Source organism: Ascidiimonas aurantiaca (assembly GCF_037646345.1).
Classification (GTDB): Bacteria; Bacteroidota; Bacteroidia; order Flavobacteriales; family Flavobacteriaceae; genus Ascidiimonas; species Ascidiimonas aurantiaca.
Map to the genome: position 1 here is coordinate 1 of NZ_JBBEWR010000014.1, position 57,671 is coordinate 57,671.

The window sequence follows — 57,671 nt, forward strand, 5'->3', positions numbered from 1 at the left end:
AAAGCGGCTGCAAATATAAAAAACTTTTTTACCGTATCACAAATCTTTTTTGAAAAAAATTTAAAATAAATAATATCTGTCTGATTTCCAATATACTTATCAAACCGTAATGTGAAAAGGGCCTCTAAAATAAGTCTTTTTTAAGAACCGTGCAACTAATTTTTGTGAACTTCTTTATTTGCCCATTTATTGATAAGGTCGGGATAATTAAAAGATAAAGCCGAGTTTTGCTTTTCCAGCCTCCCGGAAGCAAACGCACGCTGTAATATATCTTCTATAAGATAGTCTTCCTGTTTACTTTCAGGGTGGTATTCTTCTTTTAGTGATATTTTAAATGCTTTGGCTGTAGTATTGTACCAAAAAGCCCGCCACCCGTTACGCAATTCTTTAACAAGCTCAAAAGTAGTTTTACCGGTTTGCCTATGTATTAATTTAACCAGTATCTGCCCTTCCGTTCTGGTTAGCTTCTTCAACTCATCTGAAAACTCCCCCTCCATATATCGGTGCATACGCTTGGTGTATTTTCGTTTCTGGGATTTTGAAGTCATACTTTCCAGTCGCTCGTTCAGTTTTACCAGCCGCTCCGATGCCAACTTGGCATACGGGTACACTTTAAGGGTTTTTCTGCGAAGTATGTAATATTGTAAACGCTCTTCCCTATTGGCAAATTTGAGTCTTCCAAAAATATATACTTCTTCAAGATCAATAGCCGTTTTAGGAATGGAGTCTCCTTTTAAAAAAATATATTCAACGGGAGGTACAGAGTCTTTTTGTGCCGGGGAACTTTGTGCTCCTAGGCAAAAAGGGGTCGACCATATCAGCAAAAAAAGCATTCTCATTTTTCAGGGCATATCACATCAAATCATATATACATTCCAAAAATAATGATTCCGTTATATCTAACTATTAAATGTTTGTGAATATTGTTATTTTCGCAGACTAAACTAGTTTTTATGGCAAAAAAGAAAATACTTGACAAAAACGCAATAGCATTCTTAGAGAAATATCTTAACAATGCTTCTCCTACCGGATACGAATGGCAAGGGCAAAAAATATGGATGGATTACTTAAAACCCTATGTAGATACTTTTATTACAGACACTTACGGAACTGCCGTGGGGGTTATAAACCCCGATGCTGATTTTAAAGTGGTAATAGAAGGGCACTCTGATGAGATCTCGTGGTATGTAAATTACATTACCGACAACGGTTTGCTATACGTAATACGAAACGGAGGGAGCGATCATCAAATTGCACCTTCCAAATGGGTAAATATCCACACCAAGAAAGGTACTGTAAAAGGGGTCTTTGGCTGGCCGGCGATTCATACACGTGATTCATCTAAAGAAGAGAGCCCTAAACTCGATAATATTTTTATCGATATTGGTGCTAAGGATAAGGAAGAAGTTGAAAAAATGGGAGTACATGTAGGGTGTGTCATTACCTACCCTGATACTTTTGAGATCCTTAATGGTGACAAGTTTGTTTGTCGTGCCCTGGATAACCGTGCCGGAGGGTTCATGATTGCCCAAGTGGCCAGATTAATCCATGAAAACAACATAAAACTTCCTTTTGGGCTCTATATAACCAATTCGGTTCAGGAAGAAATAGGCCTTAAAGGGGCCGAAATGATTACTCATACCATTAAACCGAACGTAGCTATTGTTACCGATGTAACACATGATACGACCACCCCTATGATCGATAAGAAAAAGCAGGGGCATACCGAAATAGGAAAAGGCCCGGTAATATCCTACGCGCCGGCAGTACAAAACAAATTACGCGAACGCATTATTGAAACCGCAGAAGAAAAGAAGATCCCCTTTCAGCGAATGGCTTCCTCGCGTTTTACCGGTACCGATACCGATGCCTTTGCCTACAGCAATGGCGGAGTTGCCTCGGCATTGATCTCATTGCCTTTACGCTATATGCATACCACTGTAGAGATGGTACACAAAAACGATGTGGAAAATGTGATCCGGCTTATTTATGAAACCCTCCTCAACATAAAAACAGGCGAAACTTTTAGTTATTTTGAGTAATACCATGTAAAAACCCTGCTTTTGCAGGGTTTTTGGGTTTTTACGGAAACCTGGGTATCCCATTCAGTCATCTCTTACCCGGTTTTTCTTTTTTACTGTACCTTAGTAATATGAAAAACACGATAGCCGAACGAATTTCCGATTTCCTCAAGAAGTTTCCTCCTTTTGATCTTCTTACCTATGACGAATTATTAAAAATAGCTTCGGGTATCACCGTGCAGTACCTCACTAAAGAAAGTATTCTTTTTGAAGAGAATGATACAGCACATTCCTGTTTTTATGTGGTACACAAAGGCGCTATTCTTCTTCAAAAAAAGGAAAACGAAACCTATGTAAATGTAGATAAATGCGATGAAGGTGACATTCTGGGGTTACGACCTTTAATAGCCCGGGAACCTACCTACAGGTTATCGGCCCGTGCTGCAGAAGAATCTATTTTATATGCCATTTCCATAGATACTTTTAAGCCTGTAATTGAAAACAACCGGGCTATAGCCGGTTTTCTTATAGAGAGCTTTGCTTCCAAAACGGCTACTCCTTTTTCCAAACAACATTTGGGAACTTTTTATACAGAAAAAGAAAAACCACTTTCTTCATCGCTATTTGAACTACAACCGGTAAAGTTTATTAAGGAACTCATTACCTGCCCGCCGGAAACACCGGTAAAAGAGCTGTCACAGATTATGAGTAAGAACGGAATAGGTTCTATTATTATTTGTGAGAATGAACACCCTAAAGGCATTATAACCGATAAGGATATACGTAACAAAATAGCAACAGGACTCTTTGAAATAACGGTCCCTGCCAAAACTATTATGACCGCCCCGGTAATTTGCTACCCTTCCAATATTTCCATCGCTCAGGCACAAATAGCCATGATGAAACACAAAATTGGGCATTTATGTATTACTGAAGACGGCACTCCTAACTCCAGGCTTAAGGGTCTCGTATCTGAACACGATATTGTGGTAATGCAGGGTACCAATCCTGCAGTACTTATGAAAGCTATCAAAAGAGCCAAAGTAGTTAAGGAGCTCAAAGAGATACGGCAAAAAGTAATGGTATTGCTACAGGGGTACCTTAATCAGAATATCCCGCTTACGCATACCTCTAAGATCATTACCGAACTCAATGATGCCACCATAAAAAAAGTGATTGAGCTCCGGCTTTCAGGGATGGAAGTTCCCCCGGTTCCTTTTGCCTGGATGTCTTTAGGAAGCCAGGGAAGAAAAGAGCAGCTTTTACATACCGATCAGGACAATGCTCTGGTATTTAAAGATGTTCCAAAAGCATCTTATGACAGGGTTAAACAGTATTTCTTAATCCTGGCTAAAGGAGTTACCAAAGACCTTAACGAAGTGGGCTATGAATATTGTCCGGCTGAAATGATGGCCAGTAATCCCAAATGGTGCCTCTCTTTAAGTGAATGGAAAAAACAGTTTGCCCATTGGATCATGGAGGCCGGAGAAGAAGAGATCATGCTTTGTTCTATTTTCTTTGATTTTGATATTTCGTTTGGAGACGTAACACTTACAACTGAATTAAGTGATCATATTTTTGCCTATACGGAAGGGAATCAGATCTTTTTGGCAAAACTGGGTAGAAGTGCTTTAATGAACCCATCGCCTCTGGGCTTTTTCCGGCAGTTCCTGGTCGAGCAGAATGGAGAACACAAAGATTTTTTCGATCTTAAAAAGCGAGCGCTTATGCCACTTACCGATGCCGGTCGAATACTTATTATTTCTCATAAGGTAAAACACATTAACAACACGGCAGAGCGATTTGAAAAACTGGCAGAACTGGAACCTGAAAATGCAGAACTGTACCTTTCCTGTTCTTATGCTGCTAAAGCATTATTGAAATTCAGGACCAAACAGGGACTCTTACACAACGATTCCGGAAGGTTTATAGAACTCTCTCGTTTAACTAAGGAAGAAAAGCTCAAACTGAAACGGTGTTTTAAAACAACCAGTGATATTCAGGAACTGCTCAAACTACGTTTTAAACTGGCCTACTTTTTATGAATTTACGATTTATCAGAAAAAAGAAAGCCTATCCTGAATACTGGAAACAATATGTTTCCCATTTTCGGGGTACCAAACAGCAAACCTATTCAAAAACTACTTTTACGGTATTTGATACAGAAACTACCGGTTTTGATTTTAAAATAGACCGTATGCTGAGTATTGGAGCGGTGAAGGTATGCGATAACAAAATAAAAATAGCGGATGTTTTTGAGCGCTACATCCAGCAGGAACACTTTAATCCTGATACTGTTAAAATACATGGTATTCTGAAGTATGAAGATGCCAATGCAGCCGAAGAAGATATTTTAAAAGAATTTCTGGCCTACATCGAAAATTCGGTATTGGTAGCGCACCATGCCTATTTTGATGTTACTATGATCAATGAAGCACTGAAGCGCCAGGGGCTTCCCAAACTTAAAAACAAGATACTGGATACGGGTAGGCTTTATGCTAAAACACGTATCAATAGTAATTTTATAAACAGAGAAAAGAATTACTCTCTGGATGAACTGACCGATGTTTTACAAATACCTAAAAAGGACAGACATACTGCCGTAGGTGATGCTTATATCACTGCACTTGTTTTTCTGAAAACTGTGAGCAAACTGTATAAAGGAAGGCCCTTCAAAATAAAATATCTATTTCGTTAAGGCCTTCCGTTTCAACTCATCTCTTACTAAAGACTTTCATCAATAATATCCTGAACTACTTCTGGGTTTAACAACGTAGAGGTGTCTCCTAAATTAGACGTCTCTTTTGATGCGATCTTACGCAGGATACGCCGCATGATCTTTCCGCTTCTTGTTTTAGGCAATCCTTCCACAAACTGGATTTTGTCTAGCTTTGCAATGGGCCCTATATGGTCTGATATTTGCTGGTTGATCTCTTTTCTAAGGTTGTTACGGTCTCTTCCTTCTCCGGTTTCTTTAAGGATGACGTAGCCATAAAGGGCATTTCCTTTTACGTCATGCGGGAACCCTACAATGGCAGATTCTACAACGGCCGGGTGCTCATTAATCGCATCTTCAATAGGTGCTGTGCCCAGGTTATGGCCCGATACAATAATTACATCATCTACTCTTCCGGTAATACGATAATATCCTACTTCATCGCGCAGCGCTCCGTCACCGGTAAAATAATGTCCGGGAAATGCCGAGAAATACGTGTCCCTGTATCTTTGGTGATCGCCCCATATAGTTCGTGCCATTGAAGGCCATGGAAACTTGATACACAAACGGCCATCTACCTGATTTCCTTTTATTTCCTGTCCGTTCTCATCCATCAAAGCCGGCTGAATACCCGGAATGGGTAAAGTAGCATAGGTAGGTTTGGTAGGAGTTACATACGGTAAGGGAGAGATCATAATCCCTCCGGTTTCTGTTTGCCACCAGGTATCTACAATGGGGCTTTTTTTCTTGCCTACGTTGTCATTATACCAATGCCAGGCCTCTTCATTAATAGGTTCTCCCACGGAGCCGAGTACTTTTAAGGACGATAGGCTGTATTTATCAAGGTAATCCAGACTCTCTTTGGCCAATGCCCGTATGGCTGTAGGAGCTGTGTAAAACTGATTTATTTTATGTTTATCTACGATTTCCCAAAACCGCCCGAAATCAGGATAAGAAGGTACTCCTTCAAACATAACACTGGTAGCACCATTGGCCAGAGGGCCGTAAACAATATAGGAGTGACCGGTGATCCAGCCAATATCGGCCGTACACCAGAAAATATCATCTTCTTTGTATTGAAATACATTTTTAAATGTATAGGCTGTATATACCATATAACCCGCGGTGGTGTGCAACATACCTTTAGGTTTTCCGGTAGATCCCGACGTATAGAGAATAAACAGCGGATCTTCAGCATTCATGATCACGGGAGGGAAATCAGCATACGCTTCTTTCATAAGAGGTGCCAGCCACTTATCGCGCCCCTCTTTCATTGTAATGGTATCGTTGGTGCGCTTTACTACCAGGCAGGTCTCGATAGACGGGCAATTGTCAAGTGCTTCATCTACAATATTCTTAAGGTTTAATGATTTATTACCTCTGTAGGAACCATCGGAAGTGATAACCATTTTACAGGTAGAGTCGTTAATACGCGTTGCCAGTGCGGTGGAGGAAAATCCGGCAAAAACCACAGAGTGAATGGCTCCTATACGGGCACAAGCTAATAATGAAATGGCCAGTTCCGGGATCATGGGCAGATAAATACACACCCGGTCTCCTTTCTGAATACCATGATCTTTGAGCACATTGGCCATTTTACACACTTTTTTATGTAGTTCCCGGTAGCTTAACTTTACGGTTTCTTCCGTGGGGTCATTAGGTTCCCATAAAATTGCGGTTTTATCACCACGTACACGCAGGTGACGGTCCAGGCAATTTTCAGTGATATTTAAACGGGCTCCCTGAAACCATTTTATTTCGGGTTTGGTGAAATCCCATTCCAAGACTTTATCCCATCGCTTTCTCCAGAGAAAATGCTCCTCAGCAATCTCTTCCCAGAAGTTTTCGGGTTCTCTTACCGACTTCCTGTACATTTGGAAATATTCTTCAAGGTTCTTAATGTGGTAGTTACTCATGATCTGTAATTTTTGTTGCTGTTATTTTTTGTATTTATAGGTTGAAATCATAATAATTCTGTAATTTCTGCGACCAGTTTTTTAATGGAGAAAGGTTTGGTAAGGTACTTATCGGCTCCGGAATGCAAACCTTTCTCAATATCTGCAGCGCGATTCTTGGCTGAAAGAAATACAATTCGGGTAGAAGCGAGTTTATCATTACTACGCATTCTTTTAAGTGTTTCATACCCATCTACTTCGGGCATCATAATATCCAACAGCACCACATGCGGTGATGTTTCGTTAGCTATTTGCAAGGCCTCTTCTCCGTTTCGGGCTATATACACTTCATAATTGAGTTTTTTGAAGGCATACTCCAAAGACATTACAATATTGGGTTCATCATCTACAATTAATATTCGCTTCATACTTGCTTAGGTATTGTGAATACAAAACGCGCTCCTTTTGTACAGTTTTTATCAGCCCATATTTTTCCTTTGTGGCTTTCAATAATTTTTTTACTAATAGCCAGTCCCAGTCCGCTACCTTTGGGTTTCTTAGTGTTTTGATTTTTAGATTGGTAAAACTTGTCAAAAATATAGTTAAAATCTTCCTCGGGTATTCCTTTTCCGTTATCCTCTACCTGCACCTGCAGCTCTGTATCTGTCTCTTCTGCGCTTACGGTAACGACACCTGTTCCGCGGGCGGAGAATTTAACGGCATTGGATAACAAATTGGTAAGTACCTGAAGCAGGCGGTCCTCATCGTAATAGGCATGGGTCAATATTTCATTGTCAAATTGTATGGAAACCCCTTTATTGTGAGCAATTTGTGTGATCCCTCCTATGGCTTTTTCAATGGTTTCACCAATCTTATTAGATCGAAATTCCAGCTCTTCCAGCCCGTTAGAGAGTTTTTCAAGATCCAGTAAGTTGTGAATAAGCCAGGCCAGACGATCAGCGTCTGATGTTATGTTTTCAATAAATCGTGCCCTCAACTCCTCCGGCATATCGTCACTGTCCATAAGTACTTCTGATGCTGCTTTAATAGAAGTGATGGGTGTTTTGAGTTCATGGGCTACGGTGTCCAGAAACTCATCCTTGAGCCGGTCTTGCTCCAGCAGTTCTTTATTCGCTTCGCGCAGTTGCCCGGCAAGTACACTTAATTCTTTTGATTTTTCCCTTAACTCTTTATTGAGAGCCATTGTTTTTTTAGACTCTTCCAGTATTTTCAATACTTCCGGCAGACTCACCGGTTGTTCCTTAGCCACACTGGCAATGAGTATTTTGGCAGAAGCACTCCCAATACTTCCTGTGAGTAGTTTTTCTGAAAAATTTACCAGTCGGGCATCTGCTTTTTCTTCGTCTTTAGAAATATCGTGTTTAAGATAGAAGCGGTTAAGGGCCCTTTCGGTACGTTTTTTTCCGAGAAAACGATCCAGCAGATCACGAATATCGGTTACATAAGCCTCTCCTTTCCAAACAAAAGCCCCTTCCTGCAGCGTTTCGTAGTCTGATGTGTTTACGAACATCTCAGCATAATTACGTTCCCGGTAATTTCCTTTGGAAGATAAGGATACGGTGAGAAAGGTAAATACATTAACCAGCATACTCCAGAAAAAAGCATGCGCCTCGGGCCCCATTAGGTCAATACCAAAAAGGGCGTGTGGTTTTAAAAAAAGTATTTGTGCCGGGCCGGTTTCTACAAAACCCGGTGTATCTCCCAGAACATTCATTATAAAGGGAACAATAAGTGTATAGCTTACTACGATCATTCCGGCAATCATTCCACTTATCACAGCTTTAGCCGATCCTCTTTTCCAGAAAAGACCTATAAAAAAGGACGGTGCCAATTGTGAGATCACGACAAAGGAGATAACTCCTATTCGAAAAAGAGAAGATTCATAAGAGAACTTGACATAAAACAGATATGCTGTAATGATGAGAGTAAAAATTGAAATACGACGAATATTTTTAATATATCCGGCATTTTTTTCAGGATTTCCTTTAATGAATTTTTCCAGGTATCCATACGGAATAATGAGATTGTTGCTTACCATAGTAGAGAGTGCCAGGGTAGAAACCACTACCATAGAGATTACTGCCGAAAACCCTCCGATAAATACAAGAATAGCCAGGGTAAGATTACCGTTTTGTAATGGTAATAACAACGTATAGTAGTCATTATTTACTTCTGCCGGAAGAAGCAGGTTCCCTCCCCAGGCAATGAAGATGACAAAAATATTGAAAAGCAGCATATACAACGGAAAAAGCCAGATAGCCTTTTTAAGGTGGTGCTCGCTATCATTTTCTACGACGGCTACATGAAACTGCCTGGGCAACAGGAAAATGGCAAAAAATGAAAGTGAGATGGTAAAAAGCCAGTCAAATCCGGCTTCCATACCTTTAAAAGAGATGAGCTTTTCAAAATTGGACAACCGCGATGCCTGTTCATACATATCGGCAGTTCCGTCAAAAAGAAAATATACTACATAGATACCGGCCAACAGAAAAAAGGTGAGCTTTAAAACCGATTCCAAAGCTACGGTGGTCATAATGCCTTTGCGGCGTTGGGAAGCATCAGTAGCCTGAGTTCCAAAAAAAGCCACAAAAACAGCCAGCAGTACGGCTATATAAAAGGTAGAATCATCCCAGACCGAGGTAGATATGTAACTGGTCTCATCGGTTATGATCTCAAAAGTTTCAGATATAGCTTTTAACTGTAGAGAAATATAAGGTACAATAGCAAATACACAAATAACGGTTACCAGTGCCCCTAAAAAACGATGGTTACCATATCGCATAGAGAGAAAATCGGCAATACCTGAGATTTTTTGCTGTTTGGAAATGCGTATGATCTTTCGCATTACTATTAACCAGAGCGGTAAGGCAATTACCGGCCCTAGATAAATAGCCAGGAAATTCATCCCGGATTCTGAAGCGATACCCACGCTACCATAATAGGTCCATGCAGAGCAATATACTGCCAGGGAAAGTACATAAATATACGGGTTGTTTACCCATCTGCTTTTTGAATTTCTTTCGGCTTTGAAAGCAACAAAGAAAAGTAACCCCAGATAAGCTACAATAATGCTTGTAAGTACTACATTATTCATAGTGCCTGTATAAAATGTAAAACGACACCACAATGGCTAAAAGCCAGGTGAGAAAAATAAAGAAATAGAGTGCCGGAAACCCGAAAATCTCAAACGGATGATTAAACATGAGCAAGAGCGGTACATTCCATAAAAGAAAAAGTATCATGGATAGTACAACCAGTTTTTGCTTATGTCTCTTTTTCATGTAACTGTTTTACTCCTTAAATTTAAAAAAAAGTACCGTCTTCCAAAAGAAAGAACGGTACTCGTTTTTTCAGGACATCAGTGCGCAGAAGCTTCGCCCGCGCCACTGGGTATCCTAATGTTCTCAACTATTTCCTGTACATCTTCGGGAGGGGGTGCCGTAAAACGGGATACCACTATGGAAACCAGGAAATTAACAATCATACCTACGGTACCAAAACCTTCGGGTGAAATACCAAACCACCAGTCATCCTGAGTACTTGTCTCGGGAGTACCGATCCACCCTAGTTTAAAACGGGCTATATAGTAAATAGTAATGGCCAGGCCGGCAATCATACCTGTAATAGCGCCTTCTTTATTCATTCGCTTTGAAAAAATACCCATTACAATGGCCGGGAAAAAGGAAGAAGCAGCCAGACCAAAGGCCAGTGCCACTACCGAAGCTACAAAGCCGGGAGGGTGAATACCGAAATACCCCGCTACGGTAACCGCCAGTAAAGAAGAAATACGGGCTATCCAAAGCTCTCTTTTATCAGAAATGTTCGGGAACAATTGCTTTTTGATAAGATCGTGTGAAATAGATGTAGAGATCACCAGTAACAATCCCGCTGCGGTAGATAGTGCGGCAGCCAGGCCACCGGCCGCTACCAGAGCTATGACCCAGTTGGGAAGGTTGGCTATTTCAGGGTTGGCCAGTACCATAATATCACGGTCAACATACAATTCATTAGGACCTGTGCTGGGATTGGAGACCAAACGTTCTCCGTAAGTTCCGCGCTCTCCGGTAAAGGTCGGTTTTTTATCATCTATCGCAGTACCCGGTAAGTATTGTATTTTCCCATCGGCGTTTTTATCTACCCAGCTTATCAGGCCGGTATCTTCCCATTTGGTAAACCAGGCAGGAATGTCGGCATAAGGAGTATCTTCTACGGTTTCCATAAGATTGGTACGGGCAAATACAGCAATAGCGGGAGCAGTTGTATATAAAATGGCAATAAAGAACAAGGCATATCCGGCCGACTTTCGGGCATCGCGTACTTTAGGTACGGTGAAAAACCGGATAATTACATGGGGCAACCCTGCGGTTCCCAGCATGAGTGCCGCCGTAATAAAGAATACATCGGTCATAGATTTCGTACCATCAGTATAGGCCGTAAATCCCAATTCGGTCATCAGCCCGTCCAGTTTATCCAATAAATAAACTCCATCTTCTCCGGCAGATCCAAAGCCAATTTGGGGTATAGGGTTGCCGGTAGCCATCAAACTTATAAAAATAGCCGGTACCATGAACGCAAAGATCAATACGCAATACTGTGCCACCTGTGTATAGGTGATTCCTTTCATTCCTCCCAAAAAGGCATACAACAATACAATGGCCATACCAATATATACCCCAGTGTTAATATCTACATCGAGAAAACGTGAAAATACCACGCCTACTCCTCTCATTTGTCCGGCCACATAAGTAAAGGACACAAATAAGGCAGCAATTACCGCTACAGTACGTGCCACATTGGAATAGTAGCGATCTCCAATAAAATCAGGTACGGTAAACTTCCCGAATTTTCGAAGGTAAGGTGCCAGTAAAAGGGCCAGCAGTACATAACCGCCGGTCCATCCCATTAAATAAACAGAGCCGTCATAACCGGAAAATGCTATGATCCCTGCCATCCCGAGAAAGGAAGCAGCCGACATCCAGTCTGCAGCAGTAGCGAGTCCGTTAGCCAACGGAGAAACGCCTCCCCCGGCTACGTAAAATTCTTTGGTGGAAGCAGCTCTCGACCAGATCGCTATTCCAATGTACAGGGCAAATGTGATCCCGACTATAATAAATGTCCAGGTTTGAATATCCATAATGTTTTTCTTTTATTCGTGTACGTTATATTTTTTATCGAGTTTGTTCATTAGCCTCACATACACAAATATGAGAATCACAAACACATAGATCGAGCCTTGTTGTGCAAACCAGAAACCCAGTTTAAAGCCACCAATTTTAATGGTATTAAGGGGTTCTACCAGTAGAATACCAAATCCGTAAGAAACTACGAACCAAATAATCAATAGCACCGTTAGATAGCGAAGGTTTTCCTTCCAGTATTTTTTTCGTTTTTCTTTGTCCATTGTGTTGAAATTTTAGTTAGTTATAGGAATATCATGGCCTGCAACGTAATAATACTTACGCTGTCATTATCGCCAAATTTTTCATTGCTGTATTCTAAACTCAGTTTTGAGTGGTGCCCTGTAAAAAGGGCATTGGCTCCAATCCCAAAACGAGTAGCGTTGTCATCTATCGCATCAATACTTCGCGAATTAAACGAAACATAGGGCTGGAAACGGGTTTTTTCCTTGTCTCCGGGTATCAGGTAGCCCACATGGGTATATATCATATTACCGGTGGCATAGGTGGTACCCAGGGTAAAATCTTCTCCGTAATCATTAGTCTGAAAAGTGGCATAGGCGGTAATGGCTGAACCGTTGGCTCCCAGCGGACTATCATAAAAAGCGTCTATTGCAAAAATAGATACGTCTTCCCCGCTCAAATCGCCATTGGTATCGGCAATTACAGAACCATTGGGGTGTAAAAGGAAACCGGCCCCTACATTAAATACGGTTTTGCTACCCAGATAGGTACCTACTTTGTAAGGCAGGTAATTAGACTCCTGGTCCAGGATATTAAAATCAAAATACCCCGCATAGACTTTCCCGGCATCGGCAGAACCTAGAAGGCGCCTACCAGCATATACAGCCGGCCCTCCGGGGGTAGGATCTACTGTATTTTGCAGACTTCCGTTAAGCGATTCGTTTACCGATACGCGGTACTGCAACTTCCCGAAGGCTCCTTTCATATAAATACCAATATGCCTCGCAAACTGATCGGAAAGGCCGAGTGTTGCCCAGGATTGCCGGTTATTATCCAGCGTAAGCATGTTAAGGGTACTTTGACTGTTTAATCGGGAAATCCCGTTCCAGTAGTGCAAACCGGCACCAATGCGGTGATCTTTCCCCAGGGAATATTCTCCCCAAAAATCATGAAAGAACAATTGTGCAGAATCACCCGTGCCCAGGGCACTCAGGTTGTCACCATTTAAGTTATTCAATCCGAAATGGGTAAGGATCATAAACTTATTATTGAGTTGTACATAGGTAAGTACACGTGCTCTTCGCACACTGATGTTTACATTGCTTACATCGTCTGGAGTGTTGTCTCTGTACTGGGCCCAAAACTGCCCCCAGGAAATAATTCGGAAGTATTTGGATCCTTCTTCATTAAGTTTAACTTTAAATCCACCCGTGTATTCGGTAGAACCCTGGGTGTATCCGCTTTGGTAAATACCCAGGAGCAGAAGGGCGATAAAGGTTACATGAATTTTTTTCATAAGGTTTAAAGTATTGGTTTTTAACAGTTGTAATCTGGTGTTTTACGAATACTAACTTCATATTTTTAAACCCTTAAAAAAAAATATATATACAAAATTGGTAATTAGAAATACTTTATTCTCTAAAACGTTCCCATTTTATTAACATAAATTTATCACCGAGTTCGGTAATAAGAACACCGGCACCATGTAAATTGGAAGTATCTTTAAAATATGTAGAGAGCTCCCCGGAACTGAGTATTTTGTAGGTAGGGTGATATTCTGAGTTGTGCGGGCGTGTTATGCGGTAACGTTTTACCCAGTTCATTACAGATACGTGAGATACGCCGAGGATACGTTCAATCTCACGATAGGTAAGGCCTTCCAGGTACAACTGTAGTGCCTTGTTCACATAATAACTGTCTATCTGTTTTCCCAGCTTGTTTACCGTGAAGTAATAGTTACAGGATTTACAACGATAACGCTGTCTGTTCTTAATGATACCTGCTTTTACAAAACGCTCGGAAGTACAATTGGGACACGCCTGAACTTTCATGTATATTTATTTTGCATAAATATATTAATTTAGCATAATAAATATTTAAAATATGCAGTAAAAATTAAAGAATCTAATTAACAAAATAAGGTTTCAGTGGCTTTTTAGCAGCTTTTAACAATCATTATTGAGAATTTGACAACCAGGCCATAACATGGTGTTCAATACGTTGTTTTATATTACTTACATCACCTTTTTGAAAAGTCGTACCGGTAATATTTTCGTAAAGCTCAATATACCTTTCTGAAATACTTTGTACCCGTGAATCGGGCATTTCAGGGATACTTTGTCCTTCTTTTCCCTGAAAACCCTCCTTTATAAGCCATTGCCGTACAAATTCTTTGGAAAGTTGTTTTTGAGGCTCTCCCCTTTGCTGGCGCTCTTCATATCCATCAGCATAAAAGTATCGGGAAGAATCGGGTGTATGTATCTCATCAATTACAACAATCTTTCCATCTGCCGTCTTTCCAAATTCATATTTGGTATCTACCAGGATCAATCCTTGTTTTGCGGCAATCTCGGTACCTCTCTGAAAAAGCCGGCGGGTATAGGTTTCCAGTAATGTATAGTCCTCTTCAGATACCAATCCTTTTTCCAGTATTTCCTCCCGGGAAATATCTTCGTCATGTGCTCCTTTTTCTGCTTTGGTAGCGGGCGTAATAATTGGTTGGGGAAAAGCATCGTTCTCTTTCATACCTTCAGGCATAGTGACTCCGCAAAGTGTACGTTTCCCTGCGTGGTACTCTCTGGCAGCATGACCTGAAAGATAGCCCCGTATTACCATTTCTACTTTAAACGGGGTACAGTGATGGCCAATACTCACATTGGGATCGGGAGTAGCAAGTAACCAGTTGGGCACAATATCTTCAGTAGCTTTTAGCATACGGGTAGCGATCTGATTTAAAATCTGTCCTTTAAAAGGAATTCCTCTGGGTAATACTACATCAAAAGCCGACAAACGATCGGTAGCGATCATTACGAGTAATCCGTTATCCAGCTCATATACTTCCCGTACTTTACCGCGATATACGCTTTTCTGCCCCGGAAAATGAAAATCCGTGGCCATTAGAGTATTATTCATGAATTTGTATTGTCTTATTTAGTTATTGGAATGTTCAATGCTCTTATAGGCATCTATAATATGTTTTACCAACCGGTGCCGTATAACATCTTTGTCATCCAGATATACCATACCTATGCCTTCGGTATCTTTAAGTACCAGCAAGGCCTCTTTAAGTCCGGAAATCACTCTGCGGGGCAGATCGATCTGACCCGGATCTCCGGTAATCATGAACTTGGCATGTTTTCCCATACGTGTGAGAAACATTTTCATTTGTGCGTGGGTGGTGTTCTGGGCCTCATCGAGTATGACAAATGCATTGTCCAGTGTACGCCCCCGCATAAATGCCATAGGCGCTATTTGTATGGTACCGTTCTCTATATAGTGTTGTAATTTTTCGGCAGGTATCATATCTCTAAGGGCATCATACAAAGGTTGCATATAGGGATCCAGCTTTTCTTTCAGATCACCCGGCAGGAAGCCCAGGTTTTCCCCAGCTTCTACGGCGGGGCGGGTAAGGATAATACGTTTTACCTGTTTTTCTTTGAGTGCTTTTACGGCCAGGGCGACCCCGGTATAGGTTTTTCCGGTACCGGCAGGGCCTATGGCAAATACCATATCATTTTTTTGCATGAGGGTTACCAGTTTTTGCTGGTTGGCGGTTTGCGCTTTGATAATACGCCCGCTTACCCCGTGTAATAACACACCTCCTGATTTTCCCGAAAGGTCCTCTTCTTCCTGGTCACTGGTGAGTATGCGCTCTATGACATTCTCATCCAGTTTATTGTACTTTCCTAAATAATATGTGAGCCTGTCCAGTTTTTTTTCAAAAACCTCCAGTATTTCTTCTTCTCCGTAAGCAGTTATTTTATTGCCCCTGGCTACAATTTTTAATTTTGGGAAGTATTTTTTTAACAGGGCTATATTTGTATTTTGATGACCAAAAAACTCTCTTGGACTGATCTCGGTAAGTTCAATTATAAGTTCATTCAAAAGCTGTGTAATTAAGTTAGTGTATCCCTTTTTGTTTTATTAGATTTGCATAGCAAACATACGCAAAAAACACTCTTTAAAATTAAAAAAATATTAACAGTTATCCAATGGCGATCATTACGTTAACTACTGATTTCGGCGAAAAAGATTATTTTGTCGGAGCCATTAAAGGAGCTGTGTATTCAGAACTCGAATCGGCAAGGATTGTTGACATCTCCCATTTAATCAGCCCGTTCAATATTACCGAGGCGGCATATATTATTAAAAATGCCTATAAAAGTTTTCCAAAAGGCACCATTCACCTCATTGGTATTGATGCCGAACTCACTCCGGAAAACCGCCACATTGCCCTGCTGCTGGATGGTCACTATTTTATTTGTGCAGATAATGGGATCATGTGTCTGCTCACCTCAGAAATCATTCCTGAAAAAATAGTGGAGATCAATATTCACGACAACATACAAAGCAATTTTCCGGTACTGGACGTTTTTGTAAAAGCAGCGGCCCATATTGCCCGCGGCGGTACCCTGGAAGTTATAGGCAAACCCATACAGCAGATACGGCAAATAAAAGATGTGAGCCCGGTGATCAACAATGAACGTAACCAGATCATTGGCAGTGTATTGTATATTGACAATTACGGGAATGTAGTTACCAATATTTCCCGTAAACTGTTTGAAGAGGTGGGAAAAGGCCGCCCTTTTCAATTATTGGCCCGAAACTATAAGTTTACTAAAATAAACGAACGCTATAGCGATGCCATTAATTTTTCACTGGAAAAGGCAAAACGGGAAGAAGACGGAAAAAAACTGGCAGTTTTTAATACTGCCGGTTATATAGAGCTGGCCATTTATAAGAGTAACCCTCTTACTGTAGGTGGTGCCAATACATTGTTTGGCCTAAATTTTAGAGATACAGTAACCCTGTTTTTTGCTTAAGAACAGCATATAAGCACTATATAAAATGTTTATAAGAATTGTAAAAATGACCTTTGAGCCGGAAAAAATTGCCGATTTCCTGGCTAATTTTGAAATGCATAAAAACGCAATACGCCATTTTGAAGGCTGCCATTTTTTAGAATTGTACAGGGGCCGGGATATTGAAAATATATTCTTTACCTACAGTTTCTGGGAAGATGAAGAAGCACTGGAAGCGTACAGAGCATCAGCTCTTTTTCGTGAAGTATGGTCTGCAACAAAGCAATGGTTTTCAGAAAAACCAGAAGCGTGGAGCGTTGACAAAATAGAAAGTTTACCTTAAAACATACCTATGTTTGCCATTCTTAAAAAAGAGATCAATACTTTTTTTGCCTCGGCTACCGGATATTTGGTCATTGCTGTTTTTTTATTGCTCAACGGACTGTTCTTATGGGTATTTAAAGGCAATTTTAATGTATTTGACTACGGTTTTGCCGACCTGTCTGCCTTTTTCTTTCTGGCACCCTGGATACTCACCTTCTTGATCCCGGCGATTACCATGAAGAGTTTCTCCGATGAGGCCCGAATGGGCACTCTGGAGGTATTATTAACCCGTCCCATACACCCCATTCACATTGTATTAGGCAAGTACCTGGGGGCATTTACACTGGTAGTATTGGCACTGTTACCCACCCTTTTGTATATTCTAACACTTTGGAAGCTGGGCAAACCGGAAGGAAACCTGGATCTGGGAAGTGTTCTTGGGTCCTATGTCGGACTCCTTTTTATGGCTTCCGCATATACCGCAGCCGGTATTTTTGCTTCCACCCTTTCCCGTAATCAGATTGTTTCATTTATTATAGCCGCGGCTATTTGTTTCTTTTTGTTTTTTGGTTTTGAGGGCATTGCATCCCTCGGTAGTGAAATGAACTGGATCTCTCAACTGGGAATGAAGGCCCATTTTGAGAGTATGGCCAGGGGTGTGATAGACACCCGCGATCTTATTTATTTCCTATCACTGGCGGCCTTTTTTGTATTGCTAACTTCAGAACAACTCAAAAAAACCGGAAACGCATGAAAAGGAACCTAAAAACGGGCTACCGATGGTTACAGGCTCTGGCCGCCCTGATTCTGATCAATCTGCTTTCCGGATGGATATATGAGCGGTTTGACCTTACGGCCGATAAGCGGTACACACTTTCCGAAACTACCGTTTCCATACTGGAGTCGGTAAGAACTCCCGTATTCATAGATATATTACTGGAAGGTAACTTTCCCCCCGAATTCAGAAAACTACAGATCGAAACCCGGCAGCTTTTGGAAGAACTCGTATCAGTGAATCCGCTGATCAGATACAATTTCATAAACCCGGGAGAAGACGGTAGCTCTGAAGAAGTATTACAACGCTTGCGGGGTATGGGGCTCACCCCGGCAAGTGTAACCGTAGAAGAGAACGGAAAAGTAACGCAGGAATTTGTTTTTCCGTGGGGGGTGGCCTACACCAGTGAAGAGCGGCAGGTACGGGTACCATTGTTAAAAAATACAATGGGTTCCAATACCGAAGAACGGGTAAACAATTCCATCAGAAACCTGGAATACGCTTTTGCTGATGCCTTAAAAAAGCTTACCGTAACAGAGAAAAAAAGTATCGCCGTACTAAAAGGTAACGGACAACCTGCGGATATAGAAATAGCCGATTTTCTGAAAACACTGGGCGAGTATTACCGTCTGGCACCTTTTACTCTCGATTCGGTAGAAGCCAATACACAAAAAACCCTGAATGATCTTACCGCTTTTGATATGATTATCATGGCCAAACCCACAGAGCGCTTTAGTGAAAAAGAAAAACTGGTACTGGACCAGTTTACCATGCAGGGAGGAAAATCTTTATGGCTTATAGATCAGGTAGCTATTGAGACCGATAGCCTTTACAATGAAAAAGGGAGCACCGTAGCTTTTGCCCGCGACCTCAATATAAACGATCTCTTTTTCCGGTATGGGGTTCGTATTAATCCCGTATTAGTACGCGACCTGTATTTTACCCAAATCGTTCTTGCTTCCGGTGAAGGTACCACATCCCAGTATGATCCCGTACCCTGGGTGTATCATCCTATGGTATTTTCAAAAAATGATCATCCCATAAACCAGAATATAGAGGCCCTGCGCTTTCAATATGCCAACAGTATAGATACCCTGTCTAATGCGGTTAAAAAAACCGTTTTACTCAGTTCGTCTCCCCTATCGGCCCTTACCGGCACCCCGGCCGAAGTAAGCCTCTCCATTATTACCGATGCGCCACCAAAAGAATCATATACAGAGTCCTTTATTCCACTGGCCGTATTGCTGGAAGGCTCTTTTACCTCCGCATTTAAAAACCGGATCCTGCCCTTGAAATTACCTGATACCCGGGAAGAAAGTACAGAAACGGCTATGATAGTGATTGCCGATGGAGACCTTATCAAAAATCAAGTAAGTCGGGGCCGTCCCCTTGAGCTGGGATATGACAAATGGACGAACAGTTTTTACGGGAACAAGGAATTTCTGCTAAACTGTGTAAATTATCTGCTGGATGACACCGGACTTATAAACATTCGCTCTAAAGAAATTGCCGTGCCATTTTTGGATTCGGAGAAAGTAGCCACCGAAAAAACACGCTGGCAGCTTGTAAATGTGGTATTTCCCCTCCTCTTCCTTCTGGTTTTTGGGGTAGTTTACCAACAGTTGCGAAAACGCAAATACAGTAAGTAAATGTTAATAAGTTATTTTCGGTAGAAAGTACAATTAAAATATATTTGTAGTTAGAAGAAAATTAAGCGTTCAATGAAGTTTATTGTATCAAGTTCCTACTTGCTAAAGCAACTACAGATCCTCGGGGGAGTTATTAATAATAACAATACCCTGCCCATTTTAGATAATTTCCTGTTTGAACTTTCAGAAAATCGACTGGTCGTCTCAGCTTCAGATCTGGAGACCACTATGAGTACCGTATTGGAGGTAGATTCTTCCTCAGAAGGTAACATTGCCATTCCGGCCAAGCTTCTGCTAGATATTCTTAAAACCTTTCCGGAGCAGCCGCTCACATTTGTGGCAGACAGCAACAACACCATAGAAATTAGTTCTAATCACGGTAAATATGCACTGGCCTATGCAGACGGTGCCGAATTTCCCAAGACCATAGAGCTTTCAGAACCCAGTTCTACCGTTGTTATAGGCGATATTCTGGCAACTGCCATCAGCAAAACTATTTTTGCCACAGGAAATGATGACCTGCGGCCCGTAATGAGCGGTGTATTCTTTCAATTTACACCACAAGGACTCACCTTCGTCTCTACCGATGCACATAAATTGGTAAAATACCAGCGCTCTGACGTAACAGCTACCGAAGTAGCTGAGTTTATCATGCCTAAAAAGCCCTTAAACCTGCTCAAAAGTATTCTTGCCGGTAGTGAAGCCGAAGTAACGATCGAATACAACGACAGCAATGCAAAATTTACTTTTGAGAATACCGAACTGGTATGTAGGCTTATAGACGGGAAATACCCCAACTACGAAGCCGTGATCCCCAAAGAGAACCCAAATAAACTGGCGATAGATCGAAATCAGTTTTTAAGTTCCGTAAAACGGGTAAGTATATTTTCCAATAAAACCACCCATCAGATCCGGTTAAAAATTGCCGGAGCCGAACTGAATATCTCAGCCGAAGATATTGACTATAGCAATAAAGCTGAAGAACGCCTTACCTGTAGTTATAGTGGTGACGATATGCAAATAGGCTTTAATTCACGCTTTCTTACCGAGATGCTCAGTAACCTGAACTCCGGTGAAGTATCGCTGGAAATGAGCCTGCCTAACCGTGCCGGTATCCTCACCCCCGCAGATGGGCTCGATGAGGGCGAACAGATCACCATGCTCGTTATGCCAGTGATGTTAAATAACTAAGTATATTATTTTTAAGTGTTATTATAAATTTTATTTATTTCAATTTAAAAAAAACCGGCAGATCAAATCTGCCGGTTTTTTCATTAACCCTATATAAAACTAAAACAAGAAAATTTACATGTATTACGCTTTTGAAAAAATGCTGAGCACCCAACATCCAAATGAACCTGTATCAAAAAAGTTTTTGAAAGTCATCAAAATTTCTTTATGATGGTGCTCTTTTTTTAATTAATGATGCGCATGGTCATTGGATAGTACGGTAATTCGCCATTACTCGCTTTTACTGCATTGATAATAGGGAAAATAAAACAGATGATCGCAATAACGATCAGCCCCACAATTCCCAGGCCAAATAAAAGGATCAGCGGTAAACAGATAATAGCATAAATAAACATACTTATCTGAAAATTCATGATCGCTTTGCCGTGTTCGTCCATATCATTAATACGGTCCCTTTGTGTAAGCCAAAGTACCAGCGGTACTATAAATCCGCCAAACAGAGTAATAAGGTCCAGTAACTGGCTCAGGTGGGTAATTACCAGAAGTTGATTATCTTTTCTCATAACTGTCGTGATTTGATGAATACCTATAAGACTCCCCAAAAGATAAATTGTTACACAAAATAACGGAAAAACCGTATTTTTTTACCAATTCACCTAAAAAGGGCATTTCCCCCTCCCTCATTTAACCATAACAGATACGTTATCGCTTACAATGCAACCATTGGTGAATGAGCATTTTCAAAACATTATCATCTTCTTTATCATAAGAAAAAACTTATAAAAGTATTTCCCCATTGGTTGCCCATAAGCTGCCACTTACCGAAGGAAAACAACTTACCAACGAAAATTCGTTCAAAAAATGCTTAGTCATAATACCTTTAGAACAGAATATTTCATCATTGTCCTGAATCATGAAAAAAACTTTACTTCCAAACACTGAAAAGACTTTAGCCTCACTGGCACTTTTTTTATTTGTTTTCTCCAAAATGTCGTTTGCGCAATCCATTATTATAGAACCCAGAGATTGTGGTTATGCATGCAGTGCCAAGGACGTCATTCTCTACGATCCTTTTCTGGCTTCTGATACCAACGGCACACGCATAGAGACCTGTGAAGAGTTGGGCACTACATTCACCGCCTATATATGCTTTTATATGGAAAACACTACCGGGACCGACCGATACACGCCTATGATCTATGCAGACCTCAATGTTAACGGACAGATAACTACACTCAATAAGTGTAATCCTAACCTGCCTGCCGGCGCTACCGCAATATATTGTACATCTATAACTTATGAAATTGGTTGTGGCGATACAGTATCGCTGGACCGTATCTGGATAGGATGGAACGTTTCCCAAAAAACATGTAGTGATATAGAAGCTGCCAGCAGTTGTAATAAACTTATTCCCTCAGGCAAGTGCGGAGATTATAATTCCATTCCCCTGTACCTAAGTATGCCCGTAGAGACCCCTAAGGTTATAGATGAAGAGAACACGCTCTTTTTGTGTACAGATGGTTTTGACAACGATGGGAATGGAGTTTTGGATTGTGATGAGTTTGCCTGTAGCGGGTTTACAGAATGTACCTATACAGAAACCGGAAGTGCTAATGATGGTGGACTGGAAAGCAATGACCGGCTTATCGGAAAAATCGCAAAACGATACTATCGTCGCAGCAGGGATAACCGATGGAACCCGCGTTTTAATCGTTCCGGGAACGAATTTATTACAAAAAAGAAAGAATTTGCAAAGAATACCTCTCCCCTTCCCGCTTTGTTCGAGTTAATACCAGATAACATTGAAGGAACCGTTCCTTATCTGAGCACTCCGGAGGACCTTTTAGAGCTTACTAATGCAACCGAAGTATTATCAGTTGATTATTTTGGGGAAGGATCCCGACAGGCAGCTATCCTCTCATCACGAACCATCGGCGGAGTTTACGAACATACCAAAGCTATTTGTGACCGGTTAACCGGAACCACTTTATTAGAGGTATGGAAATTACCCTTTGAGAAAGAACGTGAATTCCTGATGTTCAAACAGCGTACACGTGACGGATTTATTGAGTACAGTGCCAATTTTTCCTTTTACGAAGGAGAGGAAAGTACCTGGGTAGTAGAAAGCCACTGGAATACCTCGGGTTATACCCCCGGGAAAGCATATTATAATTTTCAGGTATGGGCAAATAGTCCCGGACATTTACAAAAAACCGTTACCGGAATATTACAACGTCTCCGAACACATGATGAAACACGCAGTATCCAGATACTTACCGGAGAGCCTCCCGCAATTTTTGTGAATCGGGCCATGTACAGAAATGGGAAACTAACATTGAACATCAGTAATCCAAAAGGGCAGACTTCCCTTCCTGTAAAAGGTATTTACAGAGAGACTGAGACCTCAGAAGCCATAAACTTCACTCGTACTTTTGAATTGTCCGGAACCCCGGAAGAAACCCTGGTCATGCATACCGAAGGTGTTTACACTATGGGAGTGACCCTTAATGAAGGTAATGGTACTCCTGATACCATTTTCTTTGCCGATGGTATTTGGGGAGTGGATATTGCACCCGAAGAAGGGGCACACCAGGCAGATATTTTCCAGAATTACTTCTCCAAAGAGGCCAGTCACCTGCAACTGGAACGCGGTATCCGTATAAGTGGTAAGCTATTCCAAAAATTTGCCTGGTACAGGGCCCTGAAAAATACTTTTGAAGGTACAGACCTTTCAGAATTTCAGAATTTCAACCTGCGAGCCTATGCTTCACAGGCTCTGGAAATAGAGGTAGTGTTGGTAGATCATACCCGTTCATGGGATGAGCAACTACGCACCACTATCAAAACAGGACCGGAACAAAGAGAATACCAGATAGATCTGGCTACCCTTACCAACAATAAAGAACGCTTAAAGAATATTGCTATGGTCGTTTTTATCGCAGAAAATCATTCAGGGCAACCTATTCCGGTTGTATTGGAAACAGACCGCCTGTACTTTTCTCCGGAGAGCATACTGCCAGAACCTCAGGCCCCTGAATACCTGGAGCCTGCAAAGATATTTCCCAATCCGGTAACCTCCATATCTGCCCTTTCATTTTCCGTTGAAGCACCATTGGATTATACTTTAATGTTTTATGACCTCCAGGGCCATGTTATGCAACAACTCAATGGCAGGGCAACCGCTGGCGCTAACCAGGTAGATATTTCAGCAAGTTGGTTACCCCCCGGACTTTATCTGTATGAATTACGCTCAGAACATACTACCATTGGCCAAGGAAAAGTCTTTTTTCGCTAAACGAAGTAGCAGGAATCAAACCCGTAAAAGCTTTTGATTATTTGTACTTTTGCAGAAATGTGCAAAAGATGATCCCTAAAGATACTATTGTGGCCCTGGCAACCCCTTCCGGCGCCGGCGCTATTGCTGTAATACGGGTTTCCGGAGATGACGCCATTACCAGAGTAGCCGGTATATTTCGACCCATTCGCGATAAAGACCTGATTACCCAAAAGAGCCATACCCTGCATTTAGGACATATTGTAGATGGCCACAGGGTACTCGACCAGGTGCTGGTATCTTTATTTAAAGCACCCCACTCCTATACCGGAGAAAATACCGTAGAGATCTCCTGTCACGGGTCTCCCTACATTCAGCAGGAAATTATACAACTGCTGTTACGTAAAGGTAGTCGTGCCGCCCAGGCCGGCGAGTTTACCCTGCGTGCTTTCCTGAATGGCAAACTCGACCTGAGTCAGGCAGAAGCCGTAGCCGATCTTATCGCATCAGACAATGCCGCTTCCCACCAACTGGCCATGCAGCAAATGCGGGGTGGTTTTAGCAATGAGATCAAAAAATTACGGGACGAACTCCTTAATTTTGCCTCCCTTATTGAGCTGGAACTCGACTTTGCCGAAGAAGATGTAGAGTTTGCCAACAGAGAGCAGTTTCGCGAACTGTTGCAACGTATTCACACCGTGCTCAAAGGGCTTATCGATTCCTTTGCCGTAGGGAACGTACTAAAAAACGGGATCCCCGTGGCCATTGTAGGCGAACCCAACGTAGGGAAATCTACCCTGCTCAACGCACTTTTAAATGAGGAGCGGGCCATTGTAAGCGATATTGCCGGCACCACCCGCGACACCATTGAAGATGAGATCAGTATTGGCGGCATAGGCTTCCGGTTTATTGATACTGCCGGTATTCGCGATACGCAAGATACTGTTGAAAGCATCGGGATCCAAAAGACCTTTGAAAAAATCAAACATGCAGCCCTGGTACTCTACCTGTTTGATGCATCTGCCATCCTGCAAAACCATCACAGACTTAACACGCTGAAGATCGAGATCGAAAAGCTTAAGAACCAATATCCGCAAAAACAACTGCTGGTCGTAGCCAATAAAATCGACACCCTTTCTCCTGAGGCCGTAGAACAAATAACTGGTACCATAGAAAACCTTCTTCCCCTTTCTGCCAAAACCGGCCAGGGGGTTGATGTGCTTAAAGAGCAATTGCTAAGCCTGGTAAATACAGGTGCCCTGCGCAACAACGAGACCATCATCACCAATTCCCGTCACTACGATGCCTTACTAAAAGCCCTCGAAGAGATCACCAAAGTACAGCAGGGTATGGACGATGGCCTGCCCGGCGACCTGCTCGCTATTGATATTCGCCAGGCCCTTTACCATTTTGGTGAAATTACCGGAGAGATCACAACCGATGATCTCTTAGGGAATATTTTTGCTAATTTTTGTATTGGGAAGTAATTACATTTCTTTTTGGTTAGTTAAACCCTTCTTTTGTTGGTGTTGACAGGCTTTTTACATAAAAGACACCAAGCATTATAACCAAAATGTTTAATGGTTAGAAGTTCCGGAGGAGCAACGGCAAGCAACAAGGCAGTAACAAATGTTGTTGCTGATAATGACATTAAACCTACTTGGAAAAACGTGTTTTCCAGGTAATAGCGATGTAAGATTAGATGATTATTACTCACAATTAGGAAATGAGTTTCTGGGCTTAAATAAAACGTTAAAGAACAATCATGAAATTGAAGTAAGGCTAACAATCCAACAGCAACAGCAATTCAATACATTTTTTGGAGTCTTTGCAAACCAAATACATCAACTTATAACCCGAAGAGTATATTGCAACCATTAGACAATTAGGCTTAATTGCATTTCGGTTAATGATGCTATTTACAGCATTTCGTATTATGGAATATAGTGATGTCAATCAGATTAAAGAATGTGAGGATGTCGATTTCCAAAATGCGCTAACTATTATTTCTATTTTGGTAAAACACAGTAGTAAGGTGTTTAACGATTTACCTATTGAACAAAAAGCGGTAAAGCGCCTAAATCGTAAAGAGAGTTTTTTAGAAAGCTTGCCAAAGCAATTCAGTAGGCAAGATTATTTAGATTTAGCAACCAAACAAAACATCCCTCATAAAACAGCAGAAGGCTACATTACCAAATTTGTAGAAGCAGGATTAATACATAGAGAAGCACATAATAGCTACTCTAATTCTGCAAAATTATAAGTAAAGGATTTCAAGGATTTAAGGATAATTAGAAAGTGCTTATACTTTAAATACTTAAAATCCTCATTTCCCTTATTTGTCATCCTGGGTTGTCACATTGAGCCTGTCGAAATGTTGATTCAGGATCTAATATTAGAGTGTAGTTTTCGTGTTCACTAAATCACAATGTTCATTGTCACTGAACACTTAAAAATAATAAACACTATAACTGGCATAACGTTTTCAATAATAAACTTGAAATTAAAAATTTCTTACGGAAAACCGTATCAATATTAAAGTGTTAAAAACTACTTTTATTTTTCTATTTGCCTTTTAGGGTTCTTTGTTTTCTTTTCTTATTTTTAAAAGCTAAAAGTATCCCTAAAGACAGTTTAAGCAATAGCAAATTTTACGATACTACGGTATGGTAAGGTGGGCTCTTGCTCTATTTTAAAATATAATGAAATGCAATTACAGGTAATTCAAAATAAAATATATCAAGTGCGAGACGAACGAATTATGCTCGATTTCGACCTTGCTGAATTGTATCAAGTGGAGGCCAGAGTACTTAAACAAGCTGTAAGAAGAAATCTGGATAGATTCCCACAAGACTTTATGTTCGAACTTACAAAAGAAGAGTACGATAACTTGACATCACAAAATGTGATCTCAAGTCATGGAGGTCGTCGTTATATGCCTTTTACCTTTACTGAACAAGGAGTAGCAATGTTATCAAGCGTGCTTAACAGTAAAAAAGCAATCGAGGGAAATATAGCAATTATTAGAGCCTTTGTAGTGTTACGTCAACATCTGGCAGATTACAAAGACCTTAAAGAAGAAATTGCTAAACACGAAAAGCAAATGAATACCAAATTTAAGGATATAAACCAAGCTTTAAATTACCTCTTAAACAAAGATCAGCAACAAACACAACAAGCCAATAGAAAACAAATAGGCTATAAAAAACAAAGAGACAATTAACTTATGGAACTTAAACCAATCAGCCATTTTTATAATAAACGCATTTATGTAATACCAGATTACCAAAGAGGGTACAGTTGGAAGACAAAACAAATTTATGATCTATTAAACGATTTAAAGCACGCCAACCAATTAGAGTCAGATCACTACACAGGAACCATTACCATTCATAAACAAGACCAAGATGAATTAATAGGAATGACTAAATACAGTATGTATCATCTGGTAGATGGTCAGCAGAGATTCACCACCATAACGTTGATTCTAAACTATCTATTAAAAAAATTAGGAAGTCAACCAGATTATGCAGAAGAGGTAAAAGAAAAAACAGCTAATTATATTATTAATAAGGGCACATACTTATTTCGTTACGAAATAGACCAAGTAAGCCAAAACTATTTCCATTCAGTAATTTTAGAACATCAAAGTTTATCCTCGCCAGACGAAAACTTGTACACCTTTAACCTAAAAAATGCAAAAAGGGATATAGCTGAATATTTTAAACAACCACATGCAAAAGACAAGGAGCTGGAATATTTAATGGCTATTGAAAACCGCTTGATGTTTAATGAATATATTGTCAAAACAACAGGCGACATTGGTGTAGTTTTCGAAACAATGAACAATAGAGGCATTGGACTGTCAGATTTGGAAATTGTTAAAAACCGTTTATTGTTTTTAGCTACTAAAATAAAGATTGAAGACGAAGAACACCTTACCAAACAGGTCATAGACAACATCAATCAGAAATGGGCTATTATCCTACGTAACTTAACATTGCCACATCAAACATTAGACGAAAACAGCTTTTTAAATAACCATTGGACGATCTATTACGGCTGGACAAAAGATAACCAAGCCAAAGATCAAATTTTAAATAAAATATTTACCATTGAGCAAATGGTAAAAGACCCAATAAAAATGCAAAAAGATATAGAGGCTTATGTTAACTCATTAGCAGTAACATCCTTGCATTGGAGGTTTATCAATTACCCAACTGAAAAAGGAGCATTTAAGGAAGTAGATAATAATAACTTACGAAACAAAATCAAAAAGGCTTTTGAAAAATTAAATAGACTTAACAACAGTACGGTAAGACCACTATTGTTAAGCTTTATGGGCTTGATGTCTAAAAAGCCTACCGACCTTCTGGAGATGGCGCAATTGGCAGAAGTATTCAGCTTTAGATTGTTCTCAATGAACAGAAAACGTTCAGATACGGGTAAAGCAGATATCTATCGGCATTGTTCAGATTGGCATAATGATTACACAAATGACGAGATGATTGCGCACGCAAAATTTTATTTGGCTTGGTACATCGATAACCATGGTGATTGGGATAGGTTTGAATATGAAATCAACGAATTGTTTGATTCCTCAAAAAAGCAGGGTTATTATTCGTGGGTTGGTTTGTCCTATTTCTTATACGAATATGAAGAACACTTACGAAAAAATCAAGATTCAAAATTGTCTTATGATTTTGTAAGTAAAAAGACCAAAAGTGTTGAGCATATTATACCACAAGCTTACCAAGAGTTTTGGGAAAATGAAATGGAAGCTATTAAAGACGATGAAAAAGAAGTTAAAAGGTGTTTGCACTCATTGGGCAATTTACTATTGATTACTACTGATAAAAATTCATCGTTGAGAAATTCAAGCTACGAAAATAAACAGAAGCAATACTATTACGGATCATTTTCCGAAATCGAAATTGCCGATAACAACGACGATTGGAACCCCACAAGTGTAGTAAATAGAGAAGACGAATTGCTGAAATTCATAAAAAAGAACTGGAAAACAGCAGATTGGTTTCAAGATAAATACCCCAATCCATATTACCAATCTCAAGAAGAAGATATTACTGATGAGATAGATGATGATTTAACAGAAGAATAATAAAGTAAACTAACAGTTGTAAGTGCCAATGCAAGAACTCTTAAAAACCAACATACTCAATTTTAAATGGCCAAGTAGTACGCCTACCATATACTTATCATTGGAGGATATAGAAGAAAGCCATCCAATTCATTGGTCAAAGTTTTCAAAGCAGATTAAAGAGGCGTTTCCTGATACAGATTTATCTCAAGTAGAACATATTTACACTACGTTTACTCAAGAAATACCCAATGCACCAAGCATTAAAATAGACTTGACAAAAGGTAAAGAACTACGCATTTACAAGCAATTCTTTAAACACCAATTAAAAACCTATTTTTTAGAAAAGGGCTATATCGTAGTCAAAAACTTTGTGCGTGATGTACAAGTCTGGATGCCTTCAAAAAAAGGAAACACTACAGACTATAACCTTTATTATAAATTCTCATTTAAGATACAGTTTGCAAAACTTACAGACTTACCAGAGCTAATTGTCTCTTATGATGGGACTTCAAAAGTACTAACAAAGTCAGTTCAGGATATTGAGGAAACAGAATATATTAAACGTTGTGTATATGGTCAAAAGACGTTTAATTACCAAATGGACCGCGATACAGAGGATAAAGAAGGCTTTTATAATAGCATAGACTTTAGTCAAGCATTTCCAATATTCAATTTACAACTCGCAAGAGCGGTAAACATACCAATTGAAGAACCAGAAAGACCAAAAAACAAATATCAAAAGTACGTAACACTCATTACTAATTTTGCAGAAAAGTATTTGTTTTCAGAAGAGTTCAAAGCCCTATTCCCTTTTAAACAAGATGCCTTTATAGATGTTGCTGGCAACCGTATTAATCATATAAATCCCAACTTGCGATTATTGGAGTTTGGCAAAGACCAATATGGTAATAAGAAAACCCATTTAGTGCCTAAAAAGTCAATGAATATGTTGACGCCTTACAGACGTCCTAAAGGTCCAAATATTAAATTCTTTTTTATATATCACACTTCACATAAAGAAGGAATTAAATCCTTTTATAGTAACCTAAAAAATGGTGTTGAAGTAACAGACTCAAAGAAGAAATACTTCCACGGTATTGAGTCGTATGTAAATATTAAAGTAGCAACATCTAAAGAACATTTTATAGAGTTTACTAATGAAAACGACCCTATCCCAGAAATAATTGAAAAGTTAGAAAGCTTAACCTTCGACCACGATAATATAAAATACGCAGCATTTTATTTAAGCCCATTCGATAAGTTTACACCAGATCCAGACAACCGCGAAATTTACATCCGTATTAAAGAACTGTTTTTAAACGAAGGCATAGTTACCCAAGTCGTGGATTATGAAAAAATGGTCGTCAATATTGAAAATCAATACAACTTCCAATTCTCATTACAAAATATGGCATTGGCTATCCACGCCAAATTAGGTGACGCACCTTGGAAGCTGGCAGTAACCGATAAAAAAGAATTGGTAATTGGTGTAGGTGCATTTACCAATCAAGGAGAAAACAGAAGATATATTGCAAGCGCATTTAGTTTTCAAAACAATGGCTTGTTTAGAAAATTTGAATACTTCAACCAAAACGAAACAGAACTATTAGCTGGGAGTACAAGTACAGCAATTCGTGACTTTACATCAGTATCAAAAGCCGATAAAGTAGTTATTCATTTTTACAAGGAAATGAGTTATGAAGAACTCAAACCGATTAAAGAACGAATGAATAAGTTGGATTTAAAAGTGCCATTATATATACTAAACATCAACAAAACAGAATTCGAAGACATCATTGCCTACGATTTAAATTGGGATAACAAACTAATGCCGATAAGTGGTACATACATTCGCATTGCCGAAAATCAGTTTTTATTGTTCAATAATGCACGTTATCCAAGCGACCGTTTTTATTCAGACACCGATGGTTATCCATTTCCAATAAAAATAAGTAGTCCAGATGAAGATGCTTTTGAAGATGTTGAGGTTATTGAAGAGTTACTAACCCAAGTGTATCAATTCAGTAGGTTGTATTGGAAATCTTTACGTCAACAAAATGTACCAATTACAATCAAATATCCCGAAATGGTTGCGCAAATTGCACCTCGTTTTAATAATGGCATCCCTGAAGATGCTAAAGATAAATTATGGTTTTTGTAAAAGACAATGAATGAAATTCATCAATACTTAAAGGAGTTTAAATATAAAACAAAGAAGAAGTTCTTTGATCAATACAGCTTTAATCATTTGAAGTTTAATGATTTTCAATGGTTGAATTTTGCATTAATAGAGGAATCTTTAGATAGTGGAGATAATTTATTTATAGGGTCCTTTAATAAAGAATTACCATCACTCTCAAAATTTCCAACCGTACTTTCTGTAGCTATATCAATGTTCTTTAAGAATTATTGTGATAGTGAAATGTCATTTCAAAAAGGAGATATTATCCAAAAGAATAGACAAAAATTCAAAATTATTAGCAAAACAGATAAAGGGTATTGGGTCTTTGGCGGTAAAAAAAATCAAGAGTATAAAAAATTAGTTAAGCATTGCAGTATTAAAGAATATTCTGTAGTTACTACAGGTCTTTCAAGTAGAAAAGTGAAAACGGGGCTTAAAGAGTACAAAGAGTTTTACAATAAATTGTTTTCAATAGAATCAGAAGTACCTTCAAAATTCAAGTATAAGTCTGCAATTGTACTTGTTAAAAAAGAATTCGAAAAAGAAATAAAAAACCAGAAATATCTAAAAGCTGATATAAAAAAATCCATTCCAATGAGGTGGATTACAACCAAAGGAAAAGAATATTGGAAGGACTTACCCATTGAACCTATGATTTACTGCGTTCCTGATTTTGAAACATTGGAAGAATATGTTCTGGATAAAGGTATTGAAATTGAAACATTGGTAGTAATTGGCAAAAACAAATATAAAGAAGAACATGGAACCAACATAAAAAGAGCGGTTAGAGAAGGAGTTATCAAGAACTGCATCATTTTGGGTAGCGAAGAATTACAAGATAAAGCAGGCCAATTTTTAAAATGGAATTGGACCTATCCTGAATTTGCATATTTAATGAAACACCCTTATGGGGAAATTACGGTAGCCAACATACAAGACCAACCTTTTGAGCAAGCCTTAAAGAGTTTCATTGACTACTTGTCTAAATTGGAAAAACAACACGGTATTTCGCTTAAAAATATTAAAGGTCTGCGTAAATTCTTATATGCTTTAGTTTTAGCTAAACAAGAAAACAGTAGAAACCTTACGCAGTTGGAATATGTCAACCATCTTATTGGTAAAGCTACTAACGAAACAATCTATGAAGAGTTTTATAACCAAAATTTAGAGCCATATGAGGTTTTGGAATATGTAAATCCATTAATTCAAAACATCTTTGATTGTTTCAATAATGAGAAACTCAAATTCTTGGAACGACTCAACTTTGTGAAAGTATTGATTGTGCCAGAAAAACTCGTCGATAATTGGAAAGAAGAGCTTCAAACTACATTTGGTACAATCTGTTCTTTTAAGGAATTTATGACTTTTCAGCATAAGTTTGAAGAAAGTAAAAACGTTTTTGTATTGAGTTTGTTCGGTAACGGAATGAATCAAGGAGAACTTATTGAAACAGCGGCTAATACAAAGCATAATTTCAACTTTTTGGCATACCCTGAAGAAGCAGAGATAATTGAGTTATTCAAAACGAATAGGAAGAACAACCTACTTAATGAATACAAATCTAAAGACAGGAAAAAATTGTCTGGTATTAAATTCGAAATCCCTGTGAATAAGATTGAAATACCTAAATCTCTTAAAGAAATAATGGATGAGTTATACGATAGGCAGGATAGAAAATCGTATGATTATGAATATGAGTCTCAAGGTCAGGTAAACTATAAGGTATGTTTTGAAGACCAAGCAAGCCCTATTGTAATAGATGGTTCAAAAACTGTTTTAATGCTAAAAGGAGAAAATTGGATTAAAACAAAAACCTACAATTTAGTAGCTGGAGACACAGTTAGAATTTACAATAACCTTTCAAAGGAAAAACTGTTTGAAATAGCAGCAGGCGAAGATAGTAATGGGCGTTTTGCTGAAATTATTGAACTCTCTCAACTCTGGAAAACAGAGCTTCGTAGTTATTTTTCCTCTAAAGTAATGAGTAATAAATATTATGAGACTTCAGATTTATTAAAGGATTTAAGAACCAAAGGAGCTACTATATCAAATCCAATTACTGTAAATAAATGGTTGGACGCATCGGATAAGGAGCGGTTTCCTAACGATTCAAAAAATGTAATGGCAATTAAAACTTTAATAAATAGCGAGGTACTAAATCAAAATTTTGACAAAGTTCTTAAAGTAAGAAGTTTTTATAGAGGTGTAATGATTTCTTTAGGAAGAGATTTGAGTGATGATGTTATGGACTATGTAAAATCAAGAGGCCTATATAAAGGTCGAATTTTATCTAAATTCAACGAAGATGAAATTCAATCCTTTATTCATAACGCAGCACCAATTAAAAAGATACAAAGCATAAAAATCACAGACGATGAAGAATCCAACTGGTGAAATAGATTATAAAGCAAGACAAATTTTTCAAAATCGGATTAACCGGGGAATGATTGGTCCAGGTTCAGATACGTGGGGCTTGCCTGATGAAGAAGAAATAATTTCCGATTATCCGCTTCTACGATATTTTAGTGGTGTTTTGTTTCCAAATAAATCAGTATGCCCTACTCAAAGTGCACAAGATGATGCAGATGGAAATAGTGATGGATTAGAAGATGATGTAGATGTAAATGAAGAAAATCCTGAAATTGAAGAAGTTGACATTGAAGAAAAAGACGTCACCGATAAAACCGTTACAACGAAAGAGGAGTTCAATTTAAGTACAAACAGTTTTTTTCCTACCAACATAGGAGTAACAGTAGCAGTTGAAAAATCGGTTAATGAAATTGATGTAGAATTTTCATTTGGTTTATATCAACAACCTAAAAATGAAGAACTAAAAATTAAAATACCAAAAGCAGGTTACGATTCATTTTTTGAGGAAAGTATTCCATATCCTCTACCTTTTAGAAATATTCTAAAATATAGTGAGGATGGGTTTATGTATTTAGAAAGAGAACTAAAAGGAGAACAAAGAAGACCTCAACGTGCTAATGGAGAATATGGTCAGTATGATGAATTTAAGAGGACACAAAATTTAACAAGGCAAACAGAAGAAGGCGGCTATTTTTCAGCCTACTATTATATAGGGTATTTAGACAAGTTGTTAAGTCGCTCTTGGAAAAGGAAACAATACAATTTTAAATTGAAAGTTCCTGTTGTAAAATCAACACCTATACCAGAATATTTTCAGTTTGAAGATGAAATTTTTAAACATACAAGGGCAGGATATAATATTAAGATATTTGAGGATAGTAGGGCGAAATACATAAAGGTTCAATTAGTAAACTTATCTGATGACCATCCTGCTAATAGGTTTTCCAATAGGTCTGAAAATTTAAACTTGAAATCCTTATTTCAAGGAAAAATAAAAGTACGTTCAGAGAAGCTTATTGAGTATAAGGACAATACGCTCTCAACATATACAGCAGGTGATGATATTAGAGATTTTGAAGCAGAAGAAATTGAGTTCATCTACAGAAATATTAAGAGTTATGGCATTGGACACAATTGCTCTGTAAGTTGGGATATTGAGAACAAAACCGTTGAAACAACATTCCTTCCACAACAAGATATTAAAGACGTTATTAATGAGTTTGAAGATTCTTCATTAGATGATTGTTTAGATATGAGAAACCTCTCAATCTGGGGTGTTTCCAAGGAGCAATTAAAATCCAATTTAAGACGCTTTGTAGTCAGTTATAAAGAATGGATAGAGAAACAATTGGACCAAAAAAGTAAATTATCTAAAAACGAACAGGAAATAGCTACACGTATTATCGACCGTCAGAAAGCCAATTACAATCGCTTAAATAACAACATAGATTTATTGGATAATGAGGATATTTATGAAGCGTTTAAATTGGCTAATACGGCAATGCTTGTTCAGTTTATTATTGCCAATGACAGTAAGTTGGGAAAATATGAAAAAGAGCTGCACGAAGTAGATAAAAGTATCAATGCAAATCACTTGGAGTTCTTTAAAAATTATGATGCAATAAAAGGATTGGGTTTCATTCCAAAGTATAGGCCTTTTCAATTAGCATTTTTGTTGTTAAGTATTGAAGAAATTGCCATACCTGAAAAAAGACAAGAAAATAGTACAGTAGACTTAATTTGGTTCCCTACTGGTGGAGGAAAAACCGAAGCCTATTTAGCAGTAGCAGCGTTTACAATTGCTTACCGTAGAATAAGTAAAAGCAAAGATTATGGTGGTACAACGGTTATGATGCGTTATACCTTGCGATTACTAACGGCACAGCAATTTGAAAGAGCTTCACGATTAATAGCAACATTGGAATTTTTAAGAGAACAAAAGGAGTTTACACACCAATTAAAAGATGAGCCAATAACTATTGGTTTATGGGTGGGTCAAGCCTCAACACCAAATAAAATTAGTGACGCTAAAAAGCTTTTGGATGACAAATACGGAATGGAAGCTGAAGCCTTAAAAGGAAAAGATGGAGACCCTTCAAAGAAAAATGAATTTCAAATAAGTAGTTGTCCTTGGTGTGGTACAAAATTAGTGTCTCAAGAGAAAAATGCAAAGGGTGAGCTAAATTGGAAATATGGCTTTAGGGTAAGAAGTAGTATTTTAAATATTCATTGTATAAACAGTAAATGCCATTTTCACAATAGCCTTCCAATTCAGGTAGTTGATGAAAACTTATATAGAAATCCCCCCACGTTATTATTTGGTACAGTAGATAAGTTTGCAATGTTAGCATGGCAAGAGGATGCACATAACTTTTTTAAGGCAAATATTGATGAAGGATTCCCACCGGATTTAATTATTCAGGATGAGTTACACTTACTTAATGGACCATTAGGTTCAATAACTGGCTTATTTGAATCTACAATTGAATTATTATGTAGTAAAAATGGTATTGGTCCTAAAATTATATCCTCAACGGCAACAACACGTAATACGCAATACCAGATTGAAAAATTATATGGAAATAGAACAGTAAACGTATTTCCACCTTCAGGAATTAATCACGATGATAGTTTCTTTTCAAGAGAAAGCAAAACCAGTAAAAGACGATATATAGGTTTTATGCCTACTGGTAAAACATCTATCGATACACAATTACAATTACTGGCACATTTATTCGTAGCAAGATTAGAAGTGCATAGGGATAAGGAAACAGAGACAAGAACAGACCCTTATTGGACAATAGTGTCTTATTACAATAGTTTAAAAGATGTTGGTAAAATCTATAACAAAATAGGTGATGAAATAACAACGTTTACATCAACTCTACAATATAGGTTAGCACAACTTTTTAACCCTTACGACGATTTTAAATTCAATTATTTAGGTATAACCAATAGAACAGAAGAGCTAACAAGTAGGGTGGAAAGTGCCAGAATTAAATCTGTTTTAAAAGAATTGGAAAAAGAGTTTGATACTAAAAACATTGTAACAAGTGAGCGAGGACATAAATACCTTAACGATGTAGTCGATTTTGTATTAGCTACCAATATGATTTCTGTTGGTATTGATATTAGTCGTTTAAATGTGATGCTTATCAACGGTATGCCAAAAAATATAGCAGAATACATTCAGGCATCCAGTCGTGTAGGACGAAAAAATAAAGGATTAGCAATTGCTTTATTAGACCCAAATAGGGCAAGAGAAAAATCATACTTTGAACATTTTGCTAATTTCCATCAAGCATTTTATAAATGTGTTGAACCATTAAGTATTACACCATTTACAGAAAGTACAATTGATAAAATGCTAACAACTGCTTTAGTAGCTTACATAAGAAATAAGTTAACTAAAATGAACGAAGATAAAGATGCATCAAAATTCGTAAAGGAAAACGCAAGGGAATTTAAAGAATTTGTGATGAGAAGATTTAATGAAGACATTCAGATGTTGGCATATTTTGATAACAAGTTAAACGATGTGGTAGATGATTGGTATAGAAGGGCAAATACAGAGGGAGATTTGAAATACAAAGCTTTATTAAAAAAGCCTTCCCAAAAATCTGAAGGTGATGTAGATTGGACGGTTATGCAATCCATGAGGGAAATAGATACAGATACATTCATTCAAATAAAATCAAATTTTTAAATGACAGTAAAAAGAAATAACACAGCTACTGACAATAAATATGTCAAGCTTCAAACTCGTAAAGTGTTGAGTGCTTATGGAGGTTCTGGTTCAATTATAGAAACACCATTTGGAGCTTTAATGATTGAAGATTTTGATAAATGGCCATTTTTTAAACCTGAATATAAAGATGGTGAATGGGTAGTTAATATAAATGGTTTGTTTCATGTAATAGATGAGAGATTATTGCAAAGGTTATCACATAAGGATGGTTTTGAGCAATTAGAAGCCTTCGTTTACGTTCCGGATAATGTATCATCATCAAGTCGAGCAGATATTCCTGAAACACCTGAAAATACTGTGAGTGCAGAATTTTTTCCTAAATGGTTTTATTGTAACAAATGCAATAGATTAAAGAAAATTAAAGAGTGGTGGGATATTTGGCAAAATGAGAAAACAGGAGCAACCAAAAAAGATTTTGCACCACCTAAATGTGGAGTGTGTTACAAAAATAATGGTAAAAAATATGCACCAGAATTAGAACAAGTAAGGTTTATTATGACTTCGCCTATTGGCAGGTATAAAGAAATACCTTGGGAGAGGTGGAATAAGGCAGAAAAGGAATCCAATGAAGAAGATACATCAAGTGGGACAATTCGATTAGATTATGAAAGCTTATGTTGTGATAATCAAGATTTACGGTATATAAAATCAAAAAAGTTTTCTGATATGGCTGGTATCAATATTAAATGTATGAATGATACTTGCGAACATAAAGGGCGTCAAGTTACATTGGCAGGTATGTTTGGTTTAAGAGAGCGTGTGTGGTTTTCAGATGAAGAGATTTTGGAGCGCCAAACAGAGAACAAGGAATTAAAAGTGTATTACAAACCAGTTATTCGAAGCAGTAATAGTGTGTACTACCCAATTTTGGTTACCAGTATATTTTTGCCTACGGATAAAGGTATTCGAACCAAAGATTTAGAAAAAATTGAAAAATGGAAAGAAAAAGGTAAAGATGCTGAATTTATTTTTGATGCACTATTAGAGGAGTATTCTTTAGAAGTAATACAAAAGTTATTGGATAAGGAAGACAAAAACGAATACATTCCAGAATTGGAATACCGCCTATATGAGTATAACTTTTTAGTTAATCATAAAGAAGATAAGTTTGAAGATAAAAGTCAGAATTTGATTTTTCAGAAAGAAAAATTAAAAACATTAATTGATTATGGTTTTGAACAGCTTATTGGTTTAAGAAGAATAAAAATGACTTCGGTACAAATTGGCTATACAAGACAGGAACCTTTGAGTAGTGATGACTTTTTTACGGAAATGGATGCTACGCAAGGCTTGATTGAGAAGAAATATACTTCAAAATGGAGAAGAATGACAAAGTACTTGCCAGCAGTAGAAAGCTTTGGTGAAGGCATTTTTATTAGTCTATCTAATGATAAAATACAAGAATGGGTAGAGGCAAGTGAATCAAATGGTAGATTTAAAAATAAAATAGACCGTTTACAAAATAACATCTTAAATCATGCTTATCGTTCTGTAAATCAAAAATTTGATACAGAAAACAGTAGGGAGCATTTAATTAGATTTTTATTGCTTCATACCTTATCCCACTTATTAATTAAGGAGTTAGAGTTTCTTTGTGGTTATCCTTCAACATCATTAAATGAAAGGCTATTTGTAGATGACACAAGAATGCAAGGAGTTTTGTTATATACAATCGCAGGGGCAGAAGGTAGTTATGGTGGCTTGGTGTCTCAAGCGACCGAAGAAAGAACGTTGAGGTTATTAAAATCTGCAATCCATAGAGCTACCGATTGTGCTTCAGACCCAATATGCTATAATACCGAAGATGGTCAAGGAATAGGAGGTTTAAATATGGCTGCTTGTTATAGCTGTACCTTAATTCCTGAAAACGCTTGCGAAGAATTTAATTCATTCTTGGACCGTTCATTACTAATTGATGAAGAATATGGGTTTTTTAAAAATTTAATAAGATAGTTTTATATGGGAAACACAATATACTTTGATGAAGCAGGAAATACAGGTCAAGATATGTTAAATCAAGACCAACGTGTCTTTGTTTTAGCGTCAGTAAATTATAATATTGAACAACAAAATGAGATAAAAAGTGATTTCGATTTAGATGGTGAATTACATTTTAAAAACTTAAAAAATAGTGGTGCTGGTCGTCAGAAAGTATTAACATTTCTCAATAGTAAATGGATTAATGAAAACCATATTTTTTTATCCTATACTAATAAAGGCTTTGCTGCTTGTGGCTATGTGGTAGATTTGTTAGTAGAAACAGTTTTTTATCATAAAGGCTATGACCTATACTTACAAGGTCGCCACATTGCTTATACTAACTGGTTATTCTATTTTGGTAATTTTTATTGGAACAAGCAATTATTTAAAATATTCTTGGAATCCTTTGTAGTTATGATAAGAACAAAGGAACAAGCAGATATAAATAATTTTTACACTCTGGCAAATGAGTTATATAATCAAATAGAAGAAAAGCTAATTCTTAAGCCTATTATAGAAAGCAAAAAACACATAGATGAGGTAATGACTGCAATTGATAAATTTTCGATTGATGTTACATTTTCTACTTTTTTAGTATTGAGTGATAAATGGTCCAAATTTTTAAAGGAGAAGATTGAAGTGAGGTTTGACCAGTCAAAACAGTTAGAGCATTATAATAAATATATTGAAGAAACGCTCAAATTGCAGGAAGCCGATGCTAAAACAATCGAAATAGGCTTCGATAATAGAACAATGACATTTCCTCATCAAATCAATTCTGTAAAATTGGTTGATTCAACAGATGAATTTGGTGTTCAATGCGCAGATTTAATAGCAAGTGCATTGGCGTTTGCCTATAACAACGAAGATGGTAAATTTCAAAAGTTTTCAAATCAAATAAAAGAATCAAAACTCTTTCAGCTTTCAAATGCGCATAGTATATGGCCTACGGATGATGTATCACCAGAAGCATTAGGCTTAACAGAAGGTAAGGGAATAAACCCACTTGATTTTTTAGCGATTAACTTTCCACAAGCGTTCAAATAATATAGAAATCATTTTTAATGTCTAATAAAAAAGGCCTTATACGAAAAGAACTATATGATTTAGTTTGGTCTAAACCATTAACAACATTAGCAAAAGAGTTAAATTTTGATGCCTATAATTTGCGTAAAATTTGTAAGCAACACAATATACCACTGCCACAATCAGGTCATTGGCAAAAGATAAAACACAAAAAAAATACGTCTAAAACTGCTTTCCCAGTAGATGTAGAAAAAGACAAAACAATAATCCTATTTCTTGATGAAAATGGTCATGTAGCATATAATTCACCAGGCAAAGTAAAAAGCAAACTAAAAACAGAAATTGAAACAAGTAAGGAATTGTTTTTAAAAGTTCCAGATAAACTCTCAAAGCCTCATAGATATATTATTGTAACCAAAGAATACCACAAAGCGGTCAAAATTAGAAACAAATCCAGAAACTGCAGTATGGAAATAGATGATACGAATGTATTAAGTATAAGCGTATCAGAAAATCTGTTTCCAAGAGCGTTGAGGTTTATGGATACATTGGTAAAAGTGATAGAAAAACGTGCTTATAGTTTTAATACTTTAAATCGCACAGAAATAGTTATACATGACCAAACATATAGGAATCAAACCCTTTTAAAGGCATGGTGATACCTAACCACCCTCTGCACTTTGTGTTTTTAATTATTTTGTGTAATCTCGTATATAGTTACTAAAAATAATAATCGTTTACTACCAACAAAAGTGATATGGAACCAGAGATTAACTACCACAATAAACAATTTAGAGTAGTTTTCAACTCCTCAGCAGGAGAAGTTGATGCAGGCTTAGTATTTACATACAGGCAAAACCGGCATATACTCACGTGCAGCTATGCAGGCGGTACTATTCTCCAGGGTTTTATTTTAGGCAAAATAGACCCGGCTAATGGTAATCTTGACTTTGTGTACCAGCAGATCAACTCGGCGGGGGTATTATCCAGTGGTACATGTCATTCGGTACCTAAAGTTTTACCATCCGGAAAACTCCAATTGTATGAAAGCTGGAAATGGACTTTTGGCCGTTCGGGTAAGGGAACCAGTATTTTAGAAGAGATCTAGTAGTCAGAGCCTGAAACAGGCCCGGACAACCCTTGAAGTGTTGGTATATATAGGCATGCTTAGTTTTCAGATTTTCAAATACTTAAAAGCGATATACTGTTTTCCTTGCTTTTTCTTTTACTGTGTGTATCTTTAGACAAATTTTGTCAGGTACAATTCTTACAGAGAGAGATCAATACGTTCAATACTAAGGCGGGCCTGCAAAAACACGAGCCTCTTTTTATACGAAGTAGTTTATAGCAAGCGGGATCCTTATTCCGTAAAAACTGGTTTGAATACAAATTCTCCTTTTTTTACAAAACACTTTACTTGGCAGTCTATTTTTTTCATAAGCTGAGGTTTTAAGGGAAGCTTACAGCATACAAAGCATCATTCCCGGTACGTTCTTAAGGAGAATGTCAAAATGACAATTTTTGTAGGATACTTTTACAAATACGATGTATTACATCTCTTAAAATACCGAAAAAATGACAGTTTTTTTAAATATTTTAACAGAGAAAATGACACTGCCTGTTTTGGTATTCAAATTGTTCAGAGATATTTAAGAGTTGTAAATGACTCTGTGATTTTAAAATTATGTTGAACTTAAATTTTTTAAATTATGAACAATTTAGTTTCTATTCCAAAAAATGGAAGTTTGGCAAAATCGACTCCAGACTTCCCCGAATGGTCCCGATGGATTGACAGTTTTTTCAGTTCAGACCTGCCCTCTGTATTTAATTCCGGTTTTAACACCGGCATTACTCTGCCCAAGGTAAATATCATGGAAACTGCAGATGCTTACCAGGTAGAGATGGCGGTTCCCGGAATGAAAAAATCTGATTTTCAAATTGATCTGGACAACCAGTTACTTTCTATCTCAACCGAGGTAAAGCAGGAAGAGGAAAATAAAAATAATGCCTATACCCGCAGGGAATTTAGTTATGCTTCCTTTAAGCGGACTTTCTCCCTTCCCGAATCGGTTGACGATTCTAAAATCAAGGCTTCGTATAATGATGGTATCCTGAGCATTCATCTTCCCAAAAAAGAAGAGGCCAGGCAAAAACCCGCAAGAACGATCAAAATTTCATGACAATAGTAATGGTAAGGGCTGTAAGACCAGCCCTTACTTTTTTATCAATACACCTGTGGTGTGGGGGTTGTGCCACGCATATAGTTCACAAAAAAATGAGTGCTACGGTTGAGGGTTTACTCGTATTATAAACAGTTGCCTGTGGCATACCCGGCATTTAGGTGTGTTAAGGTTATCGCATTTACATAACTCAGATCAAAAATCAGTTTCCTATCTGGTTAAATCTGCTCGTGTCTAAAGCATTGGGATTGGACGTGGAGATCTCAAAAATAGCATCGTTAAAATCGTTATCACCATCGGGTACCGAAATATCTTCAAAGGCAATAACAGTAGAGTTACAGGTGGCATCGTAGAAAATAATACTCTGTTGCTTTCCGCTCAGGTTATAGTCAATATCGGTATGTTGTGAATAGTACCCTTCGGTAATACTACTATTGCGCCAGCCGTTGGCAATTAAAAAGAAGCCTACAACAGTGCCCGGCTTAAAAGACCCCAGCAAACGCATGGTATTTCCCCGCACTAGTTCTCCGCCCGACTGTTCTGCAGAGGCATTGGGAAAAATGACAATTTTATCCAGCTTATCGGGGCTTGTAGGCTTATTTCCTTCCTGATAGGTATAATATCCCAGTACATTTTTATACCCGGCACCTTCATCAATAAAGGTTAAAAACAGATCGGTTTCTTCTTTTATCACAATATTCTTAATCGGATTTTCAAAGAGTTCGGGATGTGCTCTCATGGCATTTTGCCCGTCAGGTAGCACATTGGCATAAATATTAGGTAATAAGGTGCTACAAATTTCTTTATCTTCTTCGAGTCCGTCAGGTTTTCCGTTGTTGTTGTATGTGGTTATGGTTTTGTATTCATCTTTGGTACGTTTTCTCAATATTTTAAATCCGCCACCACCTTTGGCAATGAATACCCATTCGCCATCGGCTACAATATAATTGGCAGAAGCCCCTTCTTCGCCCATATCCCAATAAAATACAGGTTCTATATTCTTATCCTGAGAGGTAGGATGCGGTGAAATGGATATACCATCCGATCCGTTAGCGGCGTACACATAATCACTATCGGTACTAACACCGTTGGTGTTTCCTGCTACCAACATGCCACCTTTGGATTCATAAACGGTTTGTCCCGTGGTAACATCTACCAGTGCCACCCCGCCTTTTCCTTTGGCTATGTATAGCTGATTGGTATTAATGGGTGAAAACTCCATAGTAGATTTTCCCCTATAGGTCTCTACTACATTTTGATGCCAGATTTCACCAATGGCATAGGTAGAGGTCGTAAGCCCCTCTTTTACATCGGCTACTCTTATTTCTGCGACATCTCCTGTTACCAAGCTTACGATTTTTGAACTATTGGCAGTACCGTTTACAGACACATATTTGGCATTACTGTAACTTTCTGAAGCTACGGGCGACAAGGTATTCTTGTTTAACTGTACCGTTCCTCCATGTGTTTGACCGGAAGTGACGTAAAGATAATTGTCTGTTACGGCAATTCCGTTAGCAGATGCCGAAACACCGGCACCGTCAATAATGTTGGAAAGATTTACCCGTTCAAAATTTTCAGTAAACAAGCTGCCATCGGTACTTAATTCATATAACTGTGCCCCGTGTACAGCATCAGACATGGCAAGCCATACTTTAAGGAATGAAGAGTTATCTGTAAAACCGGAACTTACGGCGTTGATATCTGAATTTAAAAATGTTGCCTGACTTATTATGGACGGAAAATTGGGATTGGAAAGATCAATGATCTCAACGGCTCCCAAATGGGTATTTCCCTGCCGGTGGTAACTTACATAAGCCTTACTGTCAGACAGGGCAATATGCGTAGCACTTAAGGTTTGTCCGCTTACCTCCAAAGGAGCAACTTCTGCCACATGCTCCCAGTAATACAGTTCTTCCGTACCGCTTCTGCTGCCAGATGCCATAGGGAAGCTCTTATTGGTAAGACCGGGAACTACGGGGGTAATAGTAGCTGTTCGGTTTACATAGGTAATCCGTTTGGATAATCCCGAAGCATTATTATTTATCTGATACGGCAACTCTTCTACTTCGGCAATCTCTTTCATTACTACTTCATCCATAGCCTCGTCAGGCGCACTACAGGCCATGAAAAGACCTATCATTAATACACTGCTTCGTTTTAAGTATTGAAAAGCAACAATTTCTTCAAGAGCCTGTACGCAATTTGCTATTAGGCTCTTCCACATAGGTAATGCAGTAACTTGCGGCATACCTAGATACTTTAATTTGAGGTGAATATTTTTTAACATGCTTTTTGGTTTTTAGCATTAATAACTTTCCAAAACTATGGGTTAACAGGGTAGATTATACCTCTTTTTCGGTAAATGAAGGGGTATGTACCCTTGAATGGTAACTTTTTACAAACCGGCTCGTTTTGCCTGAATAGATGATTTATAGGGATTCCAGGGATCTTCAAAAGAGCGCTTAAAGAAAAACTCTTTGTAATAGGCCACGGTTCTTACCAAACGCAGATAGATGCCTGTATAAATGGTCATTAGAGATACGTAAGGCCATAAATACCGCTCTTCTTTTCTTCTCTCTGAAAAAATATAAGTGCTGTACATCTGAACGTATGACATTATAAAATACAGGGTAAAATTCATGGGGATCACAAATTGTAACTGACTGGTGTAATTTACAGCCATATCTATAATATAGATCCACCATAAAATATCAAGTACTACGTTGTAAAACACATTTTCTGCCAGTGAAAAAAAGTTCGACCAGCTAAAATGGGCATGAGGAAAGTAAATATCTTTGTGTTTTCTTAGTCTGAAGCGAATGATGGACTTGTCCCAGCGTAACCGCTGTTTGGTAAGTGCTTTGAAAGTTTCAGGTGCACTGGTTAAACAAACAGCTTTGGGCTGAAAGTAGATTTTGTATCCTGATTTTCTGATCTTCACGGTAATATCGCCATCCAGACCGGGGCCTATATCCCAACCGCCAATACTGTCAATAACATCTTTTCTAAAGGCGCCAAAGGCTCCAGATATGATTTTGTAGATGCCTAAATATGAAGTAACGATCCTCCCAACCGAAACGGTTTTTAAATATTCTATAGCCTGGAGTTTGGCACACAAACTGTCTTTGTAATTACGCACTTTTACGTTCCCTCCTACAGCTCCTATTTTGGGGTCCAGATAAAACGGGATCAGCACCTGTTCTATAGCATCACTGTCAAAAGAGCTGTCGGCATCCAGGTGTATAATGTATTTACCTTTGCTGTACCGCAGTGCCATGTTGGCGGCAGAGGCTTTGCCTCCGCGTATCTCGTTCCTGATAAACATATCGATAAGCCCCCGTTTTTCGAGATTTTTCCCGATAATGGGCGTATCATCATCCGAGCCGTCATCTACAATGATCAATTCAAAATTCTTAAAAGTCTGTTCTGCCAGGGAACGGGTGAGTTTATACAAATGTTTCCCTTCGTTCTTACCGGGAACAATTACAGACACAAATGGGTTCTCGGTAAATAATTTTCTTTTCGCCTCAGCAAATTTTTGCCTCCTCCTTTTTTGAGTAAGCCCGTAGATACCGGCTACGATATAATCTAACAAAATGTAACGGGTAAATTCAAAAATGACGAAATACCAAAACACTCGTATAAATTTGTCGATACCTACAGCAAACCAATAGTTTACGTATTCGGGTAATATGTTGTGAAGGCTTAATAGCATTAGTTTATAAATTGATGAATTTCGTTTTCTGCCTCAATTTTTTCATAGGTGATCTCTACCATTTGTGTGCTCTCTTTTAAGTTGTCACTCAATAATTTGGTGAGGTTGTACTGAATGTTTTCTAATCGCTGCAATTTATTTTCCCTGGTATGGGGTAACAACATATAATGACAGTTATAACTTTGGGTTGCCAACATATCTGCATCGGTTAAATACGATTTTATGATATTGTGTATTTCCTGGGCCAGGTTACTCTTTACGCTGCTGTTAAGTAGCTGTAACTGTTCGTTTTTGATATGCACTTTTACAAAATAACTGTGCCCGCCGGTGGCTTTTATGCGTTCTATTTCCTGCCTTAGCAATATTTTGAATACAGGGATGCTTAAGTTCCCAATACCTTCCTGGCCAATCTCCCGGGAGGATTGGTTTGTATTAAGTATAAAGTCTTCTCCTTTTTTGGTTATACTGTAATTTCCAATGGTTTTTTCCAGTAATTCATCCAGTTGATGCTCGGTCTCACAATCTATACAAAGAGCTTTCATATCACTGTTCTGAAACTCGTGGTTACAACTGTTACAACTGTAAATAGTTGACGGTTTGTCATAATCTATACCAATGTGTCGCAATTGTTTATCGCATTTAGGGCACTCAAGGCCCTCCTGTGTTTTGAAATCTTTTTCAGGAGCTACATGCGCACATACAAAATGATGTAACATATCATGCGCCTTAATATCTATGGAATCACATTTGGGGCAGCTCTCCCTAAAATTGATATAGTTACCGGAACAGCTTTTACAGATATGTATATAATCTTTAAGGGTAAACGACAACAGTTTTTGTGTACTTAATTCTTCAAATGACTGTAATAAGGAGAGGGCCTCATCTGGTTTGAATAATAAAGACATAAAGGGAAATTCGTAACCTATAAGGCTTTGTCTTGAAGCTACAGGGGTAATGGTCCTGTTCCTTGTATAGCAATAGGCTAAGAATTTGTAATGTAAAAACTCCTTATAGGATGTATTCACGGGCTCCTGTAGTTGATGTATTCTTTTATGAATGGCATCTATACGTTGGGTACAGGTCCCTATCATATCTAAGGTAACCATCCCATCTGTATGCATCAGGATATTTTTGGGCAAGGGATAGAGCGCATTTACAAATATGGGGAGCAAGCCTGTTTTCACATCATCCCGGGTTCGTATCTTACTAATAATTTCTATGGCATTCTCCCGGTTATCGGTATCAATAACAAATCCGTCAAGGTATTCCAGAGGTTCATTCTTAAGTTCATTACTATGAGCTATCCTTAATAATGAATAGTCATCAATAAATATCTTTTTGGTATTGTTATTATACTTTAGTACGTTAAGCATGAGTAAAGGTTTTTTTCTGTTTTACAATGACATATAAATATCCTGAGGGAACTTGTGTTTCTTGTCGCCTTTTACATCAAAGATCACGGTTTCTTCAGTACCGTTCTCCAAATAATCATCATGTGAGAGATGTTTGTAATTTTCATGATCTACGGCTAGAATAATGGCATCAAACTCCTGTGTGGTAGCGCCTACTACGTCCAGTCCGTATGTGTTTTTTACTTCTTCCGGATCGGCCATATAATCCTGAATAACTACTTCATACCCTCGTTTTTGGAGTTCGAGGCATAATTCAGCCGTCTTAGAATTTCGTATATCGTTTACGTTCTCTTTGAAGGTAATCCCCTTAACGAGTACAGACACTTTGTTTTTTCGGAAACGCTTGTTGTACAATCTTCTTTCCAACTGTAAGGCAATGTGTTCTGTCATCCCCTCATTTACTTCTCGTACCTGTTCTAGGAGTTTGGGTGTAAACCTGTTTTCTTTAGCCTTTTCTATGAGGTAATAGGGATCAACACCAATACAATGCCCTCCTACCAGTCCGGGAAAATAGTTGTGGAAATTCCATTTGGTACCCGCGGCTTCCAATACTTCTTTGGTATTAATACCTAAAACGCTAAAGATCTGAGACAATTCATTCATAAGACCAATATTTACATCTCTCTGGATGTTCTCTACTACTTTGGCTGATTCGGCTACTTTAATGGAGGCTGCTTTGTGAACGCCGGCTTCTACCACACTCTCATATACATTGGCAATAAGTTCTAAGCTTTCCTCTGTACTAGCGGAAACTATTTTTTTGATTTTTGTAAAGGTGTGTTGGGTATCTCCCGGATTAATTCTTTCAGGAGAATAGCCTACGGTAAAATCTTTATTACAGGTAAGCCCGGAAATGCTTTCTAAAATAGGGATACACACTTCTTCTGTGCATCCCGGAAAAACGGTCGATTCAAAAACAACACAATCTCTTTTCTTAAGGTTGCGGGCCACCAGGGCTGTAGCTGACTTTAAAGGTGCCAGATCAGGCTTTTTGTCTTTACTTATAGGAGTGGGTACGGCCACTATATAAAATTTAGCAGCTTTAAGCCTTTCTTCTTGGATGGTGAATGTAATATCTTTGTTTTGAAAATCACTACTCTTCAATTCTTTACAGGGATCTTCGTGATTTTTTATTTGCATTACTTTCTCCGTGTTAATGTCATACCCTATTACTCTGAACTTTGAGGCCATGTGCACGGCCAGAGGCAACCCTACATACCCAAGACCCACTACGGCAATATTTTCTTCTTTGGCTTTTAACTCTTTAAACAATTGATCTTTACGATATACCAGCTTTGGATATTGATTAGAGAAAAAATGTGTGTTTTCTTTTTTTGTGACAACGTTCATAACTCTAAAATTTGATTTTATAACCATTTATTAGTACTAAAATAGAGGGAGATCTCTGTATTTTCACCTACTTTTAGACGGACTGTCTGCCTTGTGAAGACGAGTTGTATTTTTTTGCAGATAAGCGGTTTTCTGTTTTGGTGATAAAAAAAGCCTCAGAAAAAACTTCCTGAGGCTTTTGAAAGCAGGGGTATTGGCAAGGTTAAAATTTACCTACTTTTACTTTAAGGTTCAGTTTGTAATACCGGCCCCATTGGGGGATCTCTTCTTTGTTTACAGGAATGATCTCTGCAAGAATGTTCCGCTCGGTGGGCTCGTATTTTTTTTGAAATTCAGTCGGGGCCTCGTAGGTAGCTATATAAAGTTTGTTTATAATGCCTTTTGACAGGGTTTTATCAGGAAACTCTACATATACCAGGCTTCCTTCTTTAACGGTAGCAATGTCTTTCAGATCGAAATACGCCTTAATAAATACTTTGTTTACATCGTGTATGGTCATGACATTTTCGGTTTTATAACAGGCTTCCTCACTGTTTTTAAGGATCTGCCCTATTACTCCATTGATGGGAGATATATAGGTGCTCGCATAATTTGAATTACCTGCAGATAATAATGCCGGTGCCTGGCCCAGGTACTTTTTTTGAAGAGACAGCAGGTATATCTCATTTTGCAGGAGTTTTATTTTTCCTTGTAACTCAAATTTTTGGTTTACTACTTCATCGAGTTTGGTTTTGGTATATACATCCAATAACACGAGCCTGGTGATTTGTGCTTCCTGTGCTTTCAAAAGTACCAACTGCTCTTTTTGATGCGCCAACTGGATCTCTTTTAAGCGGATCTCTTTTAAAAGATCCTGAAAATCGGCGGCATTTTTCTCAGTTCGGTCCAAGTCTTTTAAAACAAGTGATGCATCACTGTCAAAATGATCCTGAAAATACCTGAAAAGTGTATCTCCGGCATTGACCCTCTGCCCTTCATTTATAAACATTTCTTTTACCCTTATGTCGTTGGTAAAATTTACATCTACCTTTTCCATGAGCATTTGTCCGTTACCGTATATCCAGGCAGTTTTTTTGTAAACAAAACTCACCAACCATATACACAGGGCTATCAGGATCAAAAAATACAGAACTCTGTCAAAATTTAGTTTCTTCTTTTTTGTTTTAGGCTCCTTAAGCGTTCGTATCACCGCTTTTCCTTCTTTGTATGTAAATTTTTTCATGGGACGATTTTTTTAAGTTCTTCATGTATCAGGTCTTCTACCCGCATATTTTCATTTCCTTTTTGAACCAGGGTAAAAGGTATTTTTTTACCGGTAAGGTATTGCTGTATCTGTAAATGATCCTCCCGGACGGCTATGGTAAAATGGTTTCCGGCCTGTAAAAAGTCATATTGAAAATCCAATGAATATTGGTTGCTTTTAGTAAGCAGTACCAAGGGTTTATTTTTTTCTTCTGTAAAAACATAAGGAACCAGCATATCCTGCAGCCGTTGTGAAGGGTATTGTTCAAAAAGGTGAGCTATAGTGTTGTACAACTGCCTTTTAAGCTGGATCATATTTTCAAGGATCGCAAACTGCTCTTCGGCCAGTTCCAGGATAAGGAGTCCGGTATCGTACGAGCTTAACTCTGATTTTAATACTTTTAAAATTCGTATGCGCTCAGAAATGACTTTCCAGTTTTTATATTGATTTTGCAGGTCTTTTAGTTTCTCATTATAGGTGTTTATATAGGTAATGAGATTTGAATATGCCCCGGCGCTGCGGTCTTTTTCCCGGGCTGCCAGAAGTTGAAGCTTTGTTTTTATAATTTGTTTTCGTTTGTTAAGTCTCAGAGGTGCCCTGAAACGAAAGCCAACAGAGGCAAAAACCTGATTTCGTGTAAATGAATAATTGAAATTTTGGTTAACATATACCGACAGGCTAAAGTTGTTAACAGGTTTGTGTTCCAGTTCAATATTCTCCTGTAAATACGGGGTGTTGTATATACTATTGGCCATAGATATACTATCTGTACGAATGGTAAACAAGGGTAGTTTTTGTAAAAAAGAGGTGGTAGAAGAAATACTGTCCTGTAACAGTTCATTTTCTTTTTTTAGTACTTCTAACTGGTTTTGAAGAATATGGATCTGATTACTTACGGTAATAAGCCGCTCTCTTTTTATTAGTTTTTGAACATACAGGGTGTTTAGAAAATCAAAATAGTTATTTTCAAAAGTCAAGAAAGATTCAAATAGCTCAATAGCTTCTTTGTTGGCAATATACTGGTAGTCTGTTCTAAACTGTCTTCGCCATACCTGCTTTTTTAACTGTTGGTCCTGTAGTTTTAGGTGTCGGGCCTCGTTTAGCTTTTGTTGTGCTTTGGTTCGGTTATAGGTAAATCCGTTTTTTAGGATGTTCCATTCAACCTCTGCTCTAAGGTTTAACCGGTTAAATGTATTGAATTCTTGATCAAACGCATCTCTAAAATTGTAATTGGAATTTGCTTTAAATACCAAACCCCAGTCTTTTTGGTATTCAGTAGCTTCTAATTCTTTTAACCGTATCTCAAAATGATTTGCATGAGTAGGGCTTTCCTGATAAAACTCAAAAGGGAATTTCTGTGAAGAAGAGGTATCTTCAAAAACCAGGGTTTGCCCTGTAGTCTGGTACAGGCTATCAGCTTTTACAAGTAACCCGTCCAGTACCTGCGCCTGAGAAGAAGCGCAGAAAACTAACATCCATATAATAAAAACAGTAGGTTTCATAGTCCAAAAGTAGGTTGGAAAACAGGGGCCTGTGTGTAAGAATAGTTTAAGCGCAACCTGTTGTAGATGAATGGCAGTATTCTGAAGTTAAAGTATTTGAAGAGACAAAATATTTTTTTACAAACAAAAACCTGTGACTATAAATGTGTTTTACAAAATGCTTTGAAAAAGGTAATGATTTTGGGAGTATGCGCATGGAGTAGTTTTCAGAAAAACGTTAAAGTTTTTCCATTTATTTTTTGTTATTGACGTTCGGAAACATAGGATATACAAGTGTTTCTAGCAAAAATATAGCAAAGAAAGAAGTAAAATCTTTCGTGTTAAATACGATTTAATTTTCAAAAAGTATATGTGTTTATTCTATTTTTGATAACAATAAAAACCAGATAAGTTATATCTAGCTATGGTTTATAAAAAAGCATCATTGTTTAACGAACGTATATATTCCTGTTCTATTTTCTTACCATATTAAAGGGTATAGAAAATGATTAGGCACATATAAATAAATGATGTTTAATTTACAAATGTTAAAATGAAAACCAGTTTTAAGTACAGATCATTATCCAGAAAAGAGTTACGGGCTGTTTTAGGAGGAGATTTCGCTTCCTGTGTAGCCAGTTGTGGAGGTGGTAAAACCGTATTATGCCAGGGCACTAATTGCATAGCAGAAGACAATGTAGGATGTAGTTCCGATCAGCAAAATGAACCTTGTAACCCCACCGATGTTTTACCTATTGGATAATAATACACAAAAGCCGTTTTCTAAACCCTCTATATCTCCAAAGGGCCAAAAAACGGCTTTTTACAGCCTATTTTTGATATGAATCACGTTAGATATATTTTAATCTTAATGGGGAGCCTGTTTTTTTTAGGAGCCTGCAAAAACAACGCAACAAAAGAAATTAAAGAAGAAAAAGAGATGTGGGCCGTAGAGCTTGTAAAAAAGCCTACGCAGTCACCTACAGGAAGCATCCTACAACAGTCCAGTTATCGATATCGGGATAAAAACACCCTTCGGGGGGTTCCGCAACTGGATACCTTTGTATTCCAGTTTTTTTCACGGTACCGGAGCAAAAAAATTACTGAATTATACCAAAACGGGATCATCGATTCGGTAAAATTTCCAAGAGATAGTTTTAAACCCGGAAACTGGGCCCTTAGCGGGTACCGCAACGGCAAACAGGTAATACTGGTAGATACCAATAACAATTTTGATTTCTCTGATGAGACCCCCATAGAATTTGACAGAGAACTTAAAAAGGTAGTGTCTCACAATCCCAGTGCAAGGGATTCTTTTCCCTTTTTGGATATTACGTATTCTTTTTTTAATGGTAAAAAAGTAACCGACAGGGTGATGAAAATACGTCCTTTACCTGCAGAAGTATATTATACAGACAATAGGAAACACACATTAGAAGACTCTCTACAGTTAAAAGCGGAAACTCAGGAGTATCTTTTAGGAGAAATGACCATAGATGGTGTGGATCGTAAGGTCGCAGTCAGTGAATTTTCTCTTTTTGGCAGAAAAATATTACTTGCTGATGAAAACAACAGGTTTCCTTCACGAAAATCGCCCGACTATCGTTCTAATTTATATAAAGTTAAAGACACTTTTTTTCTAAACAACCGTTATTACCGTTTTGATAGTATAGACCCTTACTTTTCAAAGATCTATATCAGGGATCTGAAAATGAAAAGTAAGGAATACGGGTATAAAAAAGGTGAAAAAATGCGGAACTATTCTTTCGAGCTTATGGATGGTACGGAAACTTCGATAAAGGCCCTGGCAACCTCCAAAAAATGGGTGATACTGGATTTTTGGGGTACCTGGTGCGGCCCCTGTAAGGAACTTACGCCCGATCTGATAAAAATGCATTCGGAATATAAGGATCAGATACACCTGGTAAGCATTGCCTTTGATAAAACTCCGGAGCCGGTAATTGACTATATACAAAAACACAAAATGGACTGGCACCACCACTATATTGAAGGAAATGCCAAAAGCGGAAAAGATAGCAAAGGGCTGGTAAAGGCCCTGCAAGTTGAAAGCTACCCTACCTTTATTCTTATTGATAAAGACCGTAATATACGTTACAGGGGTTCTGGAAAAGGAGCGTTATTGGCTATTGAAGAGCTTATGGCAGGTTCGTAAATTCAGAGAACAAAACCATATCCATATACACGAAAACTGGGAGTTGAGAAACAATGTTTCCCAACTTTTTTGCGCTTTAGAACGATGAGGCTTCTCTATAAAAGTAGAAAAAAGAACAGTAAAAGAATTTTTCCTTATGTGAGTAATTAATCACCAGATTGACCCTGAAACCCTTAGTACAAGCAATACAGTTACATTAGAAACTTATAAGAAACTTATAAGAAACTTAGAAGAAAAGATTGAATAAGTTACTTCAAAACACTCTTTAGAAAAATAAAAAAATTGCCAATAAAGGCTCACTTTCTTGAAAACAAATCTTATAGCATAACTTGAAATTGAGAAGTGTGATTCATGAATTTTGTACAAATTAATAAGGCTTTCAGAACAAATGTATAAATTTGCTTTAGTCAAGCGCCATAATAATATTTGCCTTTATATGATAAGTCTTTAGTATTCAAAGCCTTCTAAAGGCTCACATTTAGATACTTTTTGGGTCAATCATTAAATAGGTTAAAAGGCTTGATCAACATTTTTTAGTCGTATTAGTCTTTTGACTACTTTCAAAATAAATTGGACCAATGGTAAGAGAATTTCTCAAATCTTCAATTAATACAATCAGGTCTGCATTTTCAGGTGAAACATTGCGGAATTCTCCGTATGTGGCTACAATACTTATTTCTCTAATAGTATTCATAATAGGGATCAATTTATTCGTAGAATTGACGTCAGATGTAAAGGCAGAACTCATGGGCGATTTTGATAAAAGTGTTACAGACAGCTTTGTAGCGTTGCGCTCTCCAGAATTGACACGCTACTTTACTTTTGTGACCGACGTGGGTGATGTCAATGGATATTTGGTAATGCTGTTTATTACCACAGCATTAATTTATTATACATTTAAAAAATGGAAATATGTATTTCAGGTAATACTCGTGTTATTCCTTGCTACCATTTCAAATGTTATTCTCAAGCGGGTTTTCAACAGGGCCAGGCCAGAGATAGAGCATTTGGTTTCGGTAAAGACATTAAGCTATCCAAGCGGACATGCCATGAGCTCCATGGCATTTTACGGTTTCTTGATCTACCTGGTTTATAAGCTAAAAATACCTTTAATAGCAAAGACATTAACAATTTTTGTATTGTCCCTTCTTATCATTAGTATTGGGACTAGCAGAATATATCTAGGTGTACACTTTCCCTCCGATATTTTAGGCGGATGGATTGCCGGTGCTATCTGGGTATTTTTTTGCATCCTTATATTCAATTTAATCGAGGCCTTTCGCCAGGATCCTTTAACCTGATCAAGACCTGTTCATTACGCATTCTATCTCAATTAAATAACGGGATCAAAATTATCGATAGCGTCAACCTTCGGTTTTTTTGAGACAATACAGTTAAAAAAACTTAGGTAGTTTCCCTCATGAAGCAAAATTATATGAAAATACGATTTCAAATTTTCACAACACTGATTCTCTGTTCATTATTCTCTTTCTGTTCCTCAGCACAGGAAGATGTTCCTGCTGCAGTGCAAAAGACATTCGAGAAAAAATATCCAGGAGAGAATGACCCAGACTGGCATAAGGACGATAACGGGAATTTTGAGGCCAGCTTTAAAATGGATGGCAAAAGCCTTAGAGCCGATTTTAGCCCGAATGGAAAGTGGTTGGAAACAGAAAGAAGCATAAAAAAGAAAGACTTGCCCCAATTGGTAAAAGACAAACTGAAAGATCATTTTGATGGAGAGAAAATCGCCGAGATCGAAGAAGTCGATCATCATAGCAAAGGAAGGTTCTATGATGTCGAATTTAAACGAAAAGGGAAAAACAAAGATGTAGAGTTCAAGGAAAATGGCACAATTATTAACTACCCCTAAATATATCAAGGTGGTAATATCCAGTCATATTTGAAACTTTCGACTATCTTTAAGAGCCTAACCTTTATGTATATAAAGGCTTTTGTAAAAAAAAGATCGATTGAGTGATATAACCGTTATTTATATAAACACTATGGCTTTACGAAAGCTGTTGGCTGGCAGAATGTTTTTACGAAATAAGAAATTAGGGCTCCTATATTTTGGATACAAAGCGATAAAATATGTATAGAGGCTGTTCCGGAAAAAAGGTGTCACAAAACGCTTTAAAACTAAAAAAAAACTTATAACAAATCAAAAACCATTATTATGAGAAGTATTCTATGGCTAGTCGCCGTTATCTGTATCGTTATCTGGCTCTTGGGACTTTTAGGTATAGTATCTGGAATTGGCTCCGGCAATTTAATCCACATACTTATCGTAATCGCCGTAATTGCTATTCTTTACAATATCATTTCTGGTCGTAAGCCCTTTAGATAAGTAAGAAATCATCCATATCAAGGGATTTCAGGAAATTGTACTGAAGAATACATTGCCAATATACTCAAATTAGATATATATCCATTCTGTATTTTGGCTAAGCGTACAGTTTTTTTAAGACTTCGTGGGTATTGTTCTGCAAATTCTCTGATTCCTAAATAAATTCGTCCATGGGTGCATCGTTCTTGAAAAAGTGACGAGTGGTTTAAAGATCCGTGAGAATGAAGTCATAGTCGCGTCCAGATATAACCTGTTTATGATACTGTACGACACGTATATCTATACCATATTTATTGGGGAATTGCAAATCGTTAATAGTTGATCTGCTAATGAAAAAAATCATTTTAATCTTGATTACTATCGTTGTGGCTTTCGTCATTTTGGTGTATCTATCCGTTTCAGAGACAGAAGACCATTTCCGAACTTGCGAAATACTGGATGTATCAGATATAGACCAGATAAGTTTCAGGGATTTTGATTCCGTTACCGTGGCCGCCAACACCCTTTACGAGGCAAGCCTTCTAAAAGAAATTATGCAAGGGGAACAATATAGGGATGCATGGGAGTCACCCGTTACGGTGCCTATAGCTTTTCTGGATACCTTAAAAGGTGGTCTGAAGGTCATTGAACAGGGCGGTGGCAAGCAGACTCATTCTCTGGAACTCGAAGATCGCCTCGGTATTCGTTATACACTGCGCAGTTTAAGCAAAGACCCATCGAAATTAGTTCCGGATATAGTAGCAACACTTGGACTGGAAAACATTGTTGTTGATGGAGTTTCAGCACAACATCCCTATGCTGCCCCGGTCGTTGCACAACTATCAGAGGCAGCAAATATTCTTCATACAAAACCAGAGTTGTTATTCGTGCCCATACAAAAAACCTTAGGAGATTTCAATGACAAATTTGGCAACCGTCTCTACTTTTTTGAATATGAGAGCGAGGGAAAGGTAAACTGGACCGGGCTTGATGGAATCATTAATATTTTAGACACAAAAGACCTTCAGAAGCTTAAGCTAAAAGAAGGTGATAAGGTATCTATTGACCAGAACACATTGATCCGGGCACGGCTATTCGATTTGGTCATTGGCGATTGGGATCGGCATGCAAAACAATGGGGCTGGGCAATTAAAAAGGTTAAGGATGAATATATTGCTATTCCTGTTCCTACAGACCGAGACAATGCCTTTTTCAACCTGGATGGTATTTTGCCTAATTTAATCGCTAATGATATTACATATCCCGAGATACAAACATTTGATTCTGAAATCGATTTTATGCAGGGTTACGTCCGTACTTTTGATGAATATTTCCTGAGAACTGCCACTT

The 57,671-nt window shown here is 38.0% G+C and carries 45 protein-coding genes (1 of these 45 running past the window's edge); 27 read left to right on the forward strand and 18 right to left on the reverse strand.

The window, feature by feature from the left end:
* Positions 1–155: 155 nt before the first annotated feature.
* Positions 156–839, reverse strand: a complete 684-nt coding sequence (locus WAO84_RS13825) for a DUF4294 domain-containing protein (protein ID WP_340066517.1) — start codon at positions 837–839, stop codon at positions 156–158.
* A gap of 114 nt (positions 840–953) precedes the next feature.
* Between WAO84_RS13825 and WAO84_RS13830 the strand changes: the two genes are divergently transcribed.
* The 3 genes from WAO84_RS13830 to WAO84_RS13840 all read left to right on the forward strand — a co-directional run bounded on the left by WAO84_RS13830 (position 954) and on the right by WAO84_RS13840 (position 4,719).
* A complete protein-coding gene (locus WAO84_RS13830; RefSeq protein WP_340066518.1) occupies positions 954–2,042 on the forward strand; it encodes a M42 family metallopeptidase in 1,089 nt (362 codons plus the stop codon).
* A 110-nt stretch (positions 2,043–2,152) separates the two neighbouring features.
* On the forward strand, positions 2,153–4,066 hold the full coding sequence (locus WAO84_RS13835) for a DUF294 nucleotidyltransferase-like domain-containing protein (RefSeq protein ID WP_340066519.1): 1,914 nt from the start codon (positions 2,153–2,155) through the stop codon (positions 4,064–4,066).
* Positions 4,063–4,719 (forward strand): 3'-5' exonuclease, encoded by a 657-nt coding sequence (locus WAO84_RS13840; protein ID WP_340066521.1) that lies wholly within the window; start codon positions 4,063–4,065, stop codon positions 4,717–4,719. The genes WAO84_RS13835 and WAO84_RS13840 overlap by 4 nt, the downstream gene beginning before the upstream one ends.
* Positions 4,720–4,745: 26 nt before the next feature.
* On the opposite strand, the gene acs is transcribed toward WAO84_RS13840, so the two are convergent.
* The 10 genes from acs to WAO84_RS13890 all read right to left on the reverse strand — a co-directional run bounded on the left by acs (position 4,746) and on the right by WAO84_RS13890 (position 15,898).
* Entirely contained in the window at positions 4,746–6,653 is a 1,908-nt protein-coding gene (acs, locus tag WAO84_RS13845; protein ID WP_340066523.1) for an acetate--CoA ligase, read from the reverse strand.
* A gap of 47 nt (positions 6,654–6,700) precedes the next feature.
* Positions 6,701–7,060, reverse strand: a complete 360-nt coding sequence (locus tag WAO84_RS13850; RefSeq protein ID WP_340066524.1) for a response regulator transcription factor — start codon at positions 7,058–7,060, stop codon at positions 6,701–6,703.
* Complete coding sequence (locus WAO84_RS13855; protein ID WP_340066525.1) at positions 7,057–9,747, reverse strand: ATP-binding protein; 2,691 nt, start codon at positions 9,745–9,747, stop codon at positions 7,057–7,059. The genes WAO84_RS13850 and WAO84_RS13855 overlap by 4 nt, the downstream gene beginning before the upstream one ends.
* A complete protein-coding gene (locus WAO84_RS13860) occupies positions 9,740–9,934 on the reverse strand; it encodes a hypothetical protein (protein ID WP_340066526.1) in 195 nt (64 codons plus the stop codon). The genes WAO84_RS13855 and WAO84_RS13860 overlap by 8 nt, the downstream gene beginning before the upstream one ends.
* 77 nt (positions 9,935–10,011) lie before the next feature.
* Positions 10,012–11,787: a sodium:solute symporter family protein gene (locus tag WAO84_RS13865; RefSeq protein WP_340066527.1), complete on the reverse strand. Its 1,776-nt coding sequence runs from the start codon at positions 11,785–11,787 to the stop codon at positions 10,012–10,014.
* Between the two features lie 12 nt (positions 11,788–11,799).
* The gene (locus tag WAO84_RS13870) at positions 11,800–12,054 is read right to left on the reverse strand and encodes a DUF4212 domain-containing protein (protein ID WP_340066528.1); all 255 of its coding nucleotides are present in this window, start codon (positions 12,052–12,054) and stop codon (positions 11,800–11,802) included.
* 20 nt (positions 12,055–12,074) lie between these two features.
* On the reverse strand, positions 12,075–13,310 hold the full coding sequence (locus WAO84_RS13875; RefSeq protein ID WP_340066529.1) for a hypothetical protein: 1,236 nt from the start codon (positions 13,308–13,310) through the stop codon (positions 12,075–12,077).
* Positions 13,311–13,425: 115 nt separating this feature from the next.
* Positions 13,426–13,845, reverse strand: coding sequence for an IS1/IS1595 family N-terminal zinc-binding domain-containing protein (locus WAO84_RS13880; RefSeq protein ID WP_340066531.1), 420 nt, complete (start codon positions 13,843–13,845; stop codon positions 13,426–13,428).
* A 124-nt stretch (positions 13,846–13,969) separates the two neighbouring features.
* Entirely contained in the window at positions 13,970–14,926 is a 957-nt protein-coding gene (locus WAO84_RS13885; RefSeq protein ID WP_340066532.1) for a phosphoribosylaminoimidazolesuccinocarboxamide synthase, read from the reverse strand.
* An 18-nt stretch (positions 14,927–14,944) separates the two neighbouring features.
* Entirely contained in the window at positions 14,945–15,898 is a 954-nt protein-coding gene (locus WAO84_RS13890) for a PhoH family protein (RefSeq protein WP_340066533.1), read from the reverse strand.
* Between the two features lie 107 nt (positions 15,899–16,005).
* On the opposite strand from WAO84_RS13890, the gene WAO84_RS13895 reads away from it, so the two are divergent.
* From WAO84_RS13895 to dnaN, 5 genes are all read left to right on the forward strand, one after another.
* On the forward strand, positions 16,006–16,836 hold the full coding sequence (locus WAO84_RS13895; protein ID WP_340066534.1) for an SAM hydrolase/SAM-dependent halogenase family protein: 831 nt from the start codon (positions 16,006–16,008) through the stop codon (positions 16,834–16,836).
* A gap of 25 nt (positions 16,837–16,861) precedes the next feature.
* Complete coding sequence (locus tag WAO84_RS13900) at positions 16,862–17,158, forward strand: putative quinol monooxygenase (protein ID WP_340066535.1); 297 nt, start codon at positions 16,862–16,864, stop codon at positions 17,156–17,158.
* Positions 17,159–17,167: 9 nt separating this feature from the next.
* A complete protein-coding gene (gene gldF, locus WAO84_RS13905) occupies positions 17,168–17,893 on the forward strand; it encodes a gliding motility-associated ABC transporter permease subunit GldF (RefSeq protein WP_340066536.1) in 726 nt (241 codons plus the stop codon).
* Complete coding sequence (gene gldG / locus WAO84_RS13910) at positions 17,890–19,563, forward strand: gliding motility-associated ABC transporter substrate-binding protein GldG (RefSeq protein ID WP_340066537.1); 1,674 nt, start codon at positions 17,890–17,892, stop codon at positions 19,561–19,563. The genes gldF and gldG overlap by 4 nt, the downstream gene beginning before the upstream one ends.
* A 72-nt stretch (positions 19,564–19,635) precedes the next feature.
* Complete coding sequence (gene dnaN / locus WAO84_RS13915) at positions 19,636–20,754, forward strand: DNA polymerase III subunit beta (RefSeq protein WP_340066538.1); 1,119 nt, start codon at positions 19,636–19,638, stop codon at positions 20,752–20,754.
* A 224-nt stretch (positions 20,755–20,978) separates the two neighbouring features.
* Here the strand turns inward: dnaN and WAO84_RS13920 are convergent, their stop codons facing one another.
* Positions 20,979–21,317, reverse strand: a complete 339-nt coding sequence (locus WAO84_RS13920; protein ID WP_340066540.1) for a DUF4870 domain-containing protein — start codon at positions 21,315–21,317, stop codon at positions 20,979–20,981.
* Positions 21,318–21,667: 350 nt separating this feature from the next.
* Here WAO84_RS13920 and WAO84_RS13925 point away from each other — a divergent pair, with 350 nt between their 5' ends.
* The 13 genes from WAO84_RS13925 to WAO84_RS13985 all read left to right on the forward strand — a co-directional run bounded on the left by WAO84_RS13925 (position 21,668) and on the right by WAO84_RS13985 (position 42,615).
* Positions 21,668–24,049: a T9SS type A sorting domain-containing protein gene (locus WAO84_RS13925; RefSeq protein WP_340066542.1), complete on the forward strand. Its 2,382-nt coding sequence runs from the start codon at positions 21,668–21,670 to the stop codon at positions 24,047–24,049.
* Positions 24,050–24,117: 68 nt separating this feature from the next.
* Entirely contained in the window at positions 24,118–25,515 is a 1,398-nt protein-coding gene (gene mnmE / locus WAO84_RS13930; protein ID WP_340066543.1) for a tRNA uridine-5-carboxymethylaminomethyl(34) synthesis GTPase MnmE, read from the forward strand.
* 449 nt (positions 25,516–25,964) lie between these two features.
* On the forward strand, positions 25,965–26,291 hold the full coding sequence (locus WAO84_RS13935) for a hypothetical protein (protein WP_340066544.1): 327 nt from the start codon (positions 25,965–25,967) through the stop codon (positions 26,289–26,291).
* Positions 26,292–26,735: 444 nt separating this feature from the next.
* Entirely contained in the window at positions 26,736–27,251 is a 516-nt protein-coding gene (locus WAO84_RS13940) for an ORF6N domain-containing protein (RefSeq protein ID WP_340066545.1), read from the forward strand.
* Between the two features lie 3 nt (positions 27,252–27,254).
* The gene (locus WAO84_RS13945) at positions 27,255–29,147 is read left to right on the forward strand and encodes a DUF262 domain-containing protein (RefSeq protein WP_340066546.1); all 1,893 of its coding nucleotides are present in this window, start codon (positions 27,255–27,257) and stop codon (positions 29,145–29,147) included.
* 28 nt (positions 29,148–29,175) lie between these two features.
* The gene (locus WAO84_RS13950) at positions 29,176–31,290 is read left to right on the forward strand and encodes a Piwi domain-containing protein (protein WP_340066548.1); all 2,115 of its coding nucleotides are present in this window, start codon (positions 29,176–29,178) and stop codon (positions 31,288–31,290) included.
* 6 nt (positions 31,291–31,296) lie between these two features.
* Positions 31,297–33,705, forward strand: coding sequence for a DISARM anti-phage system protein DrmE domain-containing protein (locus WAO84_RS13955; protein ID WP_340066549.1), 2,409 nt, complete (start codon positions 31,297–31,299; stop codon positions 33,703–33,705).
* Positions 33,686–37,387 (forward strand): helicase-related protein, encoded by a 3,702-nt coding sequence (locus tag WAO84_RS13960; protein ID WP_340066550.1) that lies wholly within the window; start codon positions 33,686–33,688, stop codon positions 37,385–37,387. The genes WAO84_RS13955 and WAO84_RS13960 overlap by 20 nt, the downstream gene beginning before the upstream one ends.
* Positions 37,388–39,382, forward strand: a complete 1,995-nt coding sequence (locus WAO84_RS13965; RefSeq protein WP_340066551.1) for a DrmB family protein — start codon at positions 37,388–37,390, stop codon at positions 39,380–39,382. It begins immediately after the preceding gene.
* Between the two features lie 6 nt (positions 39,383–39,388).
* Positions 39,389–40,456: a DUF3800 domain-containing protein gene (locus tag WAO84_RS13970; protein WP_340066552.1), complete on the forward strand. Its 1,068-nt coding sequence runs from the start codon at positions 39,389–39,391 to the stop codon at positions 40,454–40,456.
* A gap of 17 nt (positions 40,457–40,473) precedes the next feature.
* A complete protein-coding gene (locus WAO84_RS13975; protein ID WP_340066553.1) occupies positions 40,474–41,094 on the forward strand; it encodes a hypothetical protein in 621 nt (206 codons plus the stop codon).
* Between the two features lie 98 nt (positions 41,095–41,192).
* Entirely contained in the window at positions 41,193–41,543 is a 351-nt protein-coding gene (locus tag WAO84_RS13980) for an avidin-fold protein (RefSeq protein WP_340066554.1), read from the forward strand.
* A gap of 601 nt (positions 41,544–42,144) precedes the next feature.
* Entirely contained in the window at positions 42,145–42,615 is a 471-nt protein-coding gene (locus tag WAO84_RS13985; protein ID WP_340066555.1) for an Hsp20/alpha crystallin family protein, read from the forward strand.
* Between the two features lie 202 nt (positions 42,616–42,817).
* Here the strand turns inward: WAO84_RS13985 and WAO84_RS13990 are convergent, their stop codons facing one another.
* From WAO84_RS13990 to WAO84_RS14015, 6 genes are all read right to left on the reverse strand, one after another.
* Positions 42,818–44,866, reverse strand: a complete 2,049-nt coding sequence (locus WAO84_RS13990; RefSeq protein ID WP_340066557.1) for a DUF4114 domain-containing protein — start codon at positions 44,864–44,866, stop codon at positions 42,818–42,820.
* A gap of 147 nt (positions 44,867–45,013) precedes the next feature.
* Entirely contained in the window at positions 45,014–46,333 is a 1,320-nt protein-coding gene (locus WAO84_RS13995) for a glycosyltransferase family 2 protein (protein WP_340066559.1), read from the reverse strand.
* On the reverse strand, positions 46,333–47,706 hold the full coding sequence (locus WAO84_RS14000; protein WP_340066561.1) for a TackOD1 domain-containing metal-binding protein: 1,374 nt from the start codon (positions 47,704–47,706) through the stop codon (positions 46,333–46,335). The genes WAO84_RS13995 and WAO84_RS14000 overlap by 1 nt, the downstream gene beginning before the upstream one ends.
* 21 nt (positions 47,707–47,727) lie before the next feature.
* Positions 47,728–49,095: a nucleotide sugar dehydrogenase gene (locus WAO84_RS14005; protein ID WP_340066563.1), complete on the reverse strand. Its 1,368-nt coding sequence runs from the start codon at positions 49,093–49,095 to the stop codon at positions 47,728–47,730.
* 202 nt (positions 49,096–49,297) lie between these two features.
* Complete coding sequence (locus tag WAO84_RS14010) at positions 49,298–50,317, reverse strand: HlyD family secretion protein (protein ID WP_340066565.1); 1,020 nt, start codon at positions 50,315–50,317, stop codon at positions 49,298–49,300.
* Positions 50,314–51,840 carry a hypothetical protein gene (locus WAO84_RS14015; RefSeq protein ID WP_340066567.1) on the reverse strand — a complete coding sequence of 509 codons (1,527 nt, stop codon included), beginning with the start codon at positions 51,838–51,840 and terminating at the stop codon, positions 50,314–50,316. Before WAO84_RS14015 ends, WAO84_RS14010 begins: the two co-directional genes overlap by 4 nt.
* 532 nt (positions 51,841–52,372) lie before the next feature.
* On the opposite strand from WAO84_RS14015, the gene WAO84_RS14020 reads away from it, so the two are divergent.
* The 6 genes from WAO84_RS14020 to WAO84_RS14045 all read left to right on the forward strand — a co-directional run.
* The gene (locus WAO84_RS14020) at positions 52,373–52,582 is read left to right on the forward strand and encodes a hypothetical protein (RefSeq protein ID WP_340066569.1); all 210 of its coding nucleotides are present in this window, start codon (positions 52,373–52,375) and stop codon (positions 52,580–52,582) included.
* Positions 52,583–52,660: 78 nt separating this feature from the next.
* Positions 52,661–53,992 carry a TlpA family protein disulfide reductase gene (locus tag WAO84_RS14025; RefSeq protein WP_340066570.1) on the forward strand — a complete coding sequence of 444 codons (1,332 nt, stop codon included), beginning with the start codon at positions 52,661–52,663 and terminating at the stop codon, positions 53,990–53,992.
* A 578-nt stretch (positions 53,993–54,570) separates the two neighbouring features.
* Entirely contained in the window at positions 54,571–55,293 is a 723-nt protein-coding gene (locus WAO84_RS14030) for a phosphatase PAP2 family protein (RefSeq protein WP_340066571.1), read from the forward strand.
* A 224-nt stretch (positions 55,294–55,517) separates the two neighbouring features.
* Positions 55,518–55,865 (forward strand): PepSY-like domain-containing protein, encoded by a 348-nt coding sequence (locus WAO84_RS14035; RefSeq protein ID WP_340066572.1) that lies wholly within the window; start codon positions 55,518–55,520, stop codon positions 55,863–55,865.
* A gap of 306 nt (positions 55,866–56,171) precedes the next feature.
* Positions 56,172–56,342, forward strand: coding sequence for a lmo0937 family membrane protein (locus tag WAO84_RS14040; RefSeq protein WP_340066574.1), 171 nt, complete (start codon positions 56,172–56,174; stop codon positions 56,340–56,342).
* Between the two features lie 350 nt (positions 56,343–56,692).
* Positions 56,693–57,671, forward strand: the 5' portion of a protein-coding gene (locus tag WAO84_RS14045; RefSeq protein ID WP_340066575.1) for a hypothetical protein. It continues 284 nt past the right edge of the window; only the first 979 of its 1,263 coding nucleotides appear in the window; the start codon lies at positions 56,693–56,695; its stop codon lies beyond the right edge, outside the window.

Excerpts from the sequence above, each read along its gene's own strand:
- WAO84_RS14005 (WP_340066563.1), bottom strand. The coding sequence starts at position 49,095 with ATGAACGTTGTCACAAAAAAAGAAAACACACATTTTTTCTCTAATCAA.
- WAO84_RS13825 (WP_340066517.1), bottom strand. The coding sequence starts at position 839 with ATGAGAATGCTTTTTTTGCTGATATGGTCGACCCCTTTTTGCCTAGGA.
- WAO84_RS13945 (WP_340066546.1), top strand. The coding sequence starts at position 27,255 with ATGGAACTTAAACCAATCAGCCATTTTTATAATAAACGCATTTATGTA.
- acs (WP_340066523.1), bottom strand. The coding sequence starts at position 6,653 with ATGAGTAACTACCACATTAAGAACCTTGAAGAATATTTCCAAATGTAC.
- WAO84_RS13855 (WP_340066525.1), bottom strand. The coding sequence starts at position 9,747 with ATGAATAATGTAGTACTTACAAGCATTATTGTAGCTTATCTGGGGTTA.
- WAO84_RS13900 (WP_340066535.1), top strand. The coding sequence starts at position 16,862 with ATGTTTATAAGAATTGTAAAAATGACCTTTGAGCCGGAAAAAATTGCC.
- WAO84_RS13995 (WP_340066559.1), bottom strand. The coding sequence starts at position 46,333 with ATGCTATTAAGCCTTCACAACATATTACCCGAATACGTAAACTATTGG.
- WAO84_RS13880 (WP_340066531.1), bottom strand. The coding sequence starts at position 13,845 with ATGAAAGTTCAGGCGTGTCCCAATTGTACTTCCGAGCGTTTTGTAAAA.
- WAO84_RS13870 (WP_340066528.1), bottom strand. The coding sequence starts at position 12,054 with ATGGACAAAGAAAAACGAAAAAAATACTGGAAGGAAAACCTTCGCTAT.
- WAO84_RS13940 (WP_340066545.1), top strand. The coding sequence starts at position 26,736 with ATGCAATTACAGGTAATTCAAAATAAAATATATCAAGTGCGAGACGAA.
- WAO84_RS13895 (WP_340066534.1), top strand. The coding sequence starts at position 16,006 with ATGGCGATCATTACGTTAACTACTGATTTCGGCGAAAAAGATTATTTT.
- WAO84_RS13875 (WP_340066529.1), bottom strand. The coding sequence starts at position 13,310 with ATGAAAAAAATTCATGTAACCTTTATCGCCCTTCTGCTCCTGGGTATT.
- WAO84_RS13925 (WP_340066542.1), top strand. The coding sequence starts at position 21,668 with ATGAAAAAAACTTTACTTCCAAACACTGAAAAGACTTTAGCCTCACTG.
- WAO84_RS13850 (WP_340066524.1), bottom strand. The coding sequence starts at position 7,060 with ATGAAGCGAATATTAATTGTAGATGATGAACCCAATATTGTAATGTCT.
- WAO84_RS13885 (WP_340066532.1), bottom strand. The coding sequence starts at position 14,926 with ATGAATAATACTCTAATGGCCACGGATTTTCATTTTCCGGGGCAGAAA.
- gldF (WP_340066536.1), top strand. The coding sequence starts at position 17,168 with ATGTTTGCCATTCTTAAAAAAGAGATCAATACTTTTTTTGCCTCGGCT.
- WAO84_RS13960 (WP_340066550.1), top strand. The coding sequence starts at position 33,686 with ATGAAGAATCCAACTGGTGAAATAGATTATAAAGCAAGACAAATTTTT.
- WAO84_RS14015 (WP_340066567.1), bottom strand. The coding sequence starts at position 51,840 with ATGAAACCTACTGTTTTTATTATATGGATGTTAGTTTTCTGCGCTTCT.
- WAO84_RS13985 (WP_340066555.1), top strand. The coding sequence starts at position 42,145 with ATGAACAATTTAGTTTCTATTCCAAAAAATGGAAGTTTGGCAAAATCG.
- WAO84_RS13975 (WP_340066553.1), top strand. The coding sequence starts at position 40,474 with ATGTCTAATAAAAAAGGCCTTATACGAAAAGAACTATATGATTTAGTT.
- WAO84_RS13950 (WP_340066548.1), top strand. The coding sequence starts at position 29,176 with ATGCAAGAACTCTTAAAAACCAACATACTCAATTTTAAATGGCCAAGT.
- WAO84_RS14030 (WP_340066571.1), top strand. The coding sequence starts at position 54,571 with ATGGTAAGAGAATTTCTCAAATCTTCAATTAATACAATCAGGTCTGCA.
- WAO84_RS14040 (WP_340066574.1), top strand. The coding sequence starts at position 56,172 with ATGAGAAGTATTCTATGGCTAGTCGCCGTTATCTGTATCGTTATCTGG.
- WAO84_RS13980 (WP_340066554.1), top strand. The coding sequence starts at position 41,193 with ATGGAACCAGAGATTAACTACCACAATAAACAATTTAGAGTAGTTTTC.
- WAO84_RS13830 (WP_340066518.1), top strand. The coding sequence starts at position 954 with ATGGCAAAAAAGAAAATACTTGACAAAAACGCAATAGCATTCTTAGAG.
- WAO84_RS13920 (WP_340066540.1), bottom strand. The coding sequence starts at position 21,317 with ATGAGAAAAGATAATCAACTTCTGGTAATTACCCACCTGAGCCAGTTA.
- WAO84_RS13835 (WP_340066519.1), top strand. The coding sequence starts at position 2,153 with ATGAAAAACACGATAGCCGAACGAATTTCCGATTTCCTCAAGAAGTTT.
- WAO84_RS13970 (WP_340066552.1), top strand. The coding sequence starts at position 39,389 with ATGGGAAACACAATATACTTTGATGAAGCAGGAAATACAGGTCAAGAT.
- gldG (WP_340066537.1), top strand. The coding sequence starts at position 17,890 with ATGAAAAGGAACCTAAAAACGGGCTACCGATGGTTACAGGCTCTGGCC.
- WAO84_RS13935 (WP_340066544.1), top strand. The coding sequence starts at position 25,965 with ATGGAATATAGTGATGTCAATCAGATTAAAGAATGTGAGGATGTCGAT.
- WAO84_RS13990 (WP_340066557.1), bottom strand. The coding sequence starts at position 44,866 with ATGCCGCAAGTTACTGCATTACCTATGTGGAAGAGCCTAATAGCAAAT.
- WAO84_RS13865 (WP_340066527.1), bottom strand. The coding sequence starts at position 11,787 with ATGGATATTCAAACCTGGACATTTATTATAGTCGGGATCACATTTGCC.
- dnaN (WP_340066538.1), top strand. The coding sequence starts at position 19,636 with ATGAAGTTTATTGTATCAAGTTCCTACTTGCTAAAGCAACTACAGATC.
- WAO84_RS13860 (WP_340066526.1), bottom strand. The coding sequence starts at position 9,934 with ATGAAAAAGAGACATAAGCAAAAACTGGTTGTACTATCCATGATACTT.
- WAO84_RS13965 (WP_340066551.1), top strand. The coding sequence starts at position 37,388 with ATGACAGTAAAAAGAAATAACACAGCTACTGACAATAAATATGTCAAG.
- mnmE (WP_340066543.1), top strand. The coding sequence starts at position 24,118 with ATGATCCCTAAAGATACTATTGTGGCCCTGGCAACCCCTTCCGGCGCC.
- WAO84_RS13840 (WP_340066521.1), top strand. The coding sequence starts at position 4,063 with ATGAATTTACGATTTATCAGAAAAAAGAAAGCCTATCCTGAATACTGG.
- WAO84_RS14010 (WP_340066565.1), bottom strand. The coding sequence starts at position 50,317 with ATGAAAAAATTTACATACAAAGAAGGAAAAGCGGTGATACGAACGCTT.
- WAO84_RS14020 (WP_340066569.1), top strand. The coding sequence starts at position 52,373 with ATGAAAACCAGTTTTAAGTACAGATCATTATCCAGAAAAGAGTTACGG.
- WAO84_RS13955 (WP_340066549.1), top strand. The coding sequence starts at position 31,297 with ATGAATGAAATTCATCAATACTTAAAGGAGTTTAAATATAAAACAAAG.
- WAO84_RS14000 (WP_340066561.1), bottom strand. The coding sequence starts at position 47,706 with ATGCTTAACGTACTAAAGTATAATAACAATACCAAAAAGATATTTATT.
- WAO84_RS14025 (WP_340066570.1), top strand. The coding sequence starts at position 52,661 with ATGAATCACGTTAGATATATTTTAATCTTAATGGGGAGCCTGTTTTTT.